30 protein-coding genes, 1 tRNA gene and 1 pseudogene are annotated in these 42,013 nt (G+C 41.7%); 9 read left to right on the forward strand and 23 right to left on the reverse strand.

The genetic code is table 11. The features are described from left to right. The first annotated feature begins 118 nt into the window (after positions 1-118). Positions 119-2,638 carry a phosphoenolpyruvate--protein phosphotransferase gene (ptsP, locus tag IQ274_RS24730; RefSeq protein WP_194143743.1) on the forward strand — a complete coding sequence of 840 codons (2,520 nt, stop codon included), beginning with the start codon at positions 119-121 and terminating at the stop codon, positions 2,636-2,638. Here the strand turns inward: ptsP and IQ274_RS24735 are convergent, their stop codons facing one another. From IQ274_RS24735 to IQ274_RS24805, 14 genes and pseudogenes are all read right to left on the reverse strand, one after another. Further along, complete coding sequence (locus IQ274_RS24735; protein WP_194143744.1) at positions 2,639-3,028, reverse strand: hypothetical protein; 390 nt, start codon at positions 3,026-3,028, stop codon at positions 2,639-2,641. A 360-nt stretch (positions 3,029-3,388) separates the two neighbouring features. After that, entirely contained in the window at positions 3,389-3,685 is a 297-nt protein-coding gene (locus IQ274_RS24740; protein WP_114083200.1) for a hypothetical protein, read from the reverse strand. A gap of 344 nt (positions 3,686-4,029) precedes the next feature. Then, a complete protein-coding gene (locus tag IQ274_RS24745) occupies positions 4,030-6,111 on the reverse strand; it encodes a TonB-dependent receptor plug domain-containing protein (RefSeq protein ID WP_194143745.1) in 2,082 nt (693 codons plus the stop codon). A 273-nt stretch (positions 6,112-6,384) separates the two neighbouring features. Then, positions 6,385-6,942: a hypothetical protein gene (locus tag IQ274_RS24750; RefSeq protein ID WP_194143746.1), complete on the reverse strand. Its 558-nt coding sequence runs from the start codon at positions 6,940-6,942 to the stop codon at positions 6,385-6,387. 12 nt (positions 6,943-6,954) lie between these two features. After that, on the reverse strand, positions 6,955-7,812 hold the full coding sequence (locus IQ274_RS24755; RefSeq protein ID WP_228058343.1) for a hypothetical protein: 858 nt from the start codon (positions 7,810-7,812) through the stop codon (positions 6,955-6,957). Positions 7,813-8,054: 242 nt separating this feature from the next. Further along, positions 8,055-8,744, reverse strand: a pseudogene (locus IQ274_RS24760) (tetratricopeptide repeat protein); the annotation flags it as partial. Between the two features lie 285 nt (positions 8,745-9,029). Continuing rightward, a complete protein-coding gene (petJ, locus tag IQ274_RS24765; protein WP_114080721.1) occupies positions 9,030-9,365 on the reverse strand; it encodes a cytochrome c6 PetJ in 336 nt (111 codons plus the stop codon). 1,502 nt (positions 9,366-10,867) lie between these two features. Further along, the gene (locus IQ274_RS24775; RefSeq protein ID WP_012407914.1) at positions 10,868-11,596 is read right to left on the reverse strand and encodes an ABC transporter ATP-binding protein; all 729 of its coding nucleotides are present in this window, start codon (positions 11,594-11,596) and stop codon (positions 10,868-10,870) included. Positions 11,597-11,888: 292 nt separating this feature from the next. After that, the gene (locus IQ274_RS24780; RefSeq protein WP_012407913.1) at positions 11,889-12,113 is read right to left on the reverse strand and encodes an indolepyruvate ferredoxin oxidoreductase subunit alpha; all 225 of its coding nucleotides are present in this window, start codon (positions 12,111-12,113) and stop codon (positions 11,889-11,891) included. Between the two features lie 176 nt (positions 12,114-12,289). Then, a complete protein-coding gene (locus IQ274_RS24785) occupies positions 12,290-13,501 on the reverse strand; it encodes an ATP phosphoribosyltransferase regulatory subunit (protein WP_194143747.1) in 1,212 nt (403 codons plus the stop codon). Next, positions 13,501-14,463, reverse strand: a complete 963-nt coding sequence (locus IQ274_RS24790) for a J domain-containing protein (protein ID WP_194143748.1) — start codon at positions 14,461-14,463, stop codon at positions 13,501-13,503. The genes IQ274_RS24785 and IQ274_RS24790 overlap by 1 nt, the downstream gene beginning before the upstream one ends. Positions 14,464-14,537: 74 nt before the next feature. Beyond that, positions 14,538-15,350 carry an inositol monophosphatase family protein gene (locus IQ274_RS24795; protein ID WP_163927588.1) on the reverse strand — a complete coding sequence of 271 codons (813 nt, stop codon included), beginning with the start codon at positions 15,348-15,350 and terminating at the stop codon, positions 14,538-14,540. A 91-nt stretch (positions 15,351-15,441) separates the two neighbouring features. Then, complete coding sequence (locus IQ274_RS24800) at positions 15,442-15,987, reverse strand: thermonuclease family protein (protein ID WP_194143749.1); 546 nt, start codon at positions 15,985-15,987, stop codon at positions 15,442-15,444. Positions 15,988-16,099: 112 nt separating this feature from the next. Further along, the gene (locus tag IQ274_RS24805; protein ID WP_163927587.1) at positions 16,100-16,468 is read right to left on the reverse strand and encodes a 2Fe-2S iron-sulfur cluster-binding protein; all 369 of its coding nucleotides are present in this window, start codon (positions 16,466-16,468) and stop codon (positions 16,100-16,102) included. 107 nt (positions 16,469-16,575) lie between these two features. Here IQ274_RS24805 and IQ274_RS24810 point away from each other — a divergent pair. From IQ274_RS24810 to IQ274_RS24820, 3 genes are all read left to right on the forward strand, one after another. Then, a tRNA-Ser gene (locus IQ274_RS24810) sits at positions 16,576-16,660 on the forward strand. Positions 16,661-17,150: 490 nt separating this feature from the next. Next, the gene (locus IQ274_RS24815) at positions 17,151-17,831 is read left to right on the forward strand and encodes a HEAT repeat domain-containing protein (RefSeq protein ID WP_114080714.1); all 681 of its coding nucleotides are present in this window, start codon (positions 17,151-17,153) and stop codon (positions 17,829-17,831) included. Positions 17,832-17,906: 75 nt separating this feature from the next. Further along, complete coding sequence (locus IQ274_RS24820; RefSeq protein WP_163927586.1) at positions 17,907-18,473, forward strand: phycobiliprotein lyase; 567 nt, start codon at positions 17,907-17,909, stop codon at positions 18,471-18,473. Positions 18,474-18,766: 293 nt separating this feature from the next. Here IQ274_RS24820 and IQ274_RS24825 read toward each other — a convergent pair whose 3' ends face one another. After that, entirely contained in the window at positions 18,767-20,290 is a 1,524-nt protein-coding gene (locus IQ274_RS24825) for a site-2 protease family protein (protein ID WP_194143765.1), read from the reverse strand. Between the two features lie 171 nt (positions 20,291-20,461). Between IQ274_RS24825 and IQ274_RS24830 the strand changes: the two genes are divergently transcribed. Together IQ274_RS24830 and IQ274_RS24835 are read left to right on the forward strand one after the other, a co-directional pair. Next, entirely contained in the window at positions 20,462-21,196 is a 735-nt protein-coding gene (locus IQ274_RS24830) for an MBL fold metallo-hydrolase (RefSeq protein WP_194143750.1), read from the forward strand. A gap of 151 nt (positions 21,197-21,347) precedes the next feature. Beyond that, positions 21,348-27,713: an AAA family ATPase gene (locus IQ274_RS24835; protein ID WP_194143751.1), complete on the forward strand. Its 6,366-nt coding sequence runs from the start codon at positions 21,348-21,350 to the stop codon at positions 27,711-27,713. 362 nt (positions 27,714-28,075) lie between these two features. Here the strand turns inward: IQ274_RS24835 and IQ274_RS24840 are convergent, their stop codons facing one another. The 8 genes from IQ274_RS24840 to IQ274_RS24875 form a co-directional block, all read right to left on the reverse strand. Beyond that, on the reverse strand, positions 28,076-29,026 hold the full coding sequence (locus IQ274_RS24840) for an amino acid ABC transporter substrate-binding protein (protein ID WP_228058344.1): 951 nt from the start codon (positions 29,024-29,026) through the stop codon (positions 28,076-28,078). A gap of 151 nt (positions 29,027-29,177) precedes the next feature. Further along, the gene (locus tag IQ274_RS24845) at positions 29,178-30,545 is read right to left on the reverse strand and encodes an NAD(P)/FAD-dependent oxidoreductase (RefSeq protein ID WP_194143753.1); all 1,368 of its coding nucleotides are present in this window, start codon (positions 30,543-30,545) and stop codon (positions 29,178-29,180) included. 44 nt (positions 30,546-30,589) lie between these two features. Further along, complete coding sequence (locus IQ274_RS24850; RefSeq protein ID WP_163927582.1) at positions 30,590-30,835, reverse strand: hypothetical protein; 246 nt, start codon at positions 30,833-30,835, stop codon at positions 30,590-30,592. Between the two features lie 38 nt (positions 30,836-30,873). Next, positions 30,874-31,536, reverse strand: coding sequence for a cytochrome c oxidase subunit 3 (locus tag IQ274_RS24855; protein WP_416209851.1), 663 nt, complete (start codon positions 31,534-31,536; stop codon positions 30,874-30,876). A gap of 116 nt (positions 31,537-31,652) precedes the next feature. Continuing rightward, complete coding sequence (locus IQ274_RS24860) at positions 31,653-33,335, reverse strand: cytochrome c oxidase subunit I (RefSeq protein ID WP_194143755.1); 1,683 nt, start codon at positions 33,333-33,335, stop codon at positions 31,653-31,655. A gap of 161 nt (positions 33,336-33,496) precedes the next feature. Next, positions 33,497-34,411 (reverse strand): cytochrome c oxidase subunit II, encoded by a 915-nt coding sequence (locus tag IQ274_RS24865; protein WP_194143756.1) that lies wholly within the window; start codon positions 34,409-34,411, stop codon positions 33,497-33,499. Between the two features lie 24 nt (positions 34,412-34,435). Then, positions 34,436-35,029 (reverse strand): DUF2231 domain-containing protein, encoded by a 594-nt coding sequence (locus IQ274_RS24870; protein WP_194143757.1) that lies wholly within the window; start codon positions 35,027-35,029, stop codon positions 34,436-34,438. Then, positions 35,026-35,520: a DUF2231 domain-containing protein gene (locus tag IQ274_RS24875; RefSeq protein WP_190938604.1), complete on the reverse strand. Its 495-nt coding sequence runs from the start codon at positions 35,518-35,520 to the stop codon at positions 35,026-35,028. The genes IQ274_RS24870 and IQ274_RS24875 overlap by 4 nt, the downstream gene beginning before the upstream one ends. A gap of 625 nt (positions 35,521-36,145) precedes the next feature. On the opposite strand from IQ274_RS24875, the gene IQ274_RS24880 reads away from it, so the two are divergent. From IQ274_RS24880 to IQ274_RS24890, 3 genes are all read left to right on the forward strand, one after another. Continuing rightward, positions 36,146-36,958 carry an SDR family oxidoreductase gene (locus IQ274_RS24880; RefSeq protein WP_194143758.1) on the forward strand — a complete coding sequence of 271 codons (813 nt, stop codon included), beginning with the start codon at positions 36,146-36,148 and terminating at the stop codon, positions 36,956-36,958. Between the two features lie 611 nt (positions 36,959-37,569). Further along, positions 37,570-39,993, forward strand: coding sequence for a glycoside hydrolase family 15 protein (locus IQ274_RS24885; protein ID WP_194143759.1), 2,424 nt, complete (start codon positions 37,570-37,572; stop codon positions 39,991-39,993). A 205-nt stretch (positions 39,994-40,198) separates the two neighbouring features. After that, on the forward strand, positions 40,199-42,007 hold the full coding sequence (locus IQ274_RS24890; RefSeq protein ID WP_194143760.1) for an alpha/beta hydrolase: 1,809 nt from the start codon (positions 40,199-40,201) through the stop codon (positions 42,005-42,007). Positions 42,008-42,013 lie beyond the last annotated feature (6 nt).

Genomic DNA, 42,013 nt, shown 5'->3' on the forward strand with positions numbered 1-42,013 from the left:
TAATTTTTTCCTCCTGCCTCCTGCCTCCTGCCCTCTGCCTTCTTTTATTTAGCGGTGCGGAATGGGAAATTGTAGTGGATAACGAGCTAAACGCAAACCTCTTAACAAGTTTGGCGGTATGGCAGCGATCGGAATTGTTATCGTCTCTCACAGTAAACAACTAGCTCTAGGTGTGCGGGAACTCGCCGCGCAAATGGTTCAGGGCCAAGTTTCCATCGCTGTTGCAGCAGGTATTGAAGATCCTGAAAATCCATTGGGTACAGATCCGATTCAGGTTTATGAAGCGATCGCTTCTGTTTTCTCTGATGATGGTGTTTTGGTATTGATGGATTTGGGTAGTGCTTTGCTGAGTGCAGAAATGGCCATTGAGTTTTTGCCAGAAGCACAGCAACAAAAAGTGTATTTGTGTGAAGCACCTCTAGTAGAGGGTGCAGTAGCTGCTGTGGTAGCTGCGGCGGCTGGTAAAAACATTCACCAAGTCATAGCGGAAGCACGCGGCGCACTTCTAGCAAAAGCAACTCAATTGGGTGTAAGTCCGTTGCCAGTTGTCAGTGACAACATCGAAGTAAGAAAATCAGAATTTCCCGTCAAAGAAATCCGGCTAATTGTCAGCAATCGCTTAGGATTACACGCCCGTCCCGCAGCCCAGTTTGTGGGAACCGTCGCCCGCTTTCAATCTCAAATTCTGGTGCAGAATTTAACTAGAAATACTGAGCTAGTTCGGGGTGACAGTATTAATCAAGTCACCACTTTAGGGGTGCGTCAAGGACACGAACTAGTGATTACTGCCACCGGTTCGGATGCAGATGAAGCGCTGGCGGCATTACAGGCGTTATTCGCAAATAATTTTGGTGAAGATAATGTTGCCTTGAATTCTCCACCAGTATTTCAGCATGAAGTTACCCCAGCAACTCGCGGCGAACTTTCGGGAATTGCCGCTTCTCGGGGAGTAGCGATCGCACCTGTTGTTAATTATCAACCCACTCACATTACGATTACGGAATATCATGTAGACGATCCTGAATCAGAGTGGCAAAGAGTACAAGCAGCAATTCAAACTGCTCGACAAGAAATCCAAGCAGTTTTTTCACAAGCATCTCTGCAAATTGGTGACGCTGAAGCCGCCATCTTCGATGCCCAATTACTATTTTTAGAAGATCCAGTATTGTTGGAAGCGGCTCATCAGCGTATTTTAGACCACCATATAAATGCTGAAGCAGCTTGGCAAGCCGTAGTCGATAAGGTGGTAACTTCCTACCGAACACTTGAGGATACTTATCTGCAAGAAAGAGTTGAAGATGTTATTGACGTAGGGCAAAGGGTACTACGATTACTAGCTGGGAATGCCCCTGCTAACTTGCATCTTTCGGAACCGGCGATTTTAGTAGCAACTGATTTAACTCCCTCAGATACCGCTAGGCTAGATCCGAGAATGGTGTTGGGTATTTGTACAACTTCTGGTAGCGCCACTTCCCACAGCGCCATCATCGCCCGGACATTGGGTATTCCCGCAGTTTTGGGAGTGGATTCCCAGGTGTTGCACTTGGCAGATGGTACACTCATGGCGCTTGATGGTGAAAGTGGCAAAGCTTGGGTAGAACCAGAATCACATATCCTAGATTTACTGGAGGCAAAGCGAGAGGCTTGGCAAACTGCCCAAGAGGAAGCACGAGCTACAGCACACCAGCCAGCAATTACTCTTGATGGTCGGCAAGTTAGCGTTTTCGCCAATATTGGTAGTATAAATGATGTGCAAGTTGCTGTGGCTAGCGGTGCAGAAGGGGTAGGATTACTCCGCACAGAGTTTCTTTATTTAGATAGAATCAGCGCTCCCACAGAAGAAGAACAACTTGAAGTGTATCAGGCGATCGCCCAAGTTTTAGATAATCGTCCGCTAATTATTCGTACTTTAGATGTCGGTGGTGATAAGCCACTTCCTTATCTGAGAGTCGGGTTTCCAGAAGCAAACCCTTTCTTAGGCTGGCGGGGAATTCGTTTCTGTTTAGATCATCTGGATTTATTCAAAACTCAGTTACGGGCAATCTTGAGAGCCAGTATAGGACACCAAATTAAAATTATGTTGCCGATGATTGCTACTGTGACAGAGGTACGTGCAGCTAAGGTAATTTGGGGTGAAGTGCAGGCTGAATTAAACCAAGCTGGTATCCCCTTTGATGCCGCGATGAAAGTGGGGATTATGGTGGAGGTTCCATCAGCAGTTGCGATCGCAGATCAGTTAGCAGCTGAAGTAGACTTCTTTAGTATAGGGACTAACGATCTCAGTCAGTATGTCATGGCTAGCGATCGCACTAATCCCCGCGTGGCAAATTTAGTTGATGCGCTACATCCAGCCGTGCTGCGAATGGTGCAGCAAACTATCCAAGCTGCTCATGCTGCCGGAATTTCGGTAGGATTATGTGGAGAATTGGCAGCAGATACTATAGCAACACCAATTTTATTAGGTTTAGGGTTGGATGAGTTGAGCGTCAATCCTCAAAGTATACCTGGAGTGAAACAGGCGATCGCTCGATTGAGTATAGTTGAGAGTGAAGCGATCGTGGCATCTGCATTACAACAAGATTCCGCAGTTCATGTCAGAGAAATAATCTCAACTTCAATTATTCTCCCTACGAATTAGTTAAAATCTGATTCCCAGTTGCCCGTTAAAACCACGAATAGAATTGTAACCAGCACCAACAAAAACGTTATCAGTAGCACCTACCTGAACACCACCGGAAACTGCAACACCTTTATCCTCTGAATAAAGTCCAACTCCTACATAAGGTGAAATGACAGGCAAACTGATAAATTTCAAAACATCTACTCCCGTAGCGCCATCAGGGCCAGTTCCTACCTCAACCCCAAAATTTAAAGCTCTAGCGCCTACAGCATAAGTTATATCACCATCTTTTCCACCGACTGAAACCCAAGGTTGCGGTACAAGTTGAGCCGATGCTTGACTTGGGGCAAATAAAGCTAATAAACCGATAGATGTAATTAATGTTTTCGCAATAATCGCTATTTTCACGTTTTTTCCTACGTATCTTAATTGTTTTGTCAAAACTACCCCTACTATCAATACTACTCGGTTAAGCATTTTGAACTCAGAATTTGGTTTGGGGAAAAGGTTAAAGGGTAAGGGTTAAAGGTTTTTTCTTTCCCTTTTCCCCTTCCCCTTTTCCCCTTAACCGACAAGTATTGCCCCTGCTATTAACTAGGGTTTGTCTATGATGACTAATCGTGACGGATTAAACCTCTTACGAGTGCCCGATAAATTCAAGGATTATTTTGGTAATGTAGCGTTTGCAGCCGTAATTTTTAATTATCAAGCATATTTGCTGATTACTTTCTCAAAATACTTAAATGCTTTTACAACAGTTCATTTGGCTTACTCAAAAGTAGACACATCTCGCAACAAACTAGGAATTTCCCCTTGAGAGAAAGGAAATTCCAGTAAAGTTTCTCTAAGGCCCAAATACCCAGATTCAGCAAAAGACAAAAGCATTCGTGAAAGTGCTAGCCAAACCTCCGGTTCGTATTCCCAATCACGATAACGCGAAGCATGAGCGGCAATTGAACGTAACGCCCAGAAATAAGAATTCCTTACCACCGAACCACCTTTCTTAAACTCTGGTAAATCTTCGTGGTGGATAAAAAGTATTTGATTGTCAATTCTAGCTCTCATCGCAATTTTAGATTTTAGATTAAAAGTAAATCTTAGAGGATGTTTGAAAAGTTCTCTTGTCGGCATCAAAAATTTTAGATCCCCCTAAATCCCCTTTAAAAAGGGGGACTTTGATTCCGATTCCCCCCTTTTTAAGGGGGGTTAGGGGGGATCTAAAAGTGCCTAAAGTCACAGCGAAACACTTTTCAAACAACCTCTTAAATAGGGTGCATTACGGCTTTAGCCTAACGCACAATGTTGCATAGTGGTGCTACCAAATTCTCTGTGTTCTCTGCGCCTCTGTGGTTCAATAAATAACTTTTAAACCGCAGAGTCACAGAGAACGCAGAGAGAAAAGCAGACAACTAAAAATTGGCGCTTAAACCCACACGAAAAGTAAATCCAGGGCTATAAATGCGATTAACTCGCTCATATTGCTCACCGAGGAGATTTTCTAAGTAAACTGTCAATCCTACATTGCTAGTTACAGGTACACGACCGCTCAAATCTAAATTTACGAAAGAAGGCGAAAAATCTGTAATCGTGTCACCAGGGTTTGTAAAGAAGGCTCTGCGAGTGCCACTGTTGTAGGTAACATACAAATTAGCCTGCCAACCTGAATTTTGATAACCCACGCCAGTTTGCAGTACAGAGTAGGGAATCAAACCTAACTGTAAACCTCTCTCTGAGCCTGTTTTTATTTGAGCATCTGTATAAGTGTAGTTTAGGAAAGTTGACCAGCCAGCCGCAATTCTTAATTGCAATGCAACCTCTAAACCATTGGTATCTACTAGTCCAATGTTTTCCCATCTGCCGGCGATGACTCCCAAGCGATCGCCTATACTACTACCAAAGTAAGTAAACTGTCCAATCAGATTATCTGAAAAATTGACATCTACTCCCGCACTCCAAGTAGAGCCAGTTTCTGGTCTTAAATCAGGGTTTGGTTCCCAACCATGAACTGTATCATAAACATACAACTGATCTAAGCCAGGATTGCGTTGTGCCCCTGCCCAACTTCCACGCACTGCTACTATTGGTGTGACGGCATAACGTAACCCAACACTAGGGTTAAGATAATTTCCAAACTGACTGTCAAAACTTTGCCTTAGCCCTAAATCTATCAGAAAATCATCGCTAATATTCCAAGTATTCACAGCAAATAAAGCTGTATTAAACAAACTTCTATCTTCCGTTTCGTTTTTGGCAATACTACTAGGATTTGTACTCAAAACATCGCCGGTTAAGTCGGTGTTTTTCAAATCTAATCCCCAGCGCAATTTATTATTGGAAGTAACCTTCCACTCATGATCTACCCTGGCTGTCAGTTGTTGTGTATCTAAAGCTCCTGTACGGTAAAATGCTCCTGTAGGGCCATAAGTGCTGAAATAATCTTGGTTATAACCAATTGAAGTTGTCAGATTAGAACTTTCCCCATTACCTAGTCGAGTTTTCCAAGATAAGCCAACATTTAAACCATCGTGGTCTAATCTATCTCTTTGCAGAGGAAAACCAAAATAAATTAAGCCGCGACGACTGCTGAGTGCAGTAACATCTAAATTCAATGAATTTTTTTTATCTAAATCTAGTCCAATACTACCGAAGTAGGTACTTGTAGCTGTATCTGCATTTGATAAAAATCCCTGTTCATCACGATTTGCTGCACCTACAGGCACGCGATAACGGTTATCTGTAAAGAATCTTTCAAAGCTAAAGTTATATTTGACATTATTGGATGAACCACCATAAGTCACTTGTTGATTATTTAAACTCAATGAGCCAAATTCTGCACTAGCGCTCAATTGAGGTTTACCATAACCTTCCTTGGTGATGATATTTACAACTCCCCCAAAGGCTGAAGAACCATACAAAGCGGAGGCTGTGCCGCTATATAATTCCACTCGTTCAATCGCTTCTACAGGAATGCTATTTAAGTCAGTTCCACCATGATAAGTGTTGACATTATTGTTAATTTGTCTGCCATTAATTAGAAATACAGACTGATTAATTGAGGCTCCCCGATAGTATGTACCTGTATGAATATCTGCACCATGACCTACATCATTAATTGCAAAACCAGGCATTCTTTTTAAGATATCCGCTAAACTTGTGGCACCCTGTTTTTGAATTTCTTCTTTATCAATTACGTAAGTTGGTGTAGATTGAGGTAGGTTGTCTGGTTCTGCGATCGCTTCTATGGAAATGTCTGCATCATCTGTATAATCTGGCTGAGTTTCTGGATTAACTTCACTCGGTGCAGATTGTTGAGTTAATAATTCGGCATTAATGGCGTGTAGCTCAACTTCACTCAAACTCTGAATATCGGAAATGACTTCGGTTGATTTATCAGTATTTCTCTGCTCAATTTCACTCTCAGCAGCAAAGCTAGGAAATGCTATCAGTAAACCCGGTAAAGCAACTGTTAGCAACAAAAAATCTTTTTTCACGTTCTCTTTCACACCAAGTAAAAACAGTCACCACGTAGTATTCTTGCTGTAAAAGTAAAATCGTGTCAAAAGACACGTTGTCATATTTCCACAGATTTCGATTCCCGACTTCTGAAATAAATCGAGGATCTTGTTTCTGAATCAAGATAAGAAAGGGGTTGAATAGCCCAAAATTCTTACAACTGACTTCAGATGAATAAATAAGTTAGAAATAGGGTTTATATTAATCCTATATTTTATAGCTTTACCAACAAATTAAATCTTATTACACTTTCACGAACGATTTTTATGCGTAACTCTAATTAGAAAACGCAGACCTTCATTTACTGCTTCTGAATTTGGAAACATTTCTGCTACATCAGGCTCTAAAACAACTGTCAGCTTTTTAATATTATTGTGAGTAATTTCGCTATTCTTTACATTATTGTCTGTAAACTCATGATTTGATTTAGAATCATTATTTATTATGCTATTTTGACAATACACAGTATTTAATTTATTAACTAGTGATTCCCAACTACTAACTTTTAGTTTAAAATAAGCCTTAGCATCCCGTAATGTTTTAAACTGTTGCTTCAGGATATCAACAGTATAAATATAGTTTTGAGATACTTGTTTTTCTAAATTAAGGTCTGACTCAACCATATCAACCACTTCATTAATAAGTCGATCATGATTTTCGGCAATCTGAGCAGCAGCCCCTAAAATCTTAGAGGTTGCTTTTATTTGTACATCAGTCTCTTGTTTAAGGCGATCGGCAATACTGCGAATTTGATCTCCCAGCCTCGCTTTACCTTGTTGTTGCGTGGTTGGTAGTGATTTATTGTTCATGAATATGCTTGTTTATTCAGAAAGTATATCTTTAATAGCCAGCCAGATGCGTTTAAACTTTTGTACCAAACCCAAAGGATTATTAGTTGTTTCTTCTTCCACCGAATCAACTAGAGATTGAATCCTATCCATACGTTCTGCTACAACGTAAAGACTGTTTACTGCTTCATCCTTCCTTTCTAAGGATTCACGCAGTAGCACAACCATCTGGGCAATTTCCCGTTTTAGTCTTTCATTCTCAGCTTTACGGCGAGTTTCCCATCCCTTAATACTAGCTTTGGAACGTCGCTCATGCTTGAGTTCTGCTTTAGCCTCATTGTATAAACTTAAATACATTTCTCGTTCAGAGTTGGCTGCATCATATTTGGTAAGAAATTCAGTTGCTTTCGTTTTTTCTTCGTTGTAAAGATAGAGCGTCTTTTGATGATTTTCTTGTTCATCAATATAGAAGCGATAGTTTTGAGTCACTTGCTCTTTTAGTTCATTAACTTCGAGTTGGCAAGTTTGGATCTCTCGCTGGTGAACATGAACTAGCTGTGATATTTTCGCTTTTTCTTCGTTGTAGAGATAGAGCGTCTTTTGATGATTTTCTTGTTCATCAATATAGAAGCGATAATTTTGAGTAACTTGCTCTTTTAGTTCATTAGCCTTGATTTGGTAAGTTTGAATCTCTTGCTGAACATGAACCAGTTGAAATGTAGCTTCTTCATTTTCTTTTGCACGTTGTTGCCATTCATCGCGTTGGGCACGAACAGTCATCAATAGCTGTTGAAGTTCACGAGGAGGAATTGGTTCTCTCTGCCGTGAGCGAGGATTATTAACAGCGTTGTCATAATTAGAATCTCTGCGATCGTCTCTTCTCATTGCCATAATTTAAGTTCCTATATGAGTATTTGTTATACTTAAGTATAAATATTTAGTTTAAGCGAGATGAACTTATTGAAGTGTGATCTCGGTTCTACTGGTAAGATGATCTGACTCTGGATTAAGATATATTTTCTTCTGTCTCAGACGCTTAAATTTCCAGACGTGGGATCTTCAAAGGCTAGAGATGTTGTGCTTCATGAGCAAGCTAGGCTTCAAAAGATGAAAGGTAATAACCCTCAAAGCTTTGCACTAAAGTCATCTCTATTTTCTCCGCAAGCACAAGCCCGGTTAAAGTACGCTCTATAATCGTTAGCGTTGAGACGAATTGCTAGATTAAAGTCGAGCATCGCTGCTTGAGTATCTTGTAAGACAAAATGCGCCAAACCTCGGTCATTGTAGATATCTGCAAGCAGTAAGCTAGTAATTCGGGGAATTTGAGTTAAAGCTAAATTAAAGTCAAGAATTGCCTCCAAGTCTTTCCCATCCCCTGCAAAGGCTAACCCTCGGTTGTAGTAAGCTCGAAAATCGGATGGTTTAAGTGCGATCGCTCGATTATAATCAACGATGGCACCGGAATAATCCCCTTGTCTGTAAAGTGCCAAACCCCGGTTCAGATAAGCCTCAGAGTCATTAGGTGCAAAATTTATAGCTTGGGTACAATCTGCGATCGCTTGATGGTAATCTTGTAATTGAAGATAAGCAAGACAGCGATCACTGTAAGCTACAGCAAAATCTTCCTCAACTTCAATTGCCTGATTAAAACTCTCTATTGCTTCCTGATAATTACCGCGCCGCATCTTATGTACACCTAATTCCAAAAAATTACTCGCTGTAATTTGGGTAATGGAAACGGGTGCTGAATGTGCAGATAAAGTCAAAAAAGTGAGAGAACAAGAAATAATTACACCGATAAATAATCGCCAGAAATTACTCATAGCACCAAATTAGGATAGGTAATAGTGTTTGATGTTCTTGGAACAGTCTTTTTATCAAGACTATTAATCTAAAATTGGTATAAGCATCCTATTTGACAATTTTGGAAAACCTAAAATTAGCGGGGCTTTTGTCCCGCTAATTGTTAATTTTTGAAGTTATACCAATTCTATGTGAGACTGCACTTTATTCACGTAGGAGCAATTCATAAATTGCTCCTGTAATCTGTAGTTTTACATCAGTCTTCTAAGCGCAATCTTCATACAAAAATGGTATTAGATATTAATCTACTTCCAGTCTTTATCTGCTTGGGAAAGCACGTAAGCAGCTACATTTTCAATTTGGTCAGCTTTCAAACGTTTGCCGAAGGCAGGCATAGCATTTTTGCCATTTGTAACTTGGGCAATAATTGCCTCTGCTGAGTACAAACCATACTTTTCCAAAGCTTCTTTCTTCAGGTTTTTTGCTGCTTGAACCAGATTCTTACCTCCCGCATGACAAGAAGCACAATTAGCACTAAATACTTTAGCTCCACTAACGGCATCTCCTGCCAAAGCTGGACTACTGAAGGCAAAGGTGAAGATTGCTATGCCTAACAGTATGACTGTAATCATTTTTTTCATTTCGTGTTCCCTCTACAATAACGGCTTATTCGGTGCAATATCCTCCATAATTGTCAGTTGAGCCGCTCTGATAGTCAAACGACATACTGTCAAACTTAAGTTTTAAAACTTTGGAATTTTGAATGTTTTAAATTTTAACACAGAGTTATATCTAGCTAAAAATTAATTCTCATTTTTTTCATAAAAGATGAATCAGTTTATCTTGAGCAGTATTTGTGCAAAATTTTCAATTATAAATTCTTAGGTATTTCAATTAAAACAACATCCCAAAACTGACGCAAAAATTCTCTCTATTTCTTATCTATCTGTGTTATCTGCGTCTCTGTTGTAGCCTGCGGCAAGCCGCTACGCGAACGTCGCTACCGCTTCGCTAATGCGTCTACGTTTATTTGAATAATTTATTTCTTGAAAATACCTTAAAACTTCTAGCTTGAGTATTGCCAGATATCTGTAGTTATTTATAAAGAAATAACTTTAAAATTTTACACAGGTAGTTAAGTTAGAAATTCCGTGCCTTCACCAATAACCGAGCTAAAACTCAATTTCCCACCGTGGGTTTCTTCAACAATCTGCCGAGCAATGTCTGACGACAAGCCGCTTTGCATCTACTTCGGCTTCAACGCCTTTGCAGCACTCAATAAGTTGAGTAATTCCTCTAACCGTTGAGTAACCGAATTTGTGAGTGCGCCTAACTTATCACTGAGCCGATACAATTCTCAGCTACGGTTGCTTAATGAAACCTAATGCTCCTCCTCTACGCAATACCATAAAAAGAATGGACAAGCCAGGAGAGCATCTCTTAACTAACTATGTGTTTTCTGTTTGATTTCTAGCCAGTTGTGATGAAGCGGTGACGCTTACTCTGCTTGTTTACTGCATCCACCATTTAAGGTAGTTTACAGAGCCTGAGCGTCAACAACTGGCCATTGGGTGGGATTTTTGAGACGGGAATCGATCCCTTGTAGAAGTTTCTCAATGTCCCAGTAACCCTGCTGATATATCAATTAAAACTGGAACAGAAAAATTTTGGATGCCAAATTGCCAAAAGCACTCAATCAATTTTGATTAGGGTAAACATAGGCGTTTTTATACCATGAAAAACGCCCCAGGTTTCCTCTGGAGCGGCTTTGAGTCCTTATTTTGACTCAGAATTACATCAAAAACTGATGCAGAGCTTTATATATAGGAAGTTTAGTACGCCCTCTTGTTCAATTGGGGTTCTGGCAAATCCGGTTAATTTGCATTTTTATAATTTTTCCTGAATGAATGTCCTGTTTTACCTTTTTACCTGCTGTAGATGTGATTAGAAACGCAAGGATTATTGGGGAGAATTCTTTGAGCATCGAAAACGACGGTCGCGGCAGTGGCAGGAATTGTTATAGCTTTTGTATTAGTTTATAGATAGCGTAGGCGCAGACCGCCTTCGACATCGCTATCGGCTCGTGAAGTTTCCTTATTTAAAGTGGTGTTATGTTGAATGGGGCAAGAGTGATTAAAGATGGTTAATGTCTTTTACCTGCTCCCAGATATAGTTCACCCACTTTAGGATCGTTCAACAGTTCTTGACCAAGGCCCGATATAGCATCGCGTCCAGACTCCAGTACATAGCCGCGATCAGCCATCTCTAAGGCTTTACGGGCATTTTGTTCTACTAATACGATCGCAGTTCCCGCCTGATTAATTTGTTTAATCTGCTCAAATACTTGTGTCACTAAGATCGGGGATAAAGCAGCAGATGGTTCATCCAAAATCAGCAAACTAGGTTCCAACATCAAAGCTTTACCCATCGCTAGCATCTGGCGTTCTCCTCCAGAGAGAGTACCAGCCCGTTGACGACGGCGATCGCTCAGTTTGGGGAACATGGTAAATATTTTATCTTTAATTGGTTTCAGAGGAACATTAAGTACAAAAGCACCCATCTCCAAGTTCTCTTCAACACTGAGAGAGGGGAAAACATTGGCGATTTGCGGTACATAGCACATTCCTCGTTGAACAATTTCATTGGACTTTAGCCCCACGATATTTTCACCTTTGAAGGTAATTGTGCCTGTGTGGGGTATCAAAAGCCCAAAAATTGCTTTTGCCAAAGTAGATTTACCAGCACCGTTGGGGCCAATCACTGTCACCAACTCTCCTGGGGCAACCAGGAAATTCACACCTTGCAGGATATCTACATCTTTGATGTATCCAGCATGGACATTTTGAACATCTAGTAAATAGTCATTTGTCATTTGTCATTTGTCATTTGTAGTTTGTCATTGGTCAAAAAGAGTAAAAGGGGCAGGGAGAGTGGAGCAGTGGGAGAAACCCATAAATTAAATTTATGGGCTTGAGGCAAAGATGTATTATTTCTTCTGGCACTTTCCGCTCAAAATAAATATTTTTACTTTTGAGAATAAATAAATTTATTTGCTCTGAAACCCTTGTATCAGTATATTTCCCCTGCTCCCTGCTCCCTACTCCCCTGCCTCTTCAGTCAACAGTCAAGTCAAAAAATAACTATTGACTGTTGACTATGGACTATTACGGAGTTTTTTGCAACTCCGGTCGTTCTTCTGCCAGAATCGCCCCTTCTACTGGGCAAACTTGGAGACATATACCACAGTCGATGCAAGTGGCAAAGTCAATCCAGTACCAATCTGTTCCCTTGGCATTTTTGCCTGGGCCATCATGAATACAAGCTACTGGACAGGCATCTACGCAGTCAGCTACGCCTTCACAGACTTCTGTAACAATTGTGTGCGGCATATTCTCGATTCCCTCTTTTCTGTATCGGCTATTTCTAGCCTAGCAGGGGAGTGGGAAGAGGGGCAGGGGAGGCAGGGGAGGCAGGGGGAGAATTCGTAACTCCTAACTTTTCACGGGCTAAACGCCCCGCTATCGCTAACGGAACTGTTTTGCCCCATACCTAATTCTCAACTCACTTAACGCAATGACTCAATTTTGGGCGAACCATCAGCTTTAATCCAAGCAATTTGGGCTATGCTGCGATCGCGTGCATATTGGCGAATAGCGTCTGCATCCCTTCCCCCTAAATCAATTTCTACCCGCACTAAATGGGTGGAATCTCTAAGTTTTTGCGCGTAGGCAAAGGCAGGGGCGTTAGCACTCGCCGTCTCTGGTACTACTAACCAGTTACTCGCTGGGGTTACTTGCGGTAATTGTTGAGTAGATAACAAAATTTGGTATAAATCTTCGATATTTAATCCAAAACCAATTCCGGGTGTATTTTCTCCTTGGGGATGATATAGACCCAAAAGCTGGTCGTAGCGACCACCACGCCCTAAAACTCTGGCTTGGGATTCGGTGTCGTTGACAACTTCAAAGACAATACCAGTGTAGTAATCTATGGTCTGGATCAGGCTGAGATCGAGGATTAAGGGAAATTTTTTCTCTGATTCTAGTAATTCTACTAGGAATTTGAGGTTATTCACTGCCTCTCGCTGTTCTTCGTCTAGATCCAAACTACTAACTTTTTGTAACACGTCTGCACTGGGGCCGCGCAGATCCAGCATGATTCTGGCGCGATCGCGTAGTTTGTCACTCAAGGGTAAAGTATCTATGGTAATGCGGTCGAGATGAGCGATCGCACTGCGAACTTTATCCTGTAAATTAGCTGGAAATGCACTCAAGAGCGATCGCGTAATTCCCGCTTCACCTAAAATTAAGTGCCATTGTCGCAAACCCAATGCTGCTAAACAATCTGCGACTAACAACAGTACTTCCGCATTCGCCAGCAATCCGCCAGCACCTAACAACTCCACCCCAGCTTGATAAAACTCTTGCTGGCGATTATGCCTACTTTCCCACGTGCGGCGAAACACATTGGCGTTGTAGTACAACCGTTGCGGATAAGTTGCATTTGCCATGCGAGTGACAACAGTACGAGCAATGGATGCTGTTAATTCTGGACGTAGCCCTAATTCATCATCTTCGCCATTTTGTAGTTGAATCACCATCTGGCGCTGAATTGCTTCCCCTGCCATCAAGGTATCCATACGCTCTAAAGTTGAGGTGATAATCCTGTGATATCCCCAACGATGAAACACCTGCTGTAACCGATCTTCAATCCAGCGTTTTTTCTCCACATCCAAGGGCAATAAATCCCTGGCACCCGATGCTGGTTGATACACCATTATTTTTTCTTCCCACCAAACAAACCACCGAACAAACCACCACTACCAGATTTATCTGGTTGCTTATCTCCATTATTGGCGGATGAAGTCACCTTATGATCGCTAGGGTGTTGTGCTAATGCCTTATCTATTTTAGGTTTCCATTGCAGAGCCATTTCGTCACTGGGATCTAACTTTAAAGCATTTTCAAAGTGGATTTTTGCCATTTTTAGCTGATTTTGCCTCAAATACACCATTGCAATCAAGCTATGACAGCGACTATTTTTAGGTTCTAGCTTCAGGGCATCTTGCAACTCTACTTTGGCTTGGGCAAATTGGTTTTTGTCAATCAAAGATTGAGCGCGACGAACATACTGTTCTACAACCGTGTCTTCTTTTGGTGGCGCTGGTGCTGGTTCTGGGAGTGTATTTTTTGGTGTACTTGGTTGAGGTGTAACTGATTGAACTTTAGGTTGAGCAGGTGGCGGCGGCGCGGCGGATGTTTTGCTTGCACTCCGCATTAAATAGACTAAATTCAACTCACTAATTTGGGCAAGGACTTGCTGCACTTGGTCTAAAGAATCATATTGGCTTTGGGCTAGTTTAGCGATCGCACTTTTATAGACATGATCGAAATTAGGTGACTGGACTAACTCTTTAGCCAAATCGGTGGTGAGAGTTAACGAAGCAGACTCTTGTAACAAGCGCTTGCCGATTTGCGACAAAATTAAAATATATTCCGTGCGAGTGCGATCGCCAGCAAGTTTTTCGTAAGCTGGGTTAACCAACTTTGATAACAATTCGTTTCCTAGCTGTTTTTGTTCATCACTTTCAGTAAACCTACTATCCGGGTGTAAGCGGCGGGCAATTTGGAGATAGCGTTTTCGAATCTCTTTGACATCCGCATCAACTGGAACGCACAATATTGCGTGATGATCTATGAAATCATATTTAAATAATCCACGATCTATTTTGAAAGACATATAGGGGATTTGCACCAAAGGAGCAGTTAGATTTTTTTTAGTTTACCCAAAGTCGAAGGGAAAGCTTCCACGTGCTACACCCATGCTGATAGTGGTGGAACTTGTAACAATTCGCTACTGAGGGAGTCGTGAATATAACCATTTGTTGCGAGAATTCTACCTGACTCAATTTTGACAGGAGTGCCATCGTAGGCGGTGACTTTGCCCCCGGCTTCTTGTAACAAAATTATCCCGGCGGCAATATCCCAAGGAGAAAGCCCTCGTTCCCAGTAACCATCGACACGCCCACAGGCAACATAAGCCAAATCTAGCGATGCTGAACCGCTACGTCTAACCCCTTGCGTAAGGTGGGTAAGGTGACTAAATTCTGCGTAGTTGTTATCAGAGGTTTCACGGCGATCGTAGGCAAATCCAGTCACTAGTAAGCTTTTACTGAGTTCAGATGTTGCTGAAACATTGATGGGACGACGATTTCGTGTTGCTCCTAAGCCAGTAGCCGCACTAAATAGCTCATTGTGGAAGGGGTCATAAATTACACCCACTTCTGGAACGCCATTAATTAACAGCCCAATGGAAACTGCAAAAAATGGGTATTGATGGGCGTAGTTGGTTGTACCATCTAGAGGATCTATTGCCCAGAGGTATTCATTTTCTTGATTACCTAATTTGCCTGATTCTTCAGCGAGGATAGAGTGCTGGGGAAAATGGCGACGCAAAATTTCTAAAATCAACTCTTCTGAAGCTTTATCAGCAGCCGTGACTAAATCACCAGGGCGACCTTTTTCAATAATTGCGTCTTCTAACTTACCCAAGTAACCTTGCAAAATAGCACCAGCAGCTAAGGCTGCTTCTGTAGCAATATCTAGAAAAATTTGTATATTTGTCATTTGTCATTTGTCATTTGTCATTTGTCATTGGTTCATCTCTCCCATTGCCCAATTCCCCATTCCCCATTCCTCATTTCCCATTCCCAACCCTTCAAAGATTTTGGCGGCGAAACTCGGCGGGAGTAAGGCGCATGGGTTTTTCTGGATTCCAGATTCCTTGGCCCATGAGTCTAGCCCATTGTTGGGCACGTTCTAAACGCTGGTCATATTTGTGGTTAGGCGATCGCCCAACAAACATTGCATTGCCTTGTTTAACTAATTCTTCATTCAATAACACCTTATTTTTCCATACATAAGCTAGAGTTCGCCCGATTTTATCTTTTGCTTCTAAATCAAACTCCAGTTCGACCAATTCTTCTGCACCACCAATAAGATTCTCTAACTGTTCTTTTGCTGCTTCTCCCCAAGGTCTCTGTCGCAAATCTGGTGCATCAACGCCAACTAACCGCACTTGAGAAATCAAATTCGGTTGTTCAGCCATTCCTAACACTTCCAAACTTTGCCCACTAACTACCCGCGCTACTTTCACCTGAGCCTGATTATTTGGCAACTGGTTTTTACTTTGGCAACTCACCAAGAGCAATAAGCAAACCAAAATAGTTATTTTTCGTACCCAGTTACCAACACTCCCAACCATCACAAATTCTCCTATGGTCGCTGCTGCGCCTAACGACCAGAACCTCTTCCCCCCTACCCCCTGCTCCCTGCCCCCTATCCCCTGCCCCCTGCCTCCTGCCTTCTTCAATTGTTTATTCCTCATCTAACGGTAAACCCGCTTTTACTTTCCCCTTAGCAAAATAGCGTCCAAACTGGAGTTCGTAGACTTCATCTTCGTCTTGTGTCTCTACTTCCAAGTCAGAACGGGGATAACTCACACACAAAAGGGCATAACCTTGCTGACGTAAATCTGGCGACAATCCGATCGCCTCTGGTTGATAAATTTCTCCCGACAATACCCTTACAGCACAAGCGGTACAAGCCCCGTTGCGGCAGGAAAACGGTAGTTCCACACCTTGTTTTTCGGCAGTGTGCAGGATATAGCGGTCTTCTGGCACTTGTAGGGTGTATGTTTTGCCAGTGGCGCGATCGCGAACTTTAATTGTGTATGTACGAGACATCTGGATTTGCGTTGTAGAATTAGGACTTTCAGATTCAATCTAAGAATATCTTTCTTTATCTTTGCATTTTCTGGGATTCTATAGTATGATCGTAACTTGTGGCACCTGGAGAGGTGGCCGAGTGGTTTAAGGCGCAGACCTGGAAAGTCTGTTTAGGGAAACTTAACGGGGGTTCGAATCCCCCCCTCTCCGTTCTGAAACCTAGTCTAAATATATAGTTTGAACCAGACTTCTACAAATGGCCAGGTCAAATAAATCGCGGGATCTTGCCAAATATATTCTTAAAATTTCTTTGAAAGTGGGTTAGCCTTCCGCAGGAAAAGTGTCTTAAAAACCAATGTGATTCAGTTAAAGCTAAAAACTGAAACTGGCGTAGGTTGGGAAGCTACTGCGCCCTTGCGGTTTTTACGACTTGTTCGCGGCTAGTTCCAAGCGAGAAACAAGTGCCTCCCAACCTACAATTTTTTTGCTGCCCTCTGCCCCCTGCACCCTCTTGTAAAAATTATATTTTCTTCCTCCTGCCTTCTGCCTCCTGCCCTCTGCCTCCTCTTGTAACATTTATTTATTTTTCACTCATAATTGAGTCATTTTGTAAAGTCGCCAAACTCCTACTTCACGATGGCGACAGCCTGATGAAAGGATCGAGTAAATTAAGATAAGTAAAGAAAATGCTTTGAACTACATGACAGCTCTCAGCTTACAAGAAATTTCTACTCAGTTAGAAAGTCCGAACTTACGCGATCGCATGGTAGCTCTTGCTAATCTGCGTCATGTTTCTCCTGAAGAGGCAGTCCCTTTAATTAAAAAGGTACTAGACGACGAATCTTTGCAACTGCGATCGATGGCAATATTTGCCCTTGGAATCAAGCCAACACCAGAATGTTATTCAATTTTGGTCAGAATTCTCGAAAATGACCCCGATTATGGCATCCGCGCTGATGCTGCTGGTGCTTTAGGATATTTGGGCGATGCCAGAGCCTTTGAAGTGCTTTCACGGGCGTTTTATGAAGATACTGATTGGCTAGTACGCTTTAGTGCAGCTGTTTCTCTAGGTAACATTAAAGATCCCCGTGCCCGTCAACTTCTTCTTCAGGCATTGGACAGCAAAGAAGTAGTATTGCAACAGGCTGCAATTTCTGCGCTCGGAGAAATTAAAGATATTGAGTCTGTCGATCAGATTCTACGCTTTGCCCAATCAGATGATTGGTTAGTCAGACAACGTTTGGCAGAAGCTTTGGGTAATCTTCCCACTCCCAAGAGTGTCTCAGCTTTAAAATACTTAGAAAAAGACAATCATTTCAACGTTGCTGAGGCAGCCAGAATTGGCCTCAAGAAGCTTGAGGAAATAGGCAATCAAGCTTAATAATATTAGAGCCTCCTGCTACCTTTTAATAATTAAGTGGGAATTTTAGCATTTTGATGCAGGGTAATTTCATTCATGAATATTGAAGAGTTTTTTCAGTTAAGTGCTGGTAAATGGTTTTCTCATCGGACTAGTCAACATTTGGCTTTGAATGAATCTGAACATAGCAAGTCAGACATTATCATTGAGACTTTAGCAGTAGATCATCCAGAAGCGATCAAACTGTGTCAACAGTACGAAATTAATCCTAGTTCCGCCTCCTGTGCTATCAAAATTAACTGGAATGGCACAATGGAAAAGGAGCAAACAAAACATAGTGGTTCAACTGTGTTAGTTTCAGTACCCGATGCAGATAATCCGTCTGAAGGCAAGTTACTGCGGGAAATAGTTGATGCTGAGAAAACTCCAGTTGCTGGACACTACAAATTTGACAGTGATGGTGCTTTAATCCTAACTATAGAAGATGAAAACATCTGGTCAGAGGAGCGCCTGTGGTTTGCTAGCCCCAATTTGCGAATGCGGGTAAATGTCCTCAAGAGTTTTGGTGGATTTAGCATTACTTCCTTCACTTCTGAGATTCGTATGGGTGGTTTTCCACCTGCTGCGAAGGCTTCTGAGGCGGCTAATTCAGTATCGAGTTAGTTGTAATACAGCGTATTTTCCCTATTTAGGACTTACGCAAAACTATACACGCTCAGGGGCAATTCATAAATTGCCCCTACCCGGAAATCAAGATTTAGTTAAACTCGCTTGTTCTTTGGAAGCATTACAGCGTAGGCGTAGCCCGCCGCAGGCATCGCAGCTTTCAAAATTGATTCTTGCGCGAAACTAGTGAAAAAGAATTTTGACTTCTGTTTCAATAAAAAACACCAAGCTATGGTTAATTTCATAGTTGGAAAAAATATATCTAGATTTTATGGCTGCGTTGATACTTTTTAAATTTGCAAAAAGTTAGCGATCGCTTGCGGTAATGGCAAAATAATTACAATCAACAAAGCCATTGCCAGTAATCCCCAAATATCACGTTTGTTATCCAATTCAGTGACATCATTCAGTGCAGGCTCATCAATCAACGGCATAAATAATAAGATAATCGCCCACATCAAAAATTCTTCCCGGATTAACGAAAGTAATAGCAAGAGGAGGCGAGCCACTTGACCAATCATAATCGCAACTCGTTGTCCAAACATTGCATGGACAATGTGGCCTCCATCAAGTTGTCCTACAGGCATTAAATTTAACGCCGTCACAATTAGTCCGATAAAACCAGCTACTGCAACTGGATGCAAATCAAGGGCTGATTTTGCTGTTAACTGACTTCCCAAGGCTAGCTTCGACAGTAGCGCTAGTAAGATGGAATATTTAGGATTAAGAGCATCAGGATTCAAAAATCGGGTTTTTTCTTCAATCAGGGGAACCACGTCAGAATGAGCCAAGCCCCATATTAGTAATGGCAAGGTAACAACAAAGCCTGCAAGTGGCCCAGCAATACTAATGTCAAATAATGCTTTGCGGTTGGGAATGGGACTACGCATCTGAATAAATGCACCAAAAGTTCCCAAAAAGAAAGGCATTGGAATAAAGTAAGGCAACGTCGAGCGAATTTTGTAGAATTTAGCCGTCAAATAATGCCCAAGTTCGTGAATACCCAAAATAGTCATTAACCCTAAAGCATAAGGTAATCCTTTGAATAGGACATCTCGGTTAGATAGAACTTTGAACAAAGAGCCAATTTCCCATAGAGGCGGAAGAGAAGTACCAGCAATTTCCACTCCCACCAAGGTAGTAGTTATCAAAGTCGCTACTAGTAGTAGAAGTGCTAATCCTGGTCGAGTTAAGCGTTCTTGGTCGCGTCGGGGTGTATTTCTCTCTTTAGCAGCCTGAATATTAGGAACCAGCACAAAGAAAGGCTTGTCATTTATGCCTTCTTGAAAGATCAACACGAAGCGATCGCCAAATTGTGCTTCAATATTAGTCTTAATCTGCTGGTAGGCGTTGCTGGCTTTAGTTCGCAACTGACCCCGGCAAATTACGGCTTGTGGTCGATACTCAATATTTTGAACGTAATATACAGACCAAGGAAAACAATTTCGCAGTTGAGTTTCTTCTGTTGGCTCAATGGGACGCACTAGTGGTTCTGGGGTAGGCTGGATAATTGGCTGTGATTCTGAGGCTTGGGCTGGGACTTCAGTTTGTGTATCTCTTGGCACTCGCCGCCCCCCTAGAAACAATATCCAGTACAAAACTGTGCAGACAAATAACGACGAAACAATCAGCCCTGGTGGTGGAGGTTGTTTCGCCCTATATATCAGTGTCCATCCACTTAACAACAATGCTGGTGTCATTAAAACCAGCCACAACAACCATACTGGCGTTCGAGTGATGTGAGCGACACTGTGCTGCACCATTAGATAAGTAGCTAGCCCCAGTAGGAGGATAAACAGAAACCAAAATGCCATGTTATCTTCAGTAATTTTGACAAAACGCCCTACCAGTAGCTTCAGCACCATAGCATTAACTACGAGGCAGACCTCAAATCCCAATTTTTTCAGATGGTTACAGTTCAATTCTTCAGAATTTCTACACTGTAACCAGATTGTCCACAACTCCTCAGTTCCGGTTCTTTGATTATGTGCCCTTTACCTCAACAGCCAAGTCATACAACTAAGCCACCACGGGCTGTCTTTCCTCAAGAAATTCCTAGCGGAAGTTCCTTGCAATCGGACTTCGCACAAGATAGCATTTTTGCTTTCCCACCCAATCGGGACACATTAGGGGGAACCTCTTATTTTATTGTAAGAAATGAAGGCAATATCCTCATAGATTGCCCTGCCCTAGACCAAACAAATCAAGACTTTTTAGCGGCGCATGGAGGGGTGCGTTGGTTATTTCTCACCCATCGAGGTGCTATAGGCAAAACTGCTGAAATTCAGAAAGCCTTGGGTTGTGAAGTCCTGATGCAAGAACAAGAAGCTTATTTATTACCAGGCTTACCCGTAACTACCTTTAGTCAAGAATTTACTGTTGATGCGGCAGTCAAAATTATTTGGACACCAGGTCATTCTCCCGGTTCATCTTGCCTATACTACAGTAAGCTTGGAGGTATATTGTTTTCTGGTCGCCATTTGGTTCCTAATCAGAAGGGCGATGCAGTACCATTACGGATAACTAAAACCTTTCACTGGCCACGACAAATCAACAGTGTTCAGTTATTATTAGAACATTTTACACCAGAAACTCTCAGGTACATTTGTCCCGGAGCTAATACAGGTTTTCTTAGGGGCAAGCGTTTTATAGATCGAGCTTATCAACACCTCACCTCTCTGGATTTACCAGCTTTGCTGCGGATGCAGCCCCTTATTTAAAATAAAGACTTCTTCACGAGTATAAAAAACTTATCCTAATGCCCAATACCCAATAAAGTATGGTTCTTTTTGATACTGATGTAAAATATAATTTAAGGAAGATGCTGTCTGGGGAATTCTAGCGTTAGACAAGGAATTCTGGTAAAAATTTATGAGTGCAAAAGTTGATGCAACTGTAAGGATCGCTGGCTACCAAATTATAGAGCAACTTTATTCTGGTTCTCGGACTCAAGTGTATCGGGCAATACGAGAATGCGATCGCCAACCAGTTGTCATCAAGCTCTTAAAACGAGAATATCCAAGTTTTAGCGAATTAATCCAGTTTCGCAACCAATATGCGATCGCTAAAAACCTAGATATTCCCAGCATCATTAAACCTTACAGCCTAGAACCCCATCACAATGGCTATGCCCTAGTTATGGAAGACTTTGGTGGCATCTCCTTGCGACAATTTACCCAAAGACAACCACTGAGCTTAGAGGAATTCCTACCCATTGCCTTGCAACTGATAGACACTTTACACCAGTTGCATCAACAGCGCGTCATTCACAAAGATGTCAAGCCAGCTAATATCCTGATTCATCCTGACACCAGAACAATTAAGCTAATTGACTTCAGTATTGCCTCGCTGCTACCACGAGAAACCCAAGAAATCCAAAGTCCCAACGGACTGGAGGGAACCCTAGCGTATTTGTCGCCAGAGCAAACTGGACGGATGAACCGAGGCATTGACTACCGCAGCGACTTTTATTCATTGGGTGTAACTTTCTTTGAACTACTGAGTGGACAACTGCCTTTTACATCTCACGATCCGATGGAGTTGTTACATTGTCATATCGCCAAACAACCTGACTCTATCTGTAATCTCAACCCGGCAATCCCCTTGATGTTGGGAGAGATCATTTGCAAGCTGATGGCAAAGAATGCCGAAGACCGCTACCAGAGTGCTACGGGACTCAAATATGATTTAGTATTTTGCTTAGAACAATGGCAAAAAACAGGTAAACACACATGGTTTGATTTAGGACAGCACGATATCAGCGATCGCTTTCTCATCCCTGAAAAACTCTACGGACGGGAGCAGGAAATAGAAAGCTTACTGGAGGTATTTGGGCGGGTTGCCAATGGTGCAGTGGAACTGATGCTGGTGGCTGGCTTCTCTGGCATTGGTAAAACTGCCGTGGTGAATGAAGTGCATAAGGTCATCGTTCGCTGGAACGGCTACTTCATCAAAGGGAAGTATGATCAGTTCAACCGCAATATTCCCCTGTCTGCTTTTGTACAAGCTTTACGGGATTTGATGGGACAGTTGCTCACCCAAAGCGACACCCAGTTGGAAAAGTGGCGAAACAAAATTCTGTCCGCAATCTCTGAGAGTGGACAGGTGATAATTGAAGTGATTCCAGAATTAGAACGGATTATTGGCACGCAACCGCCAGTACCAGAATTATCGGGAAGTGCTGCACAGAACCGCTTCAATCTGCTGTTTGTGAAATTTATTCAGGTATTTGCTACAAGAGAGCATCCGTTAGTAGTGTTCCTCGACGATTTGCATTGGGCAGATTTGGCATCTCTGAATTTGATGAGGCTGTTAATGGGTGAAACCTTAAAGGGTTATCTATTAATTATTGGCGCATACCGTGATAATGAAGTGTTTGCGGCTCATCCGTTAATGGTAGCCCTAGAAGAGATTGAGAAGGGAGTCACCGTCAGCACCATTACATTAGCTCCTTTGAGTCAAACAGATGTGAATCGTTTGATTGCCGATACATTGAGTTATTCAACAGAAGTTGCCCTGCCGTTAACCGAGCTAGTTTATCAAAAAGCCAAAGGTAATCCGTTTTTTATAACCCAGTTTCTCAAGGCATTACATGAAGATGGACGAATTACCTTTGATTGGGATATAGGTTTGTGGCAGTATGATTTGGCGCAAGTACCCAGACGCACGGCAGCTTGTCTTCAGACATCGCTTTCTTTAACGGATGATGTCGTTGAGTTTATGGCAATTCAACTACAAAAGTTGCCACTCGAAACTCAGGAAGTTCTGAAATTGGCAGCCTGTATCGGTAATCAATTTGATTTGGCGACATTGGCGATCGTTTTTGAACAGTCTCCAACCCAAACGGCAGAAGTTTTGTGGAAAGCGTTGCAAGAAGGGTTAGTTTTACCACATTGTGATGTCTATAAGTTTTATCAAGAGTCAGAAGAATCTTTTATTGCTTCTGACTTGGGGATTCTGGATTCTGGTTCCTGTGTTTACACATTTTTGCACGATCGCGTCCAACAAGCAGCATATTCTCTCATCCCAGAGGAGCAAAAACAGGCAACTCATCTAAAAATTGGCCAGTTACTCCTGAGTAATACCCCCGAAGGCAACCGGGAAGAACGCATTTTTGAAATTGTCGGTCAACTTAACGTTGCAGCTGAATTAATTACCCAACCCGCAGAACGTCAAGCATTAGCGCAATTTAACCTGATGGCAAGCCGCAAGGCCAAGGCAGCGATCGCCTACACTGCTGCCTGTAAATATGCCCAGGTGGGCATTGGGTTACTCGCCCAAAACAGTTGGCAGCATCAGTATGAGTTAACCCTAGCACTCCATCAAGTTGCCACAGAAGCTGCCTATCTGAGCGGTGATTTAGAAGAGATGGCAGCCAATGCCCATCTTGTCCTAAATCACGCCAAAACTCCATTAGATAAAATCAGCGTCTATGAGGTGAAAATTGAGGTATTCACTGCTCAGGGTTATTTTGCCGAAGCGATCGCAGCAGCACTTACCATTTTAAAGCAATTGGGAGTGGAACTACCTACAGAGCCTACCCAGGAAGATGTGGCAGTGGACTTGAGTACCGTCTTAGATGTAATTGGAGAGCGATTCCCTGCCGAGTTGCTCAACCTCAGCGATGCAAGGGATGCAAACATCCTGGCAGCAGCTCGAATTTTGACATCAGTAGCACCCTGCGCTTATCTGTCCCAGCCACAGTTGTATTTACTGGTGATTTTAAAAAAGGTTTATTTATCTGTCGTCTATGGTAATGAATCAACCTCGACCTTTAGCTATGCCTCTTATGGAATACTGATGTGCGGTGTATTCAAAAACGTCGAATTAGGTTATGAATTCGGTCAGTTAGCCCTCGACCTACTATCGCGTTATCATAATTCCGAATTGAAAGGGAAAACTTTATTATTAGTCTGTGTGTATACAAGGCATTGGAAAATGCCCCTGCGGGAGTTATTACAACCCTTGCAGACTGCCTATTGTAGTTGTTTAGATGTGGGCGATTTGGCTTTCGCAGGTTACTCTGCATATAACTACGGTTTTTACTCCTATTTTTCAGGACAGAATTTAACACAGCTAGAGCCGGAAGTTGCTGGTTATTGTGAAGCGCTCAAGCACCTGAAGCAAAATCTAGCTCTGAACTATTCCCAATTGATTCGACAAATTTTGCTGAATTTAATGGGAGATGCGGATGATGTCGTGGTGTTGAGCGGTACAGCCTACAATGAACAGCATCAACTTCCATTACATGAAGCAGCAGGCGATCGCACCGGATTAGCATTGCTGTGGATTAACAAACTGGTTGTATCGTATCTGTTTTCCGAGTTTGAACAAGCCGTAGAACACGCTAGGCAAGCGAGACAATATTTAGATGCGATCATTGCTTTTTTATATGTCCCCATCTTTCATTTCTATGATTCTTTAGCTCAACTAGCATGGTTTGAGCAACTCTCAGCCCTAGAACAGCAGCAAATGAAAGAATGCATTACTGCCAACCAAGAAAAACTTAACTACTGGGCTACCCATGCACCAATGAATTTTCGCCATAAATTTGATTTGGTGGAAGCCGAGCGGTATCGAGTCTTGGGCAATCGGGCAGAAGCAATTGAATGTTACGATCGCGCCATTATTGGAGCCAAAGAACAAGGCTATATTCAAGAAGAAGCACTAGCCAATGAATTAGCCGCCAAATTCTACCTAGACTGGGGCAAGGAGCAGATTGCTCAGTCATACATGACTCAAGCGTACTATGGTTATGCTCGTTGGGGTGCGAAAGCCAAAGTCGTCGATCTAGAAAAACGCTATCCCCAATTACTTTCCCCCATTCTTCAGCAAAGTCCTTCTCCTCTCTCAACTAACGAAACTATCTTTGCCTTGGGGAGTGTCACCTCCACCAGTTCTGCCAATTCCAGTAGTAGCAGCATTTCTGTTGCTCTAGATTTAGCTACCATTCTCAAAGCTTCCCAAACCCTATCTGGCGAAATCGAACTGGAAAAACTGCTTTCAGTATTGCTGCATATTGTCATTGAAAATGCTGGAGCAGATAAGTGTGTATTCATGCTTTTGGAATCAGAGCGTTTGCTAATTCAGGCGTTAGCACAGCTTTCTCTTGGTATCGTATCTGTAGAGAACAAAAAGGGAATTACTCATGTTGATTTTTACCCAAGATTGCTGAATCCACAACCCATTGAAGACTCTCAGGATGTGCCAGTTGGCTTAATTAATACCGTCAAACGCAGCTTAAAACCAACAGTAATTATTGATGCCACAATGCATCCTCAATTCATCAACGATCCTTATATTCAGCAACAGCAGCCCAAAAGCATCTTGTGCAGCCCGATATTACATCAGGGGAAGTTGCTGGGCATATTGTATCTGGAAAATAACCTAGCAGCTGGAGCCTTTACAAGCGATCGCGTCGAACTGCTGAACTTGCTTTGCGCTCAAGCGGCAATTTCTCTGGTGAATGCCCGACTTTATCGAAATTCCCAAAACTATGCTCAACAGTTGACGCAATCTCTAGCAAAATTACAGGCTAGTGAAATCCGCTTCCAAAATTTGGCGAATAATATTCCTGGGATGGTGTACCAATTCCGTTTGGCAGCCGACGGTTCAACTTCAACACCCTACGTTAGCTCTGGCTGTTTGGACTTGTATGGATTAGAGCCAGAGTTAGTGATGGCAGGGATACACAGCCTTTACGCTATGAATCATCCTGACGATCAACCAGCTATTGCAAAAGCGATCGCTTACTCTGCCCAAACTCTGACACCATTTGAGCAAGAATGGCGCATTATCCTACCTTCAGGAACCGTAAAATGGATTCAATCTGCGGCTCGGCCAGAGCGACAAGCCGATGGTGCAATCTTATGGGATGGGGTGGTAATTGATATTAGCGATGTCTACGACGAGCTTCGCTTACGCAAACAGGCCGAAGCATCTCTAGCCAAAGAACGAGAGTTCTTGAATGCCATTATTCAAAATATTACAGATGGGATTGTTGTTTGTGACCCTAATGGAAATTTGATCTTATTCAATAACGCAACTCGTGAGTTTCATGGCTTACCACTAGAATCATTACCACCAGAGCAATGGGCACAACACTTCGATCTCTATCAACCTGACGGTCAAACACCCCTATCAACAACAGAAATTCCTTTGTTTCGCGCCTTGCAAGGGGAAATAGTTGAAAATGCAGAAATTGTAATTGCGCCGAAGCATGGTTCTAAGAGAATTTTGTTAGCTAGCGGACAAGCGATCGTCGATTCTTTAGGCAACAAACTTGGCGCAGTAATTGTGATGCGAGATATTAGCGATCGCAAACAAGCAGAACTTACTTTACAGCAAAAATCACTTGATTTGCAACAAGCGCTAAATGATCTACAAAACGCCCAATTACAAATAGTCCAAAGTGAAAAGATGTCTGCACTGGGTAACTTAGTTGCTGGTGTCGCTCACGAAATGAATAATCCCCTCGGTTTTATTGCTGCCAGTCTCAAACAAGCTCAACCAACTGTTACTGATATTGTTAAACACTTGAAACTTTATCAAGAAAGCGTGCCTAATCCAAGTGATGAAATTCTCGATCATGCGGTCGAAATTGACTTAGATTATAGCTTAGAAGACTTGCCCAAGATGATTGATTCAATGTCTATGGCATGCGACAGGTTAAAAAAAATCAGCACCAGTTTAAGAACTTTCTCTCGTGCAGATCAAGATTACAAAGTGCCTTTCAATATCCACCAAGGCATTGATAGCACAATTTTAATTTTGAAACATCGTCTGAAAGCTAATGAACTACGCCCTGCTATTGAAGTTGTCACAAACTACGGTGATTTACCTCAAATTGAATGTTTTCCAGGGCAACTCAATCAGGTGTTTATGAATATTTTGGCAAATGCGATTGATGCTTTAGATGAGTTAACTATTGGGCGGAGTTTAGCAGAGATTCAAGAAATTACTAACCAAATTATAATTACAACCTCAGTCGAGAATCATCTAGTTAAAATTGCCATTGCAGATAATGGTAAGGGAATGAGTGAACAAGTTAAAGGAAAAATATTTGACCATTTATTTACTACAAAAATTGTTGGTAAAGGGACTGGATTGGGGTTGGCGATCGCTCGGCAAATTGTCGAAGAAACTCACGGTGGTAATCTGAGCTGCACTTCTATACTGGGGCAAGGGACAGAGTTTGTTATTACCTTACCAGTTAAAACTGTGACATTGGATTCATAACAATAAAAGAGTTTTGCTAGAGGTCTAATATACTCTCAAATTTCTTCACCATCAATACTAAGCTGTTACGCAAATAAGATTGCACATCAACTGGTGATGACTAATGACGGTCTACACGGAAAATATTGTAATATGTAGGCGCGTTAGCTTAACCATAGGTGTCAACTTAACGTGAAAGCCGAGTCTGATAAGCATTTCAAAAATTTTCGATGTACCACCTAGATTTTTGATCCCCCCTAACCCCCCTTAAAAAGGGGGGAACTAGAGTTTTTTGCCCCCTTTTTAATGGGGTTGGGGGATCTAAAACTACGGTAAATTGAGTGTTTGAGCTTAAGTTGACACCAATGTAGCTTAACTACAGCCTACAAATCTTTCTGGGGAATATCTTCGTGAAACTCTATCATCAATTGCATGGTTTCCACAGCTAAATCACGTAAGTCTCGATTTAGAAATACAACACCTTGAGAACCAAACCAACGGTCAAAAATCGCAACATATTTGGGGTTATTGTTGACAAATCCTTGCATAAACTTGACGAGGGAATAGTTCACTGAATCGAGGAATTTAGAGTTATTCTCAGGAACCATACAAGCAATTCCTTCTCGTGAATAGGGACGAGGAGGTGCGATCGCAAAACTATCTTGATTTTTTGCTGTTTGTAACCATCCCTCTAAAAGAATACTATCGGATGCAAAAGCGTCAATTTTACCCTGTTCCAAAGCCGCAAATCCTTCTGCTCTAGCCTTAAAATATACAAGTTTGGCTTGGGGTTGTATCTGCTTGATGGCTTGTTCGTTGGTAGTTCCAGCCAGCACACCCACACGCTTGTTAATGAGAGATTCAGGCGAACCTAAATTGCTGTCCTTCTTAATTAAAATTTGAGTACCTGTGACACCATAGCTGATTGAAAAATCAACCTTTTTATCTCGCTCCCAAGTAAAACTACTCGCATCACAGATAATATCAACTTGTCGATTAATTATCTTGGGAATTCTTTCTGCTGGGGTAACTCCAACTAATTTAAGTTGAATTTTCTTGCCTAATTCTTTTTCTAACTGCTTCTGGATCAAAGTCAGCATATCCACAGAATAACCAATCAATTTTCCTTGACTGTCAGAATATGCAAAGGGTAAAGCATCTCTACTTGTACCTGCTGTTAATACTCCTGTCCGTGCTACTTTTTGCATCACAGTTTCTGCCCCTGCAACACCAGGTAGGGATGCTGATAATATCAAACCGAATATCGCACTATATATCTTCGACTTAGTAAAAGCAGGTAAACACGAGAGATTTATTTTAGTACTAACAAACATATTCAAATATTTGGGCATCCACAGTATCAAAGTAAAAAAATTATCTCTGTGAATTGCCAAGTAAGCAGTTCTAGAAATGATTCTTCACATTAGAGACTTAAAGGAAACCTTTGTGCTGGCAATTTACCTTGTATTAAAGGAGATTCCCTACCTACTCTTTTTTATCCTCATCTCCCAACATTTTCAGTAATTTTCTCGCAGCTAGAATACCTACAACTCCTGCGCCAACTATTTCCGCTGCTTGCACCACTTTTTTACCGACATCATGAGGGTCAAGGTGGTGATGGAAAATCTCTTCATCCACCCATTCCGTTGTTGCTTTAAAGTCGTGAATTGGTGTTGGCAATAGCGTTAAATAAGTGCCTTGACGGATTAAATGCCCAGATTCGCCTGCAACTTCAAAAACATTGAAAAGGTTAGCAGCAGCATCATTTATCCCCAATTTCAAAAGGGTTCCTCGGATGTTGATCTTAACAGGTTTGAGGTCTTCTCCTAGAGCGATCGCTTTCAAATTCTGGGCAATACTGGCTCCTTGCTGATAAGCCACTTGAGCCGTAGGCGGTAGCGAATTATCCTGAACTGCTGCACAATCACCACCGACAAACACTTCTGGAAAATCAAGTAATTGTAAGGTGGGAGTAACTAAAGGGCGATCGCGACGATCTCGATGTTCTTTAGGAATTGGCAAATCTTTAATCAGTGGATGGGTAGAAGTGCCAGCAGTCCAAACTGTAGTATGTGTAGCTAATGTCTCAATTTGCTCGTTACGCTTATATTGAATTGAATTGGAACCAATAGCAGTAGCTTCTGCTTCCACAATCATCTCTATTGGCGCAGCACGTTTGTTCAATTCCCGTTCGGCAATTTCACGCAATGGGTTATTTATATCGCCATCAAGGATTTCTTTACCATGATTGAGTAGTACTACACGAATTTCACTTGAATCTCCTCCCAAAGCGCTATACCAATGTGGGAGAAAATCAGCTAGAGTAGCTGCCATTTCTACACCACTTGCACCACCACCAACAATGACTACTGTTAGTAGTTTTCGGCGTTGTTCTAAATCTTCAGTTTGGACGGCTTTGTGCAAACAATCACGTAAATGACGGTCAAGAGCGATCGCATCTGCTTGCGTCCAGAAAGGAAAGGCATTAACATTAGCACCTTCAACTTGATGATAGCCAGTAACGCTGCCCAAGGCTAATACTAAGTTGCTGTAATTATAGGAGTTTCCCGATACTAATTTGACTTCCCGTTGATGCAAGTCTATCGATTGCACTGTATCTTGCACAAAGATGACACCACTACCTTTAAGTAGTTCCGAAAAACGTGGGACTACCTGAAAGGTATCCATTTCGCCATCGAAATATTCATATAGTAGCGGCTTAAAGCAAAAGCGCTCGTCTTTATCAATCAAGATAACAGAACGAGGATAGTGTTCGTGAGCTAAATGTAAGGCTGTAAATAGCCCTGCAAAACCACCGCCGACAATCACAGTTTGATAAACTGGGCTGTTCATAAAATCCCTCGTAAATCTTGTTAAATCAGATAATGAAAGCTTTGCTAGATGAATAAAAACAAAGCTATCAAAATAGCGCTGAGGAACACAGCAAATGCAATAGCATATTCAACTCTCTGACTAAAAAATCCGACAGCAGCAATCAGAGCAATCGCTAGCCCAATAATGCCAGCATATTGCTCTTTTTGTAATCCGCGTGCAATTAATGGATCTTGACTTGGTGCTGGAGTTTCTTGAATTGTTTTTAGGGTACGTTCTGAGGCTGGTATTTCTTGTAAGAATAGATTCATCACATTACTCCTTAAAATACTGGAATTTCTGAATTTTTTTATGCCCGCCAAAGGTAGAGAAGCGAGAAAAGAAAGACCCAAACTACATCAACAAAGTGCCAAAAAAGAGTAGTCGCACTTGTCCCGAAGTGAGTTTTATTATAGTTGCCTGGGATGAATGAACGAATCAGCATAATTATCTGAAGCACAACACCAGCCAGGACGTGTAGACCGTGGAAGCCTGTTAGTAAGTAAAATGTCGAACCAACTAATCCTGTAGTAATCTTGAAATCGAGATTTTTCCACTCAATTAGCAGACCAACTAAGAAGTAACTCCCCATTGCGATCGTTATTAACCATAGCCAACGAAATTTTGTGAGTTGATTACGATTGAGGGCATTTTCTGCTGGTTGAATCACAAAGCTACTAGAAAGTAATACTACCGTATTAATAATCACGAGTGTAGACAATTCCGGTCCCGAAATACCAGGCGGTAGCCAGTTTTTAGTATTCAGTCGTAGAGCAACATAAGTAAAGATAAAACTCAAAAAAATGATGCTTTCTGACAGCAGGAATACGGTGAATCCGAACATTCCTTTACCATGATGATCTTCATGACTGCCACCACCACTTGGTAGGAAGCGCTGTAACCAATTTGGTAAGCGTCGCCGCCACAAATCAAAACGGATTGGACTTTCATCTATATGAGTACGACGCATAATTCAATTGGGAATTGGGAATTGGGAATTGAGAATTGGGAATTGGGAATTGGGAATTGGGATTAGAGATTGAAGAATTTATAACTCTAATTTCCTTCCTAGTCCCCAGTCCCCAGTCCCTACAGAGACTCACCATTATTAGAATTTTCGATTACTGAATACTTTGGATTGCCGTAGTCATAAGGAGGTCTTGTGACAATTGGAATCTCTTCAAAGTTATCTCGCGGAGGTGGTGAAGAGGTTGTCCATTCCAATCCAGTAGCGTGCCAAGGATTATCAACTGCCCTCGGCCCGTAAAGCCAAGAGCCTACTATGTTAGCAATGAAAGGCAGTGTGGATGCTCCTAGTAAAAATGAAGCCAAGCTAGCGATGACGTTCCATCCTTGATACTGTGGGTCGTAGGAAGAAACTCGGCGTAGCATCCCTTGTAAACCTAATGGGTGCATGGAGAAGAAGGTAATATTGGCAGGAATAAAGGTTAGCCAAAAATGCAATTTGCCCCAACCCTCAGCATACATTCTTCCAGTTATTTTGGGAAACCAGTAGTAAATTGCCGCGAAGATTGCCATTGTGATCGTGTTAAAAACGATGTAGTGGAAGTGTCCCACAACAAAGTAGGTGTTATTAACGTGGATATCAAATGGCGTGGCAGCAAGCATTACACCAGTAACACCACCAAAAATAAACATGGCTGCACCTCCCATTGCAAACAGCATTGGTGTCTCTAGATGTAGCTTGCTCCTCCAGATGGTGGCAGTCCAAGCAAAGGCTTTAATACCAGTGGGTATGGCAACTAACATTGAGGTAGCCATGAAGGTCATCCGCATCCAACCGGGGGTAGCACTGGTGAACATGTGATGTGCCCAAACGAAAATGCTGATTAAAGCAATACCCAAGGTGGCGATCGCCACTGACCGATAACCAAATAGGGGATTGCGAGAAAATGCAGGCAGAACCTCAGCAAAAATACCGAAGGCTGGTAGTGCCATGATATAAACTGCTGGGTGAGAGTAGAACCAAAATAGATGTTGATAAATGATCGGATCGCCATTCCCATCCGGTTTAAAGAATTGTGTACCAAAGGATAGGTCAAGCAACAACAGAATCAATGCACCCGTCAAGGCAGGTAAATTAATCAGTTGCAATAACTGGGCACTGAGAACCGACCAAACAAACACAGGCATCCGAAAAAATGTCATCCCTGGGGCCCGCATCCAAAAGATGGTTGTCACAAAGTTGACAGCCCCCATGATTGAAGAGATGCCTATCAAAACTAAACTGACTATCCATAAAAATTCACCGTTAATCAGTTCACCGCCTGGGATTTGCAGACTAATTGGTGGATAAGACCACCAGCCAGATTGTGCAGTCCCATTTGGCAGGAAGAAGCTAGATAGTAGTAAAAGACCTGCGGGTGGCAAAATCCAAAAAGAGATGGCGTTGAGCAGGGGAAAAGCCATGTCCCGCGCTCCAATCATTAACGGTACTAAATAGTTAGAAAGCCCTGCATTGAAGGGAATAATCCACAGGAAAATCATGATTGTCCCGTGCATGGTGAACAAACCGTTATAAAGCGGGCGATCGACCAGATTCGATTCTGGGGTGAGCAACTCAGCCCGGATCAACATCGCCAACAGCCCGCCAATCAGGAAGAAAATGAAGGTCATCACCATGTACTGAATTCCAATCACCTTATGATCGGTGTTGAAACTGAAATATTCCCGCCAATTATTACCCTCTTGGTTCTGATAATTTTTCGATTCTCGATCCCCGGTAATATCTTGACTAAAATCATGTGTCATTATTTTGCTTCCTTTTATTGGCAATGCCAGGTTGAGCAGGTGTGACGGTGTAGCAGTTTGAATTAAAAATTAAAAATTAAAAATTAAAGATTAAAAATTGAAAGAAATAATAATTTTTAATTAATTAATTCTGGGTACAAGCTCCTACTGATAGCGCAGCGTTAGCGAGTCCGCGAGCGTCTTGCAATTTTTAATTTTACATTTTCAATTTTTAATTGGTTTGACCAGCCGCTATTAAACAATGTTTTTGGTGGTTGGATATTTTCGGCAACTGCCTGATTTACAGGGGTTTGTTCGCTATTAGCAGTTTGCGTGAGCCACTGATTATATTGATTGAGGGATTCAACGTATACATCCGTTTCCATTAAGGCAAAGTAAGTACCGCTAAATTGAGAATCTTTCAGCCGATATTTGCCTGCACGAATGGGCGTTAGCACAATATCAATGTCGCGTCCTGGAATAATATCCTGCTTTAAGCGAAACTCAGGGACGTAGAAACCGTGGATTACATCCTGCGCTTGCAGATTTAAGCGAGTGCTGCGATTGATCGGTAGATGCAGTTGATTGCTAGTAACATTATTTGGATAACGAAAAGACCAATCCCACTGCTTAACGAAAACATCAATAGTTTCAGATGCAGGTTTAGGGACATCGCTGATGGTTGCGGCAGAGGCAGATTCTATAGGTGTATGCAAATGCACAATTTGCTTTAGACCTAAAATATTTAACTGCTGATAAATATTGAAGCTTTGAAAGGCAATCCACACTACTAACAAAGTCGGGGTTGCTGTCCACAATATTTCTAGCCTCGTATCACCTCTAGAGGGGTGTCCCTCGGTGTAGTCTTCTGGGGGGGCGCGATGGAATGCGATCGCATACACCATAACCCCAACTAGCCCAAGTAAGATAAATGCTCCAATTGAAACTAAGAAGCTAAATAAATCATCTACCCGTTGTGCTTCTGCTGTAGCTTGGGGAGGCATCCAAGAAAACGCCTGTTGCCCAATCCACCGACTGACGACGAGCAACACTGCTACATAAACCGCCATTAATACATATTCAAAAACACTAAACATAAAATTCAGTAAATTCTCGTTTAATTATTTGTTGTAAACATTTTTAGAAATGGTATTAGCAGCAGTAACATGAATCCCAAATTCTTCTCCCAATTGCGCTCCCAATGTTCCGTGGACGAATAATATGCCTAGCATCGCAATCCCTGCTAATAAGTAACTCCACTGCACCTGTCTGGAAGCATCCTTACGCCAGCGATAGCGTTGCAAACCTCTCCATACAGTCATGGCGACAATAATCGCCAACAGCAAAACGCCACCCAAACCATGTAAAAGCATCGTCCAACCAGCACTCAATCCCCAAGCGCTCTTTTGATCGACTGGTGGATTTGCCAAAAGTAGCTCAAAAAAACCAGCCGCAACCGTGAAAAATGTGATACCTGCTGCTGCTATCAGGTTGTACCAGCCGACATCAAAAAAGCTAGAACGGATGGCAGCCAATCCCAAAAATTTGAAAATAGGTTTTTCTAAAGAAAATAACACTCCTGCTATGTCAAAAATGATGGCAATGATGAATAAACCCAGCGTTAGATGCACCAACTGCGGATGTACAGGAATCTCGTAGGGTAATCCGTTAGCACCCAGGCGCAATCTCAACTGCTCAATCAGTTGCGGGTTCATGGTGAAACTCCCTGTTTCATGGCTTGAACTACAGGTTCGACGTGCAACCCATACACCCAAAACAGTTTACTCCCCAAATACACTTGTAAAAACACTAGGCAGACTAACAATGTTGCAGCCCCAAGGTAAGCTGGTGGTACTTTTCGGGGGCTACGGTTGCGAATCACAAAACGCCAAGCTGCGATCGCGGCAACCATCGCCGCTAATGACCAACCCAAGACGGTATGATAATTCAGCGTTGACTGGGCTGCTTTCTGGGCTTGTGCTAGTCCGGCTTCAAACTGGCCAAAGATAATTGCGATGAAAATTGCGATCGCAGCAACAAACATATTCCAAAAACTCACCTCAAATAAACGCACGTTGCGGGTGAAATAGCCTAGAACATCACACACGAAGGAAAAAAGCACCATTGCAATCACAAAGTGAACGATAATTGGGTGCAAAGGATCGGGGTATGGTAAATTTTGGCTATTCAGAGACAGAGCAGGCATCGCTTTTTTCCTTATAAGTCTAAGTATTTAGATAGATGCTATCCGCCTAACGCATCATTCATATTGTCAAAAATGCTAGTGCTAAAGCCGCATATCAAGTAATTAAAAAAGATTTCAAAAAACGTGATACATTTAAAACTTTAAAACAAATTTTGAAATCAGGATTTTCTTGTATCTACTATTTTTTAGTAATTATTTATCTAAACATAAAAACTAATCACAATAGCTAGATTTTTCGTCTATTTAGTATACCAATCGATATCAACTCAAACTGATAAACTAGCTTTATCTGAATATACCATAAATTATTGTTCAGATTGAAATAGCCTTGAAATCTATAACTTAATAAATCTTATAAATAAAGACATAGTATTGTCACAAGAATGACAAACAATTAAAATATTGGTCAGTAAAAGAATATACTTTTTCTCTTTCTCCGGATAGATTAGGAAAATACTAAGTTCTCTTAAAATACTAAAAGTTTTTGTTAGTCTCATCGATATTTTAACGATTTGATAATCTAAATTTGCTCAGGCAATACTACGCGAAGCAAGCAAAATTATCATATTATGCAAGTCTTCAGCCACTTACAAAGAATACACATTTGAAAAGTATTGAAAGCATTATGAGCTATTCCCCTTACCTGCTTAAAGGTCAAAAAGCACTGGTGACAGGTGCTAGTTCTGGGATTGGTGAAGCCATTGCTCGCAATTTGGCTGCATCAGGTGCAGCAGTAGCCATCAACTACCATTCTGAAGCTGAATCAGCCCACAAAATTGTTGATGATATCAAAGCGAATAATGGAGAAGCATTCGCTATTCAAGCCGATGTCAGCAAAGAAGACCAAGTAAAAGCGATGTTTAGCAAAACGCTTCAAGAATTTGGCACTATTGATATTTTAGTAAGTAATGCTGGCATTCAAAAAGATTCAGCATTTATCGATATGACCATTGAGCAATGGAATGCAGTTATTGGGATAAATCTGACGGGACAATTCTTGTGTGCTAGGGAAGCTGCAAAGGAATTCTTGCGTCGAGGTGTGAAGCCTAATATTTCTTGTGCAGCAGGTAAAATTATTTGCATGAGTTCCGTGCATGAAGTAATCCCTTGGGCCGGTCATGTTAATTATGCTACTAGCAAGGGTGGTATTAATATGATGATGAAAAGTATTGCCCAAGAACTTGCCCCCCATAAAATTCGCGTTAATAGTATTGCTCCTGGTGCTATCAAAACCCCAATTAACAAATCAGCTTGGGATACTCCCGAAGCAGAAGCAAAGTTACTAAAACTGATCCCGGCAAAACGTGTAGGAAATGTTGATGATATTGCCAAAGCAGCAGTTTGGTTAGCCTCTGATGACTCTGATTATGTTAACGGTACAACACTATTTGTAGATGGCGGCATGACCTTGTATCCAGGATTTACGGAAAATGGTTAAAGGCAAGAGGCAATAGGAAATAAGGCTTTTTGAGTTGTAGGGGGTTTTTTCACGCAATCAAATATGAGTCTCATAGTAAAGCTATCTTATACCTTCTGATAGTTTACTTTTAATTGTCAGACACGAGATTGTATGTGGGATGCACGATGCACCTAAGTTTCTGGATAGCTCTTATTTACGCTCATGGCAACTGATTCATCTAAAAAAACAATCTTTGCAGCGATAGGGTCTAATTTAGCGATCGCAATTACTAAATTTATCGAGGAAGGTAGGAGGCAGAGGGCAGGAGGCAGGAGGAAAACCACACTCTGTTTCCTGCCGAGACCATAGCGAGCTTGCGGTTTAAGACCCCCACTGAACAAGAGTTCAGTGGCTCTAAAGACGCTCGCAGACTCGCTTGCCGCCGACGCTATCAGTAGGGGTCGGAATCCCCAACTGAAAAACTCCTTCTGCCTCCTGCCTCCTGCCTCCTGCCTCCTCCATTACTAGCAGTTACGCCATGATCTCTGAGGGGATTCATTCAGTTATAGATACAGGCAACCAACTTGTAGTTTTACTAGGACTGCACAGCGTTTCCAAATAGCACTCAAAGCTTATCGGCACAATCAATTATGGTAAAGATTATTGGTCAAGCACAGGCTTTTGGTTCACCAGGTATCGAGCCTCGATGGACTCATGCCAATAAAGATGCAGTCGGAACAGCTTATTTTACCTCTAGTCGGGTTTGGTTTACTGTTTGCAACGGTGTTGTGACAGAAGTCTACCACCCCACAGTAGACAGACCCCAAATTCGAGATTTGCAATATCTAATTTCTGATGGCAAAAGCTTTTTCCATGACGAGAAACGGCATCTGGAATCAAAAGTTGAACAGATGTGGACTCATGGTTTAGGATACCGCGTCACTAATTCTGATCCACAAGGGCGTTATGCTGCGATCAAAGAAGTGATTGCTGACCCCCATTTATCCTGTATTTTACAACATACAAAGTTAATAGGAGAGCGCGAGTTTATCTCACAACTCCAGCTATACGCTTTGTGTGCGCCACATTTGGAAGTTGGCGGCAGAGGTAACAATGGTTACGTCATAGAAGTTGCTGGACATCGGATTTTAACGGCCGAGAAAGCAGGAAGATGGATGGTGCTAGGTGCAACGGTTCCCTTCAGCCGTCTTTCCTGTGGTTACGTCGGTCAAAGTGATGGGTGGACAGACTTAGCTGATAATTTCCAGATGGATTGGGAGTTTGACAGTGCTTTGGATGGCAACATTGCTTTGACTGGACAACTAAATCTAAATGAGAGTCACGAGTTCACTTTGGGACTGGCATTTGGTACAACTCTGCACAATGCAATTTCCACACTGTTTCAGTCGCTAAATATTCCTTTTCAACAGCAGAAGCAACATTATATCGAACAGTGGAAGCGATGTCTAACGACAAGCCGCTTTGCATCTACGCGCCAGGGCATCAAACCATTAGAAAATATTTCATTCGATGATGGTAACTTGTATCACCACAGCATTAGTCTGCTTTTGGCCCATGAAGACAAAACTTATCCAGGTGCTTTAATTGCTTCCCTAGCAATTCCTTGGGGTGAAGCCAAAGACGACCAAGATCAAGGGGGATATCACCTTGTCTGGACGCGGGATATGGTTAGCAGTGTATCAGGTTTATTGGCTGCTGGGGAGACAGAAACAGCAGTGCGATCGCTCATTTATCTGGCCACGAGTCAGCAGGAAGACGGCGGTTTTGCCCAAAATTTCTGGGTTAATGGGGAACCTTACTGGAAGGGTATTCAACTAGATGAAGTGGGATTTCCTATTCTACTAGCATGGCTACTGCACCAACATAAAATACCACTGAACTTTGATATTTATCCAATGATTTTACGGGCAGCAGGTTATTTAATTCGTCATGGCCCGGCTACCCAACAAGAACGCTGGGAAGAAAACAGCGGCTATTCACCTTCTACACTGGCATCTAATATTGCCGCTTTAATCTGCGCTGCTAAATTTGTTCGTGAACGTGGGGATGAAGTAACAGCACAATTTATCGAAGAATACGCCGATTTTTTAGAATGTCACGTTGAAGCTTGGACAGTTACTACCGAAGGCACTCTTGTTCCTGGCATCAATCGGCATTACATCCGCATTACTCCTACAGATATTAATAATCCTCAACCCAACGAAAATCCTAATCAGGGAACTATTTTGATTAGCAGTCAACCTCCTGGTGAACCAGCAGAATTTCCTGCGAAAGAAATTGTGGATGCAGGCTTTTTGCAACTAGTACGCTATGGAATTCGTAAACCTGACGATCCGATTATTGTTGATTCCGTCAAAGTAATTGATGCAGTCTTGAAAGTAGATACACCTGTTGGGCCTTGTTGGCATCGTTACAACCACGACGGCTATGGACAACAAGAAGACGGTAGTCCTTACACTGGTTGGGGTAAAGGACGCGCTTGGCCTCTCTTGACAGGAGAGAGGGGACATTATGAACTAGCTGTTGGTGGTGATGTCAAAACATATATCAAGGCAATGGAAGGATTTGCTTCAAATACTTGTTTGCTACCAGAACAGGTTTGGGATGAAGCAGATAGACCCGAAAGCCACATGTATTTAGGAAAACCAACAGGTTCCGCCATGCCTTTAATGTGGGCGCACGCAGAGTATATCAAGCTGCTACGGTCAAATCATGACAATCAGGTGTTTGATTTTATCCCAGAGGTGGCGAATCGCTATTTAGGCGAAAGACAAGAGTGTAAATTATTGGAAATGTGGAAGTTTAACCGTCAAATAGACAAAGTTAAAAAAGGTTATACATTGAGAATTCATGCTTTAGCTTCTTTTCGGTTGCATTGGTCGCAGGATAATTGGCAAACTGTAAAAGATACACCTTCTACTTTCACAAAATTAGGAGTGGACTTTGTAGATATCTCTGTTTCAAATAACCAAAAACAGCCAATAAACTTTACCTTTTTCTGGATTGAAAGTAGCAAATGGGAACAGCGTAATTATACAGTTTTAGTTGAGTAATTCATCTTTTCAGAAAACATAATTATCTAATATAGGGCTGATATTTGATTTTTAAAAAATACTTCTTCTTGCCTCTTGCCTTCCCACGCAAGTAACTTAAAAAATCAAAGCGGAAATTCTAGAAAATTTTACTCAACGATATCAAATTTTATGATCAGCTAATTTTCTCGTCGCGTAATTAATGTAGTATCTTAAGTGTTGTGTAATGACTCATCTTATCGGTAAACAAACTGTTTGGCAGAAATTGGCTTTGAGAATTTTTAGTATGGCATTGCTGCCTACATTAACTACTTATCCCGCTTTCGGTGCAGAGCGCCTAAAATTTAATTATGGTGTTTTAGAAAGGTCTATCCCCATTAGTTCGCTTGAAAACTATGCTAAAACAGGCAATGTAGATGATGATTTTGCTGGATATAGTAAGTATGTAGACAAAAAACAACTAACTCAACTGCGGAAAGTTTTACTAACTCGCATTCCCTTAAAGGAAGTAGAAATTTCGCAGTTCCTTTATACACCAATTGGTGAGCGATTATTACAAAGATTGGGGAAAATTATTCAGACAGAATCTAGATTGTCAGGCTTTTATGCAATTCGCTCGGCACTAATTTTATCAGCCGCAGATCAAAAAGATTTTACTCTTTTAAATATATTACGCAAGTTTCCTGCAAGCTCAATTTCAATTAACTTAAACCAGACTTTAGAAATAGCAGAGACATTACAAGATTTAGTAAATCAAACTCAAAATGCAGTAGCACTTATTAACGAAGAATCTCAACAAAATGTAATTACTGTTTCTAAGCTTGATTCTATTCCCTTGATGGACTTAGGAAAAACCGGAAGTTTTCGTTTCTTAAAACAAACAATTACTCTTAATGATCTTACCCGTAATAGAAGATTCTTAGCTGATATTTACCTCCCAATTGCTCAATCTCCTCGGAAGATAATTGTTATTTCGCATGGACTTGGTTCTGACAGAACAAGTTTTGCATATCTAGCTGAACATCTCGCTTCTTATGGTTTTGTGGTTGCTGTTCCAGAACATCCTGGTAGTGATTCAAAACAACTACAAGCATTATTAAAAGGTACAACAAATCAAGTTACTAATCCTAGAGAACTTATTGACAGACCTTTAGATATTAAATATTTACTAGATGAACTCACTAGTTTATCTAAGTCAAATCCAACCTTTAAAGGACATTTAAACTTAGACCAAGTTGGCGTAATAGGGCAATCATTTGGTGGATATACAGCATTAGCATTAGCGGGTGCAAAGATCAATTTTGAGCAATTGAAACTTGACTGTCCAGATTTAGAAAATACGTTAAATGTTTCGCTATTACTTCAATGTTTGGCTGTTAATTTACCAAAATTTCAATATAATTTATCGGATACAAGGATAAAAGCAGCAATTGTGATTAATCCAGTTGGTAGAAGTATTTTTGGTCAAGCTAGCCTTAGCCAAATCAAAATTCCTGTGATGATTATATCTGGCACTTCTGATACTGTTACTCCGGCTTTGCTAGAACAAATTCAGCCTTTTACTTGGTTAACAACTTCAAATAAGTATTTAACACTTATCAATGGTGGGACACACTTTTCTACGATTGCCGAATCACCCAATGCAACCATTCCTATTCCTACACAAGCAGTCGGTTCAAGTCCAGCCTTGGCACGTCGCTATGTTAAAGCTTTAAGTGTTCCTTTCTTTGAAACGTATATTGCTGGACAGCCAAGTTACCTTCCATACTTGAGTACAGAATACGTTAATACAATTAGTCAGCAACCACTACCCTTAAGTCTAATTACATCTCTGACATCTGAAGAACTAAAAAAATTTGAAAGAGGCAGGAGGCAGGAGGCGCAAAATGGAAAAGGGATTCAAACCCCAACCAAAAATTGTAAGCGCCGTGTAGACGGCGGGGTTTTAAACCCTTGTTCCCTTCTCTTCTCTACGAGAGGCTACGCCAACGAGACGCACTCGCGTTCGGTCACGGGCAGGAGACAGATAGCGTAGCGTAAA

This window comes from Nostoc sp. LEGE 12447, from assembly GCF_015206985.1.
Taxonomy (GTDB): domain Bacteria; phylum Cyanobacteriota; class Cyanobacteriia; order Cyanobacteriales; family Nostocaceae; genus Nostoc.

Excerpts from the sequence above, each read along its gene's own strand:
- IQ274_RS24870 (WP_194143757.1), bottom strand. The coding sequence starts at position 35,029 with ATGAACCCGCAACTGATTGAGCAGTTGAGATTGCGCCTGGGTGCTAAC.
- IQ274_RS24775 (WP_012407914.1), bottom strand. The coding sequence starts at position 11,596 with ATGACAAATGACTATTTACTAGATGTTCAAAATGTCCATGCTGGATAC.
- IQ274_RS24845 (WP_194143753.1), bottom strand. The coding sequence starts at position 30,545 with ATGAACAGCCCAGTTTATCAAACTGTGATTGTCGGCGGTGGTTTTGCA.
- IQ274_RS24825 (WP_194143765.1), bottom strand. The coding sequence starts at position 20,290 with ATGGCATTTTGGTTTCTGTTTATCCTCCTACTGGGGCTAGCTACTTAT.
- IQ274_RS24805 (WP_163927587.1), bottom strand. The coding sequence starts at position 16,468 with ATGTCTCGTACATACACAATTAAAGTTCGCGATCGCGCCACTGGCAAA.
- IQ274_RS24865 (WP_194143756.1), bottom strand. The coding sequence starts at position 34,411 with ATGTTTAGTGTTTTTGAATATGTATTAATGGCGGTTTATGTAGCAGTG.
- IQ274_RS24835 (WP_194143751.1), top strand. The coding sequence starts at position 21,348 with ATGAGTGCAAAAGTTGATGCAACTGTAAGGATCGCTGGCTACCAAATT.
- IQ274_RS24780 (WP_012407913.1), bottom strand. The coding sequence starts at position 12,113 with ATGCCGCACACAATTGTTACAGAAGTCTGTGAAGGCGTAGCTGACTGC.
- IQ274_RS24815 (WP_114080714.1), top strand. The coding sequence starts at position 17,151 with ATGACAGCTCTCAGCTTACAAGAAATTTCTACTCAGTTAGAAAGTCCG.
- IQ274_RS24785 (WP_194143747.1), bottom strand. The coding sequence starts at position 13,501 with ATGGTGTATCAACCAGCATCGGGTGCCAGGGATTTATTGCCCTTGGAT.
- petJ (WP_114080721.1), bottom strand. The coding sequence starts at position 9,365 with ATGAAAAAAATGATTACAGTCATACTGTTAGGCATAGCAATCTTCACC.
- IQ274_RS24880 (WP_194143758.1), top strand. The coding sequence starts at position 36,146 with ATGAGCTATTCCCCTTACCTGCTTAAAGGTCAAAAAGCACTGGTGACA.
- IQ274_RS24830 (WP_194143750.1), top strand. The coding sequence starts at position 20,462 with ATGTGCCCTTTACCTCAACAGCCAAGTCATACAACTAAGCCACCACGG.
- IQ274_RS24875 (WP_190938604.1), bottom strand. The coding sequence starts at position 35,520 with ATGCCTGCTCTGTCTCTGAATAGCCAAAATTTACCATACCCCGATCCT.
- ptsP (WP_194143743.1), top strand. The coding sequence starts at position 119 with ATGGCAGCGATCGGAATTGTTATCGTCTCTCACAGTAAACAACTAGCT.
- IQ274_RS24755 (WP_228058343.1), bottom strand. The coding sequence starts at position 7,812 with ATGGCAATGAGAAGAGACGATCGCAGAGATTCTAATTATGACAACGCT.
- IQ274_RS24740 (WP_114083200.1), bottom strand. The coding sequence starts at position 3,685 with ATGAGAGCTAGAATTGACAATCAAATACTTTTTATCCACCACGAAGAT.
- IQ274_RS24860 (WP_194143755.1), bottom strand. The coding sequence starts at position 33,335 with ATGACACATGATTTTAGTCAAGATATTACCGGGGATCGAGAATCGAAA.
- IQ274_RS24840 (WP_228058344.1), bottom strand. The coding sequence starts at position 29,026 with ATGTTTGTTAGTACTAAAATAAATCTCTCGTGTTTACCTGCTTTTACT.
- IQ274_RS24795 (WP_163927588.1), bottom strand. The coding sequence starts at position 15,350 with ATGACAAATATACAAATTTTTCTAGATATTGCTACAGAAGCAGCCTTA.
- IQ274_RS24890 (WP_194143760.1), top strand. The coding sequence starts at position 40,199 with ATGACTCATCTTATCGGTAAACAAACTGTTTGGCAGAAATTGGCTTTG.
- IQ274_RS24885 (WP_194143759.1), top strand. The coding sequence starts at position 37,570 with ATGGTAAAGATTATTGGTCAAGCACAGGCTTTTGGTTCACCAGGTATC.
- IQ274_RS24820 (WP_163927586.1), top strand. The coding sequence starts at position 17,907 with ATGAATATTGAAGAGTTTTTTCAGTTAAGTGCTGGTAAATGGTTTTCT.
- IQ274_RS24750 (WP_194143746.1), bottom strand. The coding sequence starts at position 6,942 with ATGAACAATAAATCACTACCAACCACGCAACAACAAGGTAAAGCGAGG.
- IQ274_RS24800 (WP_194143749.1), bottom strand. The coding sequence starts at position 15,987 with ATGGTTGGGAGTGTTGGTAACTGGGTACGAAAAATAACTATTTTGGTT.
- IQ274_RS24790 (WP_194143748.1), bottom strand. The coding sequence starts at position 14,463 with ATGTCTTTCAAAATAGATCGTGGATTATTTAAATATGATTTCATAGAT.
- IQ274_RS24850 (WP_163927582.1), bottom strand. The coding sequence starts at position 30,835 with ATGAATCTATTCTTACAAGAAATACCAGCCTCAGAACGTACCCTAAAA.